The sequence below is a fragment of the Pseudomonas sp. HB05 genome (genome assembly GCF_016756915.1).
Classification (GTDB): Bacteria; Pseudomonadota; Gammaproteobacteria; order Pseudomonadales; family Pseudomonadaceae; genus Aquipseudomonas; species Aquipseudomonas alvandae.
In genome coordinates this window covers 1-56,068 of record NZ_JAESPG010000002.1, presented here as the reverse complement: position 1 = coordinate 56,068, position 56,068 = coordinate 1, and the positions used below count along the sequence as shown (strand labels likewise).

The following is a 56,068-nucleotide window of genomic DNA, read 5'->3' as shown; positions in this document are numbered from 1 at the left end:
GGAAAGGAGCCCGCTTATGGCGGGCTCCCGATTCCTCACCCATTTCGCAGAGATTAACGAAGCTCCGACTCCAGCCAGGTACAAAACGCCTGTGCAGCCCCTGACAGCGGCTTGTTATGCGGCTTCAGCAGGTAGAAACCGGCAAGGCATTCAATGCTCTGATCGAGCGGCGACACAAGCTGTCCACGCAGCCTGGATTTCTCCACAAGTTCCTCGTTAAGCAGACACACGCCTGCGTTTTCAATCGCCATGCTCGCCGCGATTGCGTAACTATCGACGTAAAACCGCTGATAGTTTTCCGCCTCGCCTTGCGGGTAAGTAGCCAGCCAGTCACTCCAGCCATTGGGTGTGCCCAACACATCGATCAAGGGCAGGCTGAGCAATCCCCCGGCGTTGCGAAGTTTGGCGGCAACGTCCAACGAGCAGTAAGGTTTCAGCTCAGTCGAGAGCAGCTGTTGGATATCGTACTGCTGCCAGTTACCGGCACCATAACGAATCTCCAGCTCTGCGCTGGAAGGTGGCGCATCCGCCTCCCAGTTAACGCCGTACATGCGAAGAGAAATTTGCGGATACAGCTCAGCAAACCGCTCCATGCGCGGGGCGAGCCACAACTGCGCAAAGGAGTTGTTTACGCTCAATTCAAGTACGCCTTGGGCGACCGAGCTGAAGATGTTGTTCATCCCTTGGTGCATATGCCAAAGGCCTTCCCGGACCACTGCCAAATACGCCCGCCCCGATACGGTCAGCTGGATCGAACGTGTTTGCCTCAAAAACAGCGCCTTGCCGAGTTTGTGCTCGAGCAATTTTATCTGCTGGCTGACCGCCGACTGGCTCATGTTCAATTCAACCGCCGCAGCAGAAAAGCTCAGATGCCGCCCGACTGATTCAAACGTCCGAAGCCAGTTGAGCTGAAGGTTGGTCAACGACATTGCGGCACCCCGGCATAAGCCCTACTTATAAATGAAACTGGTATACATCGTTTGTAGTGCCATCTCAAGCGCCTTAGCATCGAATCCAGACGCCCGGAGCCCCGGCGAATCACGTCTCCAATTGACCCGTCAAAGGATCCCCCCGAGATGAAATCGGAAGCCAAAGTTTTAGTGATTGGTGGTGGTATTACTGGTGTGAGCACGCTTTACCATCTGGCCAAATCCGGCTGGACGGATGTCATGCTGGTGGAGAAGCTTGAACTGACATCGGGATCGACCTGGCACGCCGCGGGCAACCTTCCTTCGTTCAGCACCAGCCTGAACATCATGAAACTGCAGAAACACAGCATCGAGCTGTATCGGCAACTCGCCGAGCAGACCGGCCAATCGGTCGGCCATCATCAGACCGGTTCAATTCGACTGGCACACACCCAGGAACGTCTGGACGAGTTCAAACGCGTGTCGGGTCTAGCCACGCTGGCCGGTTTGCATGGCGTCGAAGTGGTCGACAACAAGCGTTTGAAAGAGCTGCACCCGTTCCTCGACACCGCCGGCTTGCTCGGAGGGCTCTGGGATCCTTACGACGGCCATATCGATCCGACCAGTGTGACCAATGCCATGGCTCAATTGGCCCGTGGTTACGGTGCTACGATTGTTCGGCACAATCCGGTCACTGCAATTACCCAGCTCGCCGACAAGAAGTGGCAGGTGACCACCGAGCAAGGCGTCATTCACGCAGACATCATCGTCAACGCTGCCGGGTTCAGAGCCAATGAGGTGGCGGCGATGATCGGCCATCAGTTCCCGATCTGCTCGCTCGAACATCAGTATCTGGTTACCGACAATATTCCAGCTCTGCTGGACAGGCCCGACCACCTGCCTCTGCTACGCGATCCGGATATTTCCTACTACCTGCGCCAGGAAGGCAAAGGACTGATCCTCGGCCCCTACGAGCGAGAGCCGGTGGCATGGGCCGTCGATGGCGTGCCAGCGACGTTCGGCCAGGAACTGTTGCAACCCGAACTGGACCGTCTGGAAGAGATCATCGGCGCGGCGATGGAACAGGTGGGCATCATCGGTGACGGCGGGATCAAGACCGTGGTCAATGGCCCTATCGTGTACACCCCGGATGGGCTTCCCCTACTTGGCCCCGTGCATGGCTACGACAACTACTTCGCTTGCGCAGGTTTTAGTTTCGGGATCACTCAGGGCGGTGGCGCAGGCCGTTATCTTGCTCAGTGGATCATCGACGGGCACCCCGAGGTTGAACTGTGGGAACTGGATTCCCGTCGCTTTGGTAGCTACGCGAACCTTTCCTACACAGTCGCCAAATCGCTTGAGCTGTACGCCAACGAGTACCAGTTGAGTTGCCCGAACGAATACGCGATGCGCCCGGCGTGTCGCGAGGTCAAAACCACACCGACTTACGAAATACTCAAACACAAGAATGCCGTATTCGGTGCCTATTACGGCTGGGAGCGCGCCAGCTGGTTTGCACAATCTGACAATGCCCCAGTCGAGAACTTCAGCTACAGCCGGGGCAATTGGGATGCAGCAGTCCGGTCGGAATGTGAAGCGGTGCAAAATCGCGTGGGTATCCTCGATCTGAGCGCCTTCACAAAATTCGAGATATCTGGAAAGGATGCTCATTCATTTCTGGATCGGATCAGCCCCAACCAGGTTCCTGCCAAATGCGGGGATGTAGCGCTCGCCCATGTACTCACCCCATCAGGAAGCGTGGCGTGGGAGTTCTCCATGACGCTTCTGGAAAGCGGCGCGTTTTACCTGATGTGCCCGGCGGCCTGTGAGCTGCTGATTGAAGATTGGCTGCGGCAACGGGCAGCGAAATACACGGATATCTCCATCGCGAATATCACCCGGGACTGGGGCACGCTCATCCTGGCTGGCCCTAAATCAAGGGAGGTGCTGTCCAAGCTCACCGACACCGATCTGAGCAATGAAGCATTCCCCTGGTTTACCGGCCAGGAGATCCAAGTCGTTGGCGCTCCCGTACGCGCGTTGCGGATGAACTTTGTCGGCGAATTGGGATGGGAACTCCACCATCCGCTCCAACACCAGCAGGCACTTTACGAAGCACTCGTTTGGGCGGGAGAAGCGTATGGAATCGTCGACTTCGGGCTGCGGGCCATGGACTCGATGCGCATCGAAAAAGGCTATCAAATCTGGGGCCGCGAGCTGACAACCGAGTACTCGGCGCTGGCTGCCAACATGGGCTACTTCATCAAGACCGATAAAGGCGATTTTGAAGGGCGTGCGGCAGTGCTGGCAGAAAAAGAGAAGCCGAGTGCCCACCGGCTCGTGCTGATGGAAGTCCAAGCAGGGCCTGCTGATGCATTGGGTAGTGAGCCCATTTTCCACCAAGGGAAACTGGTTGGGCTTACTACATCAGGATCCTACGGTTATCGCGTCAACAGGAGTTTGGCGATGGGCTTTATCAAGCGCGAACTTGCGTCCCTGGATACTGAACTCACCATCAAAATTCTGGGTGAAGAATGCTCTGCGAAAGTTATTCGTGGGTGCCTTTACGATCCTAAAGGCGAACGCCTGAAATCTTAATCATGCAACTGCCTCCATGGAAGTGGGGGCAGCTTCTGAACGCTAATGGGTAGGATGAAATGACCACTACACAACCTTTGGAAAAAGCGCCCAGTGCAGAGGCTTCCATAATCGATGGGAAGGCGTTTGCCGAAACCTTGCGCAAGAATGTTGCCGTCGGTGCAAGGGCCTTCAGGGAGAAGCGCGGCAGAGCCCCTGGGCTGGCTGTCGTACTAGTCGGGAGCGATCCTGCCAGCCAAGTTTACGTGAAGACCAAAATGAAGAAGGCGCTTGAGTCCGGGATTGACTCTTTCCCTCATCTGCTCGAAAGCGATACGTCCGAAGCAGACCTGCTGAACCTGATCGATAAGCTGAACAATGACCGCTATGTGCATGGGATTTTGGTGCAGCTTCCGCTGCCCGCCCATATCGATGAGTCGAAGGTTATTGCGGCAATTAACCCGGCCAAAGATGTCGACGGTTTCCATCCGATCAACGTGGGCCTGCTGGGTCAGGGTAAAGCCAAACTGATTCCCTGCACGCCTCTAGGATGCCTGATGATGTTGAAGGATCAGATAGGTGACCTTAGTGGCAAAAAAGCGGTAATTGTCGGCAGGTCCAACATCGTCGGAAAGCCAATGGCGAATTTGCTCTTGCAGGAAAACTGCACGGTCACGATTGTGCATTCCCGAACGCGAGATCTCATCGCTGAATGCCGTCAGGCCGACATACTTGTGGTAGCGATTGGACGGGCGGAATTTATTGATGCAAGAGCCATCAAGCCAGGTGCAGTGGTCATTGACGTTGGCATCAACAGAGTCGATAAAAACGGAGTATCGATTCTAGTCGGTGATGTCGATTTCGACTCTGCCAAGGACATCGCAGCGGCCATGACTCCAGTTCCAGGAGGCGTTGGCCCTATGACCGTTGCTTGTTTGATGAAGAACACCCTGGCAGCTGCGGAGGCGATTGAGAGTAATACTGCTGCACGCTACTGACAGTATAAATAGCGGAGCGGTTTAACCGATAACCGATCAATCCTTATGGAGAGGCCCGCCTTACCGCCTTACGTGGGCTTTTGCCAGCGTTTTCGTATCCGCCCTGTCATGCCTTCGTCACACCCACCAAGCACAATGCGGTCAGCCAAAGGGATTTGGCCCCATCGACAGAAAGCCCGGCTAAGTGCCAGGTTTTTTTTTCGTTCCAGCAACATGCTTTTCACGAAATGCTCACAGAACGGGGCGCAGATTGAACGGACAAAAGGATTTGACCCCATACAGAGAGCCCGCCATGCGCGGGCTTTTTGTTGTCAGCCATTCCCGCAGCTAAGCTCCCCACTCTCTCGAATGGAGTCGCAGCTATGCCCTCCCCCAATACTCGCTACCGGATGTCCTTAAGCGCCGGTACCAAAACCAGCTCGCCTTCGCCTTAGAGGTGGCCTTGATGGAGTTGAGGTCCAAAGCCCACCAATCAGGCTGTCCCCCGACGCCCCCCCTGCAACTGGACCCTGTGCACATGCGGTCTGGAGCCAGCGCGCTGTTCGGCGCGAAGGATGCCCCCCGTACGACACAGCTCATCAGATACACATCCCAAACTATATGCTCGCGGGCAAAATGGCATAATATGCCAAGGATCGAAAGAACCTGTTTGCTCAGAGCTGGAGCTAACTATGGCGACGCGAAACGTTGTGCTCACCCCTCACCAGAAACAGGTTATCCAGGACCTGGTACAGTCCGGCCGTTATCAGAATGCCAGCGAAGTGATGCGGGAAGGTTTGCGTCTATTGGAACAGCGCATCGCCGAAGACGCCGCCAAAATCGAGGCCCTGCGTCAGGCGACCTCGATAGGCATCATGGACCTTGAGCACGGGCGCTTCACTCAGTTGAACGAAGGGGATCTGGAGCATTTCCTTGAGGGATTGAGCCAGGTGGCAACCATCCCGGCGAGGGAGACACACTGAGCATCCCGCAGTGTCGGATTCCAACGCTGCGCGCACCGACATTGTCGGCATCCTCAGGCTCTCCCAGACGCAGGCTGACGCCTCGGCACATAAATTTCAGACAAAAAAAAGCCACTCATCTGAGTGGCTTTTTTTAAATCTTGGAGCGGGAAACGAGACTCGAACTCGCGACCCCGACCTTGGCAAGGTCGTGCTCTACCAACTGAGCTATTCCCGCGTCTTGGTGTGGCGCATTCTATAGATTCCCAACACGCCGTCAACCCTTTGATTCAAAAAAGTTTTATTTCGGATCAACATCGGTCCGCAGGTGCGGCCAGGCGGCGCGCAGGTATTGGACCATCGACCACAGCGTCAGGCCGGCGGACACCAGCAGCAAGGCATAACCCAACAGGACCCAGAAACTGAAGTCCGAGGGATTCGCCAGCAGGATCACCAGCGCGAGCATTTGTGCGGCGGTTTTCCATTTGCCGAGGTTCGACACGGCGACCTGGGCGCGGGCGCCCAGCTCGGCCATCCATTCGCGCAGGGCCGAGACGACGATTTCGCGGCCGATGATCACCGCCGCCGGCAAGGTCAGCCAGAGGTTGCCATGTTCCTGTACCAGCAGCACCAGGGCCACCGCGACCATCAGTTTGTCGGCCACCGGATCGAGGAACGCGCCGAACGGCGTGCTCTGCTCCAAGCGTCGGGCCAGGTAACCATCCAGCCAGTCCGTCGCGGCGGCGAAGGCAAAGACCGAGGCGGAGGCCACGTAACTCCAGTGATACGGCAAATAGAACAACAAAATGAAGATCGGGATGAGCAGGACGCGTAGGACGGTAATCAGGTTTGGGATATTCATCGGCACAACTGGCTACGAGGTTGACGGGCATTCTACTCGCTATGCAGGTTTGCATAAATCGACTCTGCAAGCTTTTTACTGATACCGGGTGCTTTGGCTATCTCCTCGATGCTGGCACGAGACAGCTCCTGCAAGCCACCAAAATGTTTCAACAGATCACGCCGGCGCGTGGGCCCGACCCCTGCCACGCCTTCCAGCGTGGAAGTGCGGCGGGTCTTGCCGCGGCGGGCACGGTGGCCGGTGATAGCGAAACGGTGGGCTTCGTCGCGGATCTGCTGGATCAGGTGCAGGGCCGGCGAATCCCCTTTGAGGGTGAACTCATGGGCCGCGTCGTTCAGGTACAGGGTCTCGAAACCGGCCTTGCGCGTCGCTCCTTTGGCCACGCCGAGCAGGATCAGGTCCGGGACCGCCAATTCATTGAGCACGTCGCGGGCCATGGACAATTGGCCTTTGCCGCCGTCCACCAGCAGGATATCCGGCAGCTTGCCCTCCCCGTCCTTGATCTTGCCGAAGCGCCGCATCAGCGCCTGGTGCATCGCCGCATAGTCATCGCCGGGGGTAACGCCCTCGATGTTGTAGCGCCGGTAATCGGACTTGATCGGGCCTTCCGGGCCGAACACTACGCAGGAGGCAACGGTTGCCTCGCCGCTTGAGTGGCTGATGTCGTAGCACTCGAGCCGCTGCGGTGGCTCGTCCAGATTCAAGACGTCAGCCAGGGCATCGAAGCGTGCCGCAACGTGCTGGCGGTTGGCCAAACGTGCACCGAGGGCCTGTTCGGCGTTGGTCACGGCCAGTTGTTGCCAGCGCGCGCGGGTTCCGCGCACACGGTGGCTGATGGTCAATTCGCGACCGCGTAGCTTGTCGATGGCTTCGATCAGGGCTGGGAAATCTTCATGGACCACGTTGACGATCAATTCGCTGGGCAAGTCGCGTTCAGGGCTGCTGATGTAGTACTGCCCCAGGAAAGCGGCCATGACTTCCGCCACGTCTTCCTCGATACCAACCTGGGGGAAGAAGTTCTTGCTGCCCAAGACGCGGCCGCCCCGCACGTTGATCAAGTGCACACAGGCGCCGCCCGGGTTGATGAACGCCGCCACGATATCGACGTCGCCGCTGCCGCCTTCCATGCTTTGCTGATCCTGGACCCGGCGCAGCAGCCCGATCTGGTCGCGAAGCTCGGCGGCGCGTTCGAATTCGAGGTTGATCGAAGCCTCTTCCATGGCGGCGGACAGCTCATCGGTCAACGCATTGCTGCGCCCTTCCAGGAACATCACGGAGTGACGCACGTCCTCGGCATACACCTCGGGCTCGACCAGCCCCACGCATGGCGCCTTGCAGCGTTTGATCTGGTATTGCAGGCACGGCCGGGTGCGGTTCTTGTAGTAACTGTCTTCGCATTGGCGAACGAAGAAGGTTTTCTGCAGCAGGCTCAGGCTTTCACGAATCGCCCCGGCGCTGGGGTAAGGACCGAAGTACCGTCCCTTCGCCTTCTTGGCTCCGCGATGAATGCTCAGGCGCGGAAACGCCCCGTCGGACAAGAACACGTACGGGTAGGATTTGTCGTCGCGCAGCAGGATGTTGTACGGCGGGCGCCACTCCTTGATCAGCGTCTGCTCAAGCAGCAACGCCTCGGTTTCGTTGGCCGTGATCGTGGTTTCGATTTGCGCGATACGCCCCACCAGGGCGGCCGTCTTCGGTGCGAGGCCGGTCTTGCGGAAATAACTGGCCAGGCGCTTCTTGAGGTTCTTGGCCTTGCCTACGTAAAGCAGGCGCGCATCGCTGTCGAACATGCGGTACACGCCAGGGCGGCCGCTGCAGGTCGACAGGAAGGCACTTGGATCAAACTGTTCAGTCATTATCAGGCGCTGGCATCGACCATGCCATGACGCACCGCCAGCAGCGTCAACTCGACGTCACTGCTGATCGAAAGCTTTTCGAAGATACGGTAACGGTAGGTATTGACGGTCTTGGGCGACAGGCAGAGTTTGTCGGAGATGATCTGGACCTTCTGGCAGCCGACAATCATCAAGGCAATCTGGATTTCTCGCTCGGAAAGCGCATCGAAGGGCGAATCGTTGGTCGGCTGGAACGACTTGATCGCCAGCTGCTGGGCAATCTGCGGGCTGATGTAGCGTTGCCCGGCAAACACCAGGCGGATCGCCTGGACCATCTCGTTCAGGCCGGCGCCCTTGGTGAGGTAGCCCGCCGCGCCTGCCTGCAACAACCGGGTCGGGAATGGATCTTCCTCACACACCGTTACCGCGACGACCTTGATATCAGGATGGCTGCGCAACAGCTTACGCGTGGCTTCAAGGCCGCCGATGCCCGGCATCTTGACGTCCATCAGAACCACGTCGGGTTTCAATTCCCGCGCCTTGATCAGGGATTCCTCCCCGGACTCGGCCTGGCCAACTACCTGCAGGCCATCGATGTCAGCCAGCATCCGCGTAATGCCCGTACGGACGAGATCATGGTCATCGACCACTAACACCCTAATCAAGCAGACACCTCACGATTTTGGTCTTGTATGGGTTGCCCCACACCTTAGCAAAAAAGCACTCGGCAGACCTAGCGCAAACAGGCAGATAAAAGTTACAACACATCTTCTCGGCCCGACACTCGAAGCCTCAAGCACCTACGTCTCGCTGCATCCTCAGGAAACACTCGTCTTCGCCGACCACCTGCAGCCCCATGCGCTCATAAAGGGCCCTGGCCGGATTATCCTTGAAGACCGTCAGGCGCAATGCCGGTCGATGTTCAAGTGCCACCATCCGCCAGACCTGTCCGATCGCCCAGGTTCCGGCACCCTGCCGACGAAACGCCTGGTCTATCTGCAGCTCGCGGATATACAAGGCGCGAGCGTCACGGCTAAGGCTGACAAAACCCAGCGCCTGGTCATCACGGTGGATGATCCAGTTCAGGCGGATGACCCAGGCCAGGTCGAACGCTTCGTCCTGCCACAGCAAATCATGGCGCAGATAATAGGGAAGCATGTTGCGGCAAGTCAGTTGCCGGGCGAAATCGATGTCGCCGACCTCAGCCAGGCGCCATTGGAAACTCATGGAAACCTCGTCAAAGCGGCACGACCTGCCCGGCCCAGCCATCGCCACTGCGACGGGCGATAACCAACGACTCGCCAACGCCGGGTGCCGCTGCGATCAGCGAACCGCCGGGGCCCCAGATCGCGCTGCGACCCGCTGACTCCCAGCCCCCGGTGGCGCCACCATGATTGGCCATCAGGACCGTCATGGCGTGTTGCCGGGCATAACCTTGCAGCAACGTCGTGTCCGGCAGGTAGCCGCCTTCGGTGATCAACACACCCGCCGCATACACCGTGGCGCCCCGCTCCGCGGCTGCGGCGGCATGGCTGGCGTGGCAGAAATCGGCACACACCGCCCAGGCGACGCGATCCGTCCCCATCCGCAGCAACGAACCGCCATGACCAGGCGCAAAGGCGACCTCTTCGCCAGGGTGCAAGTGCTGTTTGCTGTAGACCCCAAGGGAGCCATCCGCCCCCAGGATCAATGCGCCGATCATCACGGGTGCGCCTGCCAACAGGCGGATCGGCATGCCGACCACAGTGGTCAAACGCAACTCGTGCGCCAGGTCGCGCAGCGGCTGCAAGATAGCGTCGTCAGGCAGTATCGCCAACTCCTCGGCCAGATCCCGCTCATAACCGGTGAGTGACAACTCGGGAAATACCAGCATTTGCACGTCCTGCTCGGCAGCGGCCTGCATGAAAGACTGGTGGCGCAGTCGATTGGCGCTGACGTCCCCGGCAATGGATATGGCCTGTGCGGCAGCAAAGACTGAAGCGTTCATGGTTCGTCCGAAAGAGTCAGAACAAGGCAGGAGTTTGTCATAAAGCCGGCCGGACTCAAGCGAGGCGAATGTTTTTAAACGCCTGATAGAATTTTCTTATTGAACGGCTGCGTCGCGCTCTAGTAAGCTCGGGACCATTCATCGGAGACAGACCATGTTCAACGCCCTCTCACCGCTTCAACCTGCCAGCGCCCTGCGCTCGCTTGCGGTTGCCTGGGCGAACAAGGTGCAGACTCCGGTCAGCTTTTATTTTGGGTATTGGTTTAGCCACTGGCGCGCCTGATACCCAACCGGCGCCCATGAAAAACGGGTCGCCTTCCAGAGTTTTCCAAACCCCCGGTCGGCCTCCCGACCGGGGGTTTTGTTTTTCAGGCCCCAGACATTCGCAGTACCAGACAACTTGAGGATTGAGCCATGAACTACGCCACTTATTACCGTTACGACAGTTTTTCCGCCTGGCGATTTACCAGCCACCGCTCGGGACAGCCTGCCGCCTCCGATCGGTCACCTACCGGTGGCATGCCTACGTTGCGGGCCATTACGGCCAATTGTCGAACACCCCAATAGGGCCGACGCGCGGGACTGAACCCGCTGCCCGTCCAGGAAGCCAGATCATGAATTCGTCCGTCTCCGCTTTGCCGCTGTCCACGCTCAATCCTGCCAATGAAGCCTTGACCCTGCGCTTGCCAAGCGCGTTGCAGCTCAAGCAACAATTGCCACTTGATGCGGCGTTGAGTCACCAAGTCGGCGTCCATCGCCAAGCGATCCGCGCAATCCTCAATGGCGAGGATTCCCGCCTGTTGGTCATCGTCGGCCCTTGCTCCATCCACGACCCGAAATCCGCTCTCGAATACGCCGCCAACCTGGCCCGTCTTGCCCGGGAGGTGAGCGACAGCATGCTGCTGGTGATGCGTGCCTACGTCGAGAAGCCGCGCACCACCATTGGCTGGAAAGGCCTGGCCTACGATCCTCACCTCGACGGCAGTGATGACATGGCCGCCGGTCTCGGCCTGTCTCGGGAATTGATGCGTGAAATGCTGCGACTCGGCCTGCCCGTCGCCACGGAGTTGTTGCAGCCCATGGCTGCCGGTTACTTCGACGACTTGCTAAGTTGGGTAGCGATCGGCGCCCGCACCACCGAATCGCAGATTCACCGGGAGATGGCCAGCGGCCTGGGCATGCCGGTAGGGTTCAAGAACGGCACGGACGGCGGCGTCGGCATCGCCTGTGACGCCATGCGCTCCGCGGCTCACCCTCATCGGCATTTCGGCGTCGACAGCCAGGGACATCCGGCGATCATCCAGACCCCGGGCAACCCCGACACGCATTTGGTGCTGCGCGGCGGCCATCGCGGTCCGAACTACGATCGCCAGAGCGTGGCCCAGATACACGACGACCTGGCTCGCCTCAAAATCCCGCCCCGCATCATGGTCGATTGCAGCCACGCCAACAGCGGCAAGGACCCACTGCGCCAACCCCAGGTGTTCAATGACGTTTTGGAACAACGGCTACTGGGCAATCACGCCCTCATCGGCATGATGCTTGAAAGCCATCTGTTCGAGGGCTGCCAGCCATTGGGCCCGGCGATGCGCTACGGGGTGTCAGTCACCGATGGGTGTCTCGGCTGGGAATCCACCGAGCAGCTATTACGTCAGGCTCACGGCAGGTTGCAATCGCTGGCGTGAACGCCTTGAACCATCGGCAAGCCCTCATTCGGTGCGGGGCTTGCCGCCGCCAGGCAGCCCGGAACGCACCTGAAGGGTCTCGGTGGCAGACCGCTGGCTGACATCATCCAGGCGCTCTACCTGATAAAAGAAATGGACCGGACGGTCGAGTTGATCCCGCCAATAAGCGGCGGGCACCTTGAAGACCACCGGCTGGCCTGCCGTCTCCTCGGTAATCAAACAGTCGCGGACGGTGAAATAAATGCCATCGCACTGAAACCAGACCAGTTCCCCCGCCTCCAGTCCAACCCCGTCGATGACCACTGTCGCCGCGTCATCAAGCGCGTCGACATCAAGCCAACCATCATGCGCCTCCAGGATGACCGGCGCCTTCAGCGCGGGGCGCACCAGCGGACCTATGTGGATCGACAACGATTCGGCCCGGCGCACCAGGTGCCCTCGCCTGACGACATAGGTCAAGCTCAGCGAATGCCCCAAATGGGGAGCGATATTGGCGTGTTCAATCCAGAACGAAACTTCACGGCCCACCGCATAGGCTTCGATATCGAGTTCGTCGCGCCATAACGGCTTCGAATCACGGCTGGCAATGAGGATGATTCGATCGCCTGCCGCCATTCTTGAATATGGCCGCACGGTGAGCAGCGTGCCCTCAGGTACTCGCTTTGGATCGAGACTCCCACCCACCGCATCGTTGGCGATGGGCGGCAACAAATGCGTCGGTACATCTCCGATCACCAACTGCAAGGGGTCCGAAACCAGCCCGTCGGTCAGTTGCTTGCCGGTTACCCGATACGAAAGTTCCAACGAGCCCCCCTCCAACTCGGCGAGGTGAGGTTCGCGCACGACAAACACGACGTCGCGCCCTACCTGCCGTCCCGTGACAAACCGGCGGACTTCATGACGGTATGGCTCGCCATCGTTATTGAGGCCATGCCAACGCAACAGCACTTCATCGCCACAGGCCATCATCGGGTATGGCACGACCGTGACGACAACCTTGCTCCAGGCGGGATTGATCACGCCTCCCTGGGCCCTTGCCAGCACAGGCGCCGGCAGTTTGTGCGGCGAACGCCTTGTTTTGGCAACAGATGATTCAACAGTCATTTCCTGGCTCCAATCCTTGGACAAAGGCACCGCCTGATGTGACGGTGCCGGATGAAGCCATTGAAATTGCTTGTGCCCAGACAGGCAATCAGACAACACGACGCGAAGAGTAGTCTCCAGCAACTGAGGTTGTAGCTTTGAAGTGCGCTCGCTATCAGACGCATCTCTTGGTCCTAGGCATCATCCCGCCTCGCAAGAAACTTCTCGCGTTCTTTATTCCGGTTTCCGCAGCTCGCAGCGGTCTTGTCCTACACCGCCCGCTCATCGCCTCGATTAGAGTGGCGCTGGCAACACAACATGAACCTCTTCGAAAAAGGTATGAACATGCAACGGAATGCAACTACGCGCTTTCCCATCTTATTGGTCCATGGTTTGTTCGGGTTCGAAAAGGTTGGGCAATCCGAACTTTTCCGTGACATCAAAGAAGCCCTACGTACGGCCGGTGCCCGAGTGTTCATCCCGTACGTATCAGTCACGCACTGCAATGAGGCCCGTGGCGAGCAGTTACTGGCGCAGATTGAGCGGGTCCTTGATGGGACCGGTGCCCCCAGGGTCAACCTGATCGGTCACGGCCAAGGCGCGCTGGCCGCCCGCTATGCTGCGGCGATGGCACCGGACCTTGTCGCCTCGGTCACTTCGGTCAACGGGCCCAATCAGGGTTCGGAACTGGCGGACTTCCTGCGCAAGGCGTTGACCCCAGGCCGTCTGCCGGAGCAAGTCGCGAGTCGGGTCGCGACGCTTTTTGCCGACTTCATTTCATCGCTCAGCGGCCAGGCAAAGCTCCCGCAACATGCCATCGCGGCACTGGCAGCGCTGACCACCGAAGGCGTGGGCGCGTTCAATGACAAATACCCCCAAGGCCTGCCCCGTAGCTGGGGAGGCAACGGCCCGCAAGAGGTCAACGGCGTGCGCTATTACTCGTGGAGCGGGACGGTGCGAGACACCGCGGATACCGCGCACGGTTTCTGCCAGGCCTTCTCCGAATATTTCATCACCGAGGCTGGGCAGAACGATGGCATCGTCGGGCGCTACAGCTCGCATCTAGGCAAGGTCATTCGCTCCGATTACCCCATGGACCACTTGGACGCGATCAACCAATCGGTCGGCGGCGAACGATGCAAGGGAACCGATCCGGTGGCGCTCTACCTGAGGCACGCCGAGCGCCTGCGAATCGTCGGGCTTTGACGCATTTTTGACAACAAACCCGTACCAATTCCGGTAGGCTGACCACTTTTAAAGACATTGAAAGGATTTTTCCCATGGCCAAAGCCACTGCCCGCCACATCCTGGTTTCCAGCGAAGAGAAGTGCAACGAACTCAAGGCTCAGATCGAAGGTGGCGCCGATTTCGCTGAAATCGCCAAGGCCAATTCCACTTGCCCGTCCAGCCGCCAGGGCGGCGACCTGGGTTCGTTCGGTCCAGGCCAGATGGTCAAGGAATTCGACACCGTGGTCTTCAGCGCCCCCATCAATGTGGTCCAGGGCCCGGTCAAGACCCAGTTCGGCTATCACCTGCTGGAAGTGACCAGCCGCCAGGACTGATCCCGGTCTATCGACATGACGGCCCGCCTTTTGGTGGGCCGTCATGTTTGGGTCATGCGAGGGACTGGCGATCGACACGTCGCTCGCGTACAAATCGTGGTCATCGATCACCCGGCGTTAAGGCTGACAATGCGACTGGCGTTTCCCTCCTGGCTGTTCACTGCCGTGCTCCTGCTGACAGGCGCCGCAACGGTGAATGCTACCCCCCAACATGCCCTGACCGTTTACGGCGAACCGGCCAAGTACGCCGAAGGTTTCGGTCATTTCGCCTATGCCAATCCCCAGGCCCCCAAGGGCGGCACGATGCGCCGCTCAGCCATGGAGATCGGCCATTTCGACCACGTACTGCCCTATATCGACAAAGGCATCGGCGTCAGCCAGGTCGATGGCATGCTCTATTCGCCACTGGCCCAGCGCTCGCTGGACGAGCCCTATACCGTCTACGGGCTGGTTGCCGAGAAAATGGAACGCGCCGAGGACGGCCTGTCGATACGTTTCTACCTCAATCCCAAGGCACGTTTTGCCGATGGCAAGCCCATCACCGCGCAAGATGTGCGCTACAGCTTCAATCTGCTGATGACCCAGGGCAGCCTGCGCTATCGCACCCAATTCGCCGCCGTCAAGGGTGTCGAGGTGGAGTCGGAACGCACCGTTCGCTTCGACTTCAAGAACAACGAAAGCCGCACCCTGCCCCTGGACATCGCCACCCTGCCGGTTTTCCCCGAGCACTGGTGGAAAACCCGCGACTTCGCCAACGGCGGCGGCTACGAGCCGCCCCTGGGCAGCGGTCCATACCGGGTGAGCAAGGTCGACTCGGGCCGCAGCATCACCTTCGAGCGCAACGCCGACTGGTGGGGCAAGGACCTGCCGGTCAGCCGCGGCCTCTATAATTTCGACCACTTCAGCATCGAGTACTTCGGGGACACCGACGTGGCCCGGCAAGTCCTGCGCGGCGGCGCGTACGACTACAACCGTGAGTTCTCCGCCACCGGCTATTCCATTGGCTACGACAGCCCCGCCCTGCGCGACGGTCGCCTGCAAAAGGCCCACCTCGCCACCGAGGCGCCCCAGCCGGCCCAGGGCTTCGTGTTCAATCTGCAACGACCACAATTCCAGGACCGCCGCGTACGCCAGGCGCTGGCCATGCTCTGGGATTTCGAGTGGAGCAATCGCCAGATGATGCGCAACCTCTACGTGCGTCAACAGAGCTATTTCTCCAACACCGACCTCGCCGCCCGGCAACTGCCCGATGCAGGCGAACTGGCAATTCTAGAACCGTTGCGCGGCATGGTACCCGAGGAGGTCTTCAACCAGGTCTTCGAGGCGCCGAAAACCGACGGCAGCGGCATCATCCGTGACAAGCAACTGCAAGCCCTGGCATTGCTGGAACAGGCCGGCTGGAAACCTGACGGCGATCGCCTGGTGAACGCCGAAGGCGAGGCCCTGAGCTTCACCTTCCTGGTGACCCAGAACGGTATCGATCGCCTCCTGCTCCCCTATAAGCGGACCCTGGCGCAGATCGGCATCGACATGAACATCCGGCGCATCGACTCGTCCCAGTATGTCAACCGCCTGATGAGCCGCGACTACGACATGATCATCACTGGCTATCCCGTCAGCACTTCGCCGGGCACGGAACTCTACAACTACTTTGGCTCGGCGGCGGCCACCGACCCCGGCGCGAACAACTACATGGTCTTGCAGAACCCCGCCGTGGACGCTCTCATCGACGGCCTGGTCAAAGCCACCACCCAGGGCGATATGCTCCGCCATGCCCATGCGCTGGACCGGGTGCTGCAATGGAATTACTACTGGATTCCCAACTATTACCCGCCCGGCAGCTCCACCGTGTGGTGGAATCGCTTCGGCATGCCGAAAGTCCAGGCGAGCAATGACGAAGCCATCGAGAGCTGGTGGGAAGTCAGCACCACGCCGCTGACCAACGAGCAGATGACCGCCGAACGCATCAAGCGCGGCTCGCCTGGAGGGCATCACTGATGTGGACTTACATTGCGCGGCGCCTGCTGCTGATCATTCCCACGCTGGTGATTATCCTGCTGGTGAACTTCGTCATCGTCCAGGCCGCGCCGGGCGGACCGGTGGAACAGGCGATCGCTCACCTGCAGGGCATCGGCGGGGCCGGCGTCGGCAGCTCGGGCAATGCCATGACCGGCAGCTCCCGCGCCAGCCGTGGGCTGGACCCGCAACTGATCAAGGACATCGAGAAACAGTACGGCTTCGACAAACCCGCCCACGAGCGCCTGTGGCTGATGCTCACCAGCTACGCCCGCCTGGACTTCGGCAAGAGCTTTTTCCGCGGCGCCACGGTCACCGACCTGATCCTGGAAAAAATGCCGGTGACGATTTCCCTCGGGCTCTGGGCGACATTGATCACCTACCTGGTGTCGATCCCACTGGGCATACGCAAAGCGGTGCATCACGGTTCGGCCTTCGATGTGTGGAGCAGCACTGCGATCATCATCGGCTACGCCATGCCGGCGTTCCTGTTCGCGATGTTCCTGATCGTGGTGTTCGCCGGCGGCACTTCGCTCAATTGGTTCCCGGTGCGCGGCCTGGTCTCGGACAATTTTGAATCCCTGTCGACCCTGGGCAAGATCGCCGATTACTTCTGGCACCTGGTGCTGCCGGTCACGTCGCTGGTGATCGGCGGCTTCGCCACCCTGACGATCCTGACCAAGAACTCGTTCCTCAACGAAATCACCCGGCAATACGTAGTGACCGCGCGGGCCAAGGGCATGAGCGAACGCCGGGTGCTGTACGGCCACGTGTTCCGCAACGCGATGCTGCTGGTGGTGTCGGGCATTCCCCAGGCATTCATCAGCGTGTTTTTCGCCGGCTCGTTGCTGATCGAGGTGATCTTCTCCCTCGACGGCCTGGGCCGCATGAGCTATGAAGCCGCCGTGTCCCGGGACTATCCGGTGGTGTTCGGCTCGCTGTTCATCTTTACGCTGTTCGGCCTGCTGATCAAACTCATCGGCGACCTCTGCTACACCCTGGTGGACCCGCGCATCGACTTCGCCGCGAGGAACGCCTGATGTTCAAGCTTTCCCCCTTGGGCCGCCGCCGGTTCGAGCGCTTCAAGAAGAACCGTCGCGGCTGGTGGTCGCTGTGGTTGTTCATCGGTCTGTTCATCCTGACGTTGGGCGGTGAACTGATCGCCAACGACAAACCCCTGGTGGTGAGCTACCAGGACTCGCTGTACTTCCCGGTGTTCAAGCGCCACACCGAACAGGAGTTTGGCGGCCAGTTGCCGTTCCAGGCCGACTATCGCAGCAGTTATGTCCAGGACCTGATTCACAAGGGCGGCGGCTGGCTGCTGTTTCCGCCCATCCCGTTCAGCGATGACACGCCCAACTACGACCTCAACCAACCGGCGCCAAGCCCTCCGTCGAGCGTCAACTGGCTGGGCACCGACGACCAGGCGCGGGACGTCCTGGCGCGGGTCATCTTCGGCGCGCGGGTGTCGATCCTGTTTGCCCTGGCCTTGACCGCCATCAGCGCGTTGATCGGCATCGCCGCCGGGGCCTTGCAAGGTTATTACGGCGGCTGGGTGGACCTGCTTGGGCAACGCCTGCTGGAAGTCTGGTCCGGGCTGCCGGTGCTCTACCTGCTGATCATCCTGTCCGGTTTCGTCGAGCCGAATTTCTGGTGGCTGCTGGGGATCATGGCGCTGTTTTCCTGGCTGGCCCTGGTGGACGTGGTACGTGCCGAGTTCCTGCGCGGGCGCAACCTCGAATACGTCAAGGCCGCCAGGGCTTTGGGCTTGTCAGACCGCAAAGTCATCGTTCGGCATATCCTGCCCAACGCGATGAACGCCACCCTGAGCTACCTGCCCTTTATTCTCACCGGGGCGATCTCCACCCTGACGGCCCTGGATTTCCTCGGATTCGGCATGCCGGCCGGCAGCGCATCCCTGGGTGAGCTGATCGCCCAGGGCAAGCAGAACCTGCAAGCACCGTGGCTGGGACTGACGGCGTTTTTCACGTTGGCGCTGATTCTTTCCCTGCTGGTGTTTATCGGTGAAGCGTTGCGAGACGCGTTTGACCCTCGGTCTTGACCCACGATCATGAAGCGGAACCTTGAGATGAGCGACAACCTGATCGAAATTCGCGACCTGAGCGTGGCCTTCAACGACCAGACGGTGGTGCGCAACCTGTGCCTGGACATTCGCCCCGGCGAGTGCCTGGCACTGGTGGGCGAGTCGGGTTCCGGCAAGTCGGTCACGGCGCATTCGATCCTGCAACTGCTGCCGGAAACCGGCACGCGCACCACCGGCAGCATTCGCTATCGCGGCGAGGAACTGGTGGGTGCCGAGGCCAAGACTTTGCGCGAACTGCGCGGCAACCGGATCGCCATGATCTTCCAGGAGCCGATGACCTCGCTGAACCCGCTGCACAGCGTCGAAAAGCAGATCGGCGAAACCCTGATGCTGCATCGAGGCCTGGGTGGCAAGGCCGCGCGCCAGCGCATCCTGGAACTGCTCGCCCTGGTCGGCATCCAGAAACGCGCCGAACGCCTCAAGGCCTATCCGCATCAGCTTTCCGGCGGCCAGCGCCAACGCGTGATGATCGCCATGGCCCTGGCTTGCGAGCCGGAACTGCTGATCGCCGACGAACCGACCACCGCCCTCGACGTGACCGTGCAGCGCAAGATCCTGCTGCTGCTCAAGTCGCTGCAGCAGCGCCTTGGCATGTCCCTGCTGCTGATCAGCCACGACCTCAACCTGGTACGCAGCATCGCCCAACGGGTGTGCGTGATGAAGGCCGGGGAAATCGTCGAGCAGGCGCCGTGCGAGACGCTGTTCAGCGCACCGAAACACCCCTATAGCTGCGAATTGCTGCATGCCGAACCGGAAGGCGAAGCCCTGCCCCGGGATGAACGCGAAGAAGTCCTGCAAGTCGAGGACCTGCGGGTCAGCTTCCCCCTCGGCGGTGGGTTGTTCCGGCGCAAGGAATATCTGCGCGCCGTGGACGGCATCAGCCTGAGCATCCAGCGCGGCAAGACCCTGGGCATCGTCGGCGAGTCCGGCTCCGGCAAATCCACGCTCGGCCAGGCGATCCTGCGGCTGATCGAATCCGAAGGCAGCATCCGTTTCCAGGGCAATGCGCTGGATCATCTGTCACACAAGGAACTGCGGCCCTGGCGCAAACAGATGCAAATCGTTTTCCAGGACCCGTTCGGCAGCCTCAGCCCGCGCATGTCGGTGCAACAGATCATCAGCGAAGGCCTGGAAGTCCATAGTCCCTCCAGCGCCGCGCAGTGCGAAGCGCGGGTGATCCAGGCGCTCAAGGAAGTCGGTCTCGATCCACAGAGCCGGCATCGCTATCCCCACGAGTTTTCCGGCGGCCAGCGCCAGCGCATCGCCATCGCCCGGGCGCTGGTGCTCAAGCCAGCGTTGATCCTGCTGGACGAACCCACCTCAGCCCTCGACCGCACCGTGCAGAAACAAGTGGTCGCCCTGCTCCGCGACCTTCAGCAAAAGCACGGCCTGACTTACCTGTTCATCAGCCACGACCTGGCGGTGGTGCGCGCCCTGGCCCACGACATGCTCGTGATCAAGGACGGCAAGGTGGTCGAACAAGGCGCCAGCCATGACGTGTTCGACTCACCCCAGCATCCGTATACCAAGGAGTTGTTGGCGGCGGCGCATCCGGGGTCAGCCTGACGCGATCAGGCGTCGCCTCGCTGATCCATGGCGTGGGCAAACTCGCCAATCACCTCGACCACCTGCTGCGCGCCGCGATGGATGTCCAGGATCACCGTGCCTGCCTGGTTCGCCAGCTTCACGCCTTGCTCTGCCTTGAGCGTACTGGATTGCATGCTGGTCACCGCCTGCCTGGCCAGCTCGCGGTTCTTGCCGACCACGTCGGAGATGGCCACGGTGGCCTGGCTGGTGCGGCGCGCAAGGTTGCGCACCTCATCGGCGACCACCGCGAAACCACGCCCCTGCTCCCCGGCCCGGGCTGCTTCGATAGCGGCATTGAGCGCCAGCAGGTTGGTCTGCTCCGCGATCCCGCGGATGGCGTCGACGATGCTGCCGATTTCTTCGGACTGGGCACTCAAGGCACCAATGCCCAGGGCGACCTGCTGCAGTTCATCGGCAATGCTCTGCACCACCGTCACGGTTTGCTGGACAACCGAGGTGCCCATTTGCGTGTGCTCATCGGTTTTTCGCGATGTTTCGAAGGCCAGTCGCGCCGCTTTTGATTCAGTCTGGCGCTGCTCGACCTCGCGAGTGCTGTCGGTGGCGAACTTGACCACGCCATACAAGCGGCCATTGGCGTCGTAGAGCGGGTTGTACGTTGCTTGCAGCCAGACCGTCGCGCCTCGTTTATCGACGCGCTGGAACAGCCCGCTCATGTATTGGCCACGGTTCAGCGCGGCCCAAAAGCCGCGATAGGCTTCGTCCTGCACTTCGTTGGGCTTGCAGAACAGGCGGTGGTGCTGGCCGAGCACGTCTTCGCGTCGATACCCCATGACCTTGAGGAAATTGTCGTTGGCCCGCAGCACGGTACCGCTCAGGTCGAACTCGATGACCGCCATGGAACGGTCGATCGCCTGCATGACACTGGACTCGGCCTGGGCGCGCAGCACGCGCTCGTGGCGGTCGCGCACTATCTGGATAACGCTTTGAATGCCTGAGCCCTGACCGCGCACCGCTACATAGCTGGCCTCCACCCAGATCCCATCGCCCTCGCGCCGCCGGTGCAGAAACTGCGCCTCGGCGCTTTCGCCACGCCCCAACTGCTGCCACAACGCTGCGTTTTCCTGGCTGCGGGCGTAGGCAGGTTCGTAGAACATGGAATGATGCTGGCCCACGATCTCGTCGAGAGAATAACCGGTCATTTTCAGAAAAAGCGCACTGGCGCCAAGCACCTCGCCCGTTGCGCTGAACTCGACCATCGCCATGGCGTCATGGAGCGCCACCCGCTCCGCTTCAAGAATCGCCTGCCTGGCCTGGATGTGTTGCAAAGCGTCCTGATGCTTGCGAGTGCGAATGAACATGGGTACCGCTCCCCGAGACGTTGACTGGACAGCATTAAGCCATCACCCAACAAAACTTGTACAGTTTTATATTTCTGTACAATTCAAAGAGCTTTTCTCTTTACGCAGCTTGGTCATCAGCTCCAGCCCATCTTCCAACGCCTGCTGTCCCGTAGCGCCTGCCAGTCCATAAGCTCGCTGCGGGCGCTGTGAACAGCCTGCAACTCGACCTGGGTCGGTGCTCCCTGATCGTCGCAAAGCAACTGGATGACGAGAAAATGCTTCTCCCGATTGACCGGCTCGCAGGCCGTCCACTTGGAAAGCTTGAGCTTCCGAGGATTGAATTTGTTCATGGTTCGTTCGCAATTTTTATGTACAGAGTCGCTCAACTGTACAAGTTTATAGATCACCTCACCACGACGATTCAGAAGGGAGTGTTGAACAGCCTTCGTGCCTCGGCATAATGCCGCCAAACGACCGGCTTCCTACCGCAAGCCTGCCCTTCCCGGAAATGGACGATGAACCCCACCGAAAGCCTCAAGGATTACAAGCGCGTGCGCACGCTGGCGATCCGCTCGTTGTTCGAGATCATCGAGCAGTCCAGTGAAGGCACGGTGATCGTCGACCGTGACGCCAATATCGTCTGGATGAACGAACGCTATGCCCGTCGCTTCGGCCTGAATTCGGCGCAGGAGGCCATTGGGCGGGCGTGCGAAAGCGTCATCCCGGGCAGCCTGCTGCGCGAGGTGGTGCGCACCGGGCGGCCGATCCTGCTGGACATGCAGGACACCCCCAAGGAACCGCTGGTGGTGATGCGCCTGCCGATCCATGACAATGCCGGCGCGGTGATCGGCGCCATCGGCTTTGCCTTGTTCGACGAATTGCGCAGCCTGTCGCCGATGCTCAAGCGCTACTTGAGCATGCAGGAGGAGCTGGCCTCCACCCGCTCGCTGCTGCGGGCGCGGCAGACCAAGTACAACTTTGCTCATTTCATTGGCACCAGCAGCGCCGGCCTTGAAGTCAAGCGCCGCGCCCGACGCAGCGCCAGCACCGATTCGCCGGTGCTGCTGCTCGGTGAAACCGGCACCGGCAAGGAGTTGCTGGCCCAGGCAATCCACAGTGCCTCGCCGCGGGCCCACAAGGCCTTCGTCAGCATCAACAGCGCCGCGATACCGGAATCTTTGCTGGAAGCCGAGTTCTTCGGCACCGCGCCCGGCGCTTTCACCGGCGCCGACCGCAAGGGCCGCGCTGGCAAACTGCAAATCGCCCAGGGTGGGACGCTGTTCCTCGACGAAATCGGCGATATGCCGCTGCCCTTGCAAAGCAAACTGCTGCGCGTGTTGCAGGAAAAAGAATACGAACCGGTCGGCTCCAACGAGGTGCTGCAAAGCGACGTCCGGGTGATCGCCGCGACATCCACCGACCTGGAAGCCGCGATCAAGCGCGGCGAATTCCGTGCGGATCTGTATTACCGCCTCAATGTATTGCCGATCCAGGTCCCGCCGCTGCGCGAACGCCTGGATGACCTGCCCGCCCTGAGCGAGGCGATCCTCGAAGAACTGCGCAGCCAACACGAACTGCACCGCGACGCCCTCGACCTGCTGGGCCAGCATGCGTGGCCGGGCAACATCCGGGAGTTGCGCAACGTGCTGGAACGCGCGGCGCTGCTCAGTGACGACCTGGTGCTCACCGCCACCGACATTCGCGCGGCCATTGGGACTTTCACTCCGGTCGTGCGGGCGACGATCCCCAGCCTGGAGCCGTTGCCCCAGGAAACCTTCAGCCAGGCCCGGGCCCGATTCGATCGACATCTGATCGAAACCACCCTCGCGCAATGCGATGGGCGGGTAATCGAGGCTGCCGAGCGGTTGGGGCTGGGCAGGTCGACGCTGTACAAGAAGATGGTGGCGTTGGGGATTGCGGAGTCTCAACAAAGAGACTCAATTCTCTATAAATAGACTTCTAATTTGGAGCGCTTTGCGCTCATCGCGAGCAAGCTCGCTCCACAGGAATTGGCGTTCTTCCTGATACCGAGATCACCTGTGGGAGCGAGCTTGCCCGCGATGAGATCAGCAATCCCAATAAAAATCTCAAAACAGAGACAAAGTTCTCAAGCTCTCCTCACAATTCTCAATAAATCCCTTATATTTCAGCCACTTAATCATCTGGCACAAAACTCGCTATAGCCCTCCCCACGCATCACCCCACAAAAATAACAATCCAGGAGACACACCATGAGTGTGATCATTGCCTTGGCAGCCCTCACGCTGCTGATGGTTGCCGCCTACCGTGGCTACAGCGTTATCCTCTTCGCCCCCATCGCCGCCCTCGGCGCGGTCCTGCTCACCGATCCGTCCGCCGTCGCCCCCGCGTTCACCGGGGTGTTCATGGACAAGATGGTCGGCTTCATCAAACTCTATTTCCCGGTGTTCCTGCTCGGCGCGGTGTTCGGCAAGCTGATCGAGCTGTCGGGTTTCTCCCGCTCCATCGTCGCGGCGGCGATTCGCCTCTTGGGCACACGCCAGGCCATGTTGGTGATCGTGCTGGTCTGCGCGCTGCTCACTTATGGCGGCGTGTCGCTGTTCGTCGTGGTCTTCGCGGTGTACCCGTTCGCAGCCGAGATGTTCCGCCAGAGCAATATCCCCAAGCGACTGATCCCGGCCACCATCGCCCTCGGCGCCTTCTCGTTCACCATGGACGCTTTGCCCGGCACGCCGCAGATCCAGAACATCATCCCGAGTACCTTCTTCAACACCACCGCCTGGGCGGCACCGTGGCTGGGGGTGATCGGTACGCTGTTCGTGTTCAGCATCGGCATGCTGTTCTTGCAGCGCCAACGCAACAAGGCCCTGCGCCTGGGCGAAGGCTACGGCACCGAGCTGCGCAACGAGCCGGAGACCGCCGAAGACATCAAGCTGCCCAATCCCTGGATCGCCGTCTCGCCGCTGCTGGCGGTGGGGATCATGAACCTGCTGTTCACCCAGTGGATTCCCCAGTGGTACGGCAAGACCCATAGCCTGGCGTTGCCGGGCATGGCGGCACCGGTGACCAGCGACGTCGCCAAGCTCACCGCGATCTGGGCCGTGCAAGCGGCCTTGCTGGTGGGCATCGTCATGGTGCTGCTGTTCGGTTTCCGGGCCATTCGCAGCAAACTCGCCGAAGGCAGCAAGAGCGCGGTGGGCGGTGCGTTGCTCGCGGCGATGAACACCGCCTCGGAATACGGTTTCGGTGCGGTGATCGCCTCCTTGCCGGGCTTCTTGGTACTGGCCGACTGGCTCAAGAGCATCCCTAATCCGCTGGTCAACGAAGCCGTGACCGTGACGCTGCTGGCGGGCATTACCGGCTCCGCGTCGGGTGGCATGAGCATCGCCCTGGCGGCGATGTCGCAAACCTTCATCAACGCTGCCAATGCCGCCAACATCCCGCTGGAAGTGCTGCACCGGGTGGCCGCCATGGCCAGCGGCGGCATGGACACCCTGCCCCACAACGGCGCGGTGATCACCTTGCTGGCGGTGACCGGGCTGACCCACCGCGAAGCCTACAAAGACATTTTCTGCATTACGCTGATCAAGACCCTCGCGGTGTTCTTCGTGATCGGTGTGTTCTACGCCACTGGCATTGTGTGAGGTTCCCTATGACAACCACTCTTGCGGGCAAGACCGCCCTGGTCACCGGCTCCACCAGCGGCATCGGCCTGGGCATCGCCCTGAGCCTGGCCAAGGCCGGCGCCAACCTGATCCTCAACGGCTTTGGCGATGCGTCGGCGGTAGTCGCCGAAGTCGCGCAACACGGTGTAAAAGTTGGCCATCATCCGGCCGACGTCAGCGACCCGGCACAGATCGCCGACATGTTCGCCTACGCCGAGCGCGAATTTGGCGGCGTCGACATTTTGGTGAACAACGCCGGCATCCAGCATGTGGCCGCCGTGGAGGATTTTCCGGTGGAGCGCTGGGATTCGATCATCGCCATCAACCTGTCCTCGGTGTTCCACGCCACCCGCCTGAGCCTGCCGGGCATGCGCGCCAAGGGCTGGGGACGGATCGTCAACATCGCCTCGGTGCACGGCCAGGTCGGTTCCGTGGGCAAGGCGGCGTACGTCGCGGCCAAGCATGGGGTGATCGGCCTGACCAAAGTGGTCGGCCTGGAAACCGCCACCAGCAACGTCACCTGCAACGCGATCTGCCCGGGCTGGGTGCTGACGCCGCTGGTGCAGAAGCAGATCGACGACCGCATCGCCACGGGTGTGGACCCGCAACAGGCCCAGCATGATTTGCTGGCCGAGAAGCAGCCGTCCCTGGAGTTCGTCACCCCGCCGCAACTGGGTGAACTGGTGCTGTTCCTCTGCAGCGAAGCCGGGAGCCAGGTGCGCGGCGCGGCGTGGAATATTGATGGCGGGTGGTTGGCCCAATAACGCCGCGACCCCGAGCTTCTGTGGCGAGGGAGCTTGCTCCCGCTCGGCTGCGCAGCAGGCGCCTCTTGGGCCCGCTTCGCAGGCCAACGGGAGCAAGCTCCCTCGCCACATCCAGCGCCTTGTGCTGAACTATTTGTAAGCCCCAAAACAAGAGGCAAACCATGTCCGACATCCTCTGGCAACCCAGCCCCGAACGCATCGCCCAGTCGCGAATGGACGCCTTTCGCCGGTTCGTCAACGAACGGTACTTGCTGCAACTCAACGACTACCCAACCCTGCACGCCTGGAGCATCGAGCAGCGCGAAGCCTTCTGGCTGGCCATCGTCGACTTCTTCGAGATTCGCTTCCAGCAAGCGCCTAGTGCGGTGCTCGAAGAAGGTCCGCAAATGCCCAGCGCCCGCTGGTTTCCTGGGGCGACGCTGAATTTTGCCGAACACCTGCTGCGCCGCCGCGACAGTGCCGTGGCGGTGGTAGCCGTCAGTGAAAACGGCGACAAAGAGCAGCTGACCTGGGCCGATCTCGCCGCCCATGTCGCCGGCCTGCAACAGAGCCTGAAAGCCGCCGGCGTGACCCAGGGCGATCGGGTCGCCGCCTGCATGCCCAACACCTGGCAAACGTTGGTGGGCATGCTCGCCACCACCAGCCTGGGCGCCATCTGGTCGTGCTCGTCGCCGGACTTCGGCACCCAGGGCGTAATCGACCGGTTCGGCCAGATCGAACCCAAGGTGCTGATCACCTGCGCCGGTTATCGCTACGCCGGCAAAACCATCGACCAGCGGCCCAAGGTCAACGAAATCCTCGAACGACTACCGTCGCTGCGACAATTGATCGTGCTGCCCTACGCCCAGCCCGATGCCCGCGTCGAAGACTTCAAGACCCCGGCCCGCGTGGCGCTGTGGGACGGTTTCTACCAACGGGGCGGCGAGCCGGTGTTCACACCCGTGCCGTTCGATCACCCGCTGTACATCCTGTATTCCAGTGGCACCACCGGCGTGCCGAAGTGCATCGTCCACGGCACCGGCGGCGTGCTGCTGCAACATGCCAAGGAACACGGTTTGCACGTGGACCTGGGCCCCGAAGACCGGCTGTTTTACTACACCACTTGCGGCTGGATGATGTGGAACTGGCTGGTGTCGGCGCTGGCCATGGGCAGCGCGGTGGTGCTGTATGACGGCTCGCCGTTCCACCCCGGCCCCGAACGCCTGCTCGACCTGATCGACCGGCAACACGTCAGCGTGTTCGGCACCAGCCCCAAATACCTGGCCGCCCTGGAAAGCCAGGGCATCAAGCCACGCCAGACCCACGACCTGGGCAGCCTCAGGACCATCCTGTCCACCGGCTCGGCCTTGGCGCCCCACAGTTACGATTATGTCTACCGCGACTTCAAGGCCGACGTGTGCCTGGCCTCGATGTCCGGCGGCACCGACATCGTGTCGTGCTTCGTCAACGGCAACCCGCTGGCCCCCGTGCGCCGGGGCGAAATGCAGGGGAAGAGCCTGGGTATGGCGGTGCAGGTCTGGAACGAGGCCGGCGAAGCGGTGGTGGGCGAAAAAGGCGAACTGGTCTGCACCCGGCATTTCCCGGCGATGCCCATCGGGCTGTGGAACGATCCCCACCAGGAAAAGCTTCACGCCTCCTACTTCAGCCAGTTCCCCGGCGTCTGGGCCCAAGGGGACTACGCCGAAGAACTGCCCCACGGCGGCCTGCTGATCCACGGACGCTCCGACGCGGTGCTCAACCCTGGTGGCGTGCGCATCGGTACGGCGGAAATCTATCGGCAGGTGGAAAAAGTCGCAGAGGTCCTCGACAGCGTCGCCATCGGCCAGCAATGGCAAGGGGATGTGCGGGTGGTGCTGTTCGTGCGCCTGCGCGAAGGCGTGGCGCTGGATGACGAACTGGAGCAGAAGATTCGCCAGGTCATCCGCGCCAACACCACACCGCGTCATGTGCCAGCGAAGATCCTCGCGGTCAGCGATATTCCGCGGACCATCAGCGGCAAGGTGGTGGAGCTGGCAGTGCGCAACGTGGTGCATGGCGAGGCGGTAAAAAACACCGATGCACTGGCTAACCCCGAGGCGTTGGAGCAGTTTCGTGGGCGGGTGGAGCTTGCGAGCTGATCTGAATGTTTTGCTGGGCTTGAGGGCCTCATCGCGAGCAAGCTCGCTCCCACAGCGGATTGTTTGCACCCAAATCCCCTGTGGGAGCGAGCTTGCTCGCGATGAACGATAACGCGGTTGCACTACGAACCGATCAATCCATCAGCCCCCATTCCCCGCCCGCCGACGGATCAGCCGGTGGCGCCGCCCCCGACTCCGCATGGAGCTTGAGCCGCAAGCGCAGATTGTTCGCCGAATCGGCATTTTTCAACGCCTCTTCTTCATCGATCGCCCCTTCCACCACCAGGTTGAACAACGCTTGGTCGAACGTCTGCATGCCCAGTTCTTCGGATTTTTCCATGATGCCCTTGAGCTCACCCAGCTCGTTGCGCCGGATCAGGTCGGCCACCGTGGGCGAACCGAGCATGACTTCCACCGCCGCCCGCCGCTGGCCGGTGCGGGTGCGTACCAGGCGCTGGGAGACAAAGGCCTTGAGGTTGTTGCCCAGGTCGTGAAGCAGTTGCGCCCGGCGTTCCTCCGGAAAAAAATTGATCACCCGGTCCAGGGCCTGGTTGGCATTGTGGGCATGCAAGGTGGAGATCACCAGATGGCCGGTGTCGGCGAAGGCCAAGGCATGTTCCATGGTTTCACGGTCGCGAATTTCGCCGATCAGCACCACATCCGGCGCCTGGCGCAAGGTGTTCTTGAGGGCGGCGTGGAAGCTGCGGGTATCCACGCCCACTTCCCGCTGGTTGACGATGGATTTCTTGTGCCGGTGAATATATTCCACCGGATCCTCGATGGTGATGATGTGGCCGCTGCTGTTGCGGTTGCGGTAATCGATCAGCGCCGCCAGTGACGTCGATTTGCCCGAACCCGTGGCGCCGACGAACAGCATCAACCCTTGCTTGTGCATGATGGTCTCAAGCAGCACCTTGGGCAGTTTCAGGTCTTCGAAGCGCGGAATGTCCAGCTTGACGTTACGTATGACCATGGACACGTCATTGCGCTGCTTGAAGATGTTGACGCGGAACCGTCCGACGCCGGCCAGGGAAATCGCCAGGTTCATTTCCAGTTCCCGATCGAACTCAAGGCGCTGTTCGGCGTCCATCAATGACTCGGCAAGCCCGGCGATGTCGCCGACCTTGAACGCCTGGTTGCTCAGCGGCTTGAGCACACCTTCGAAACGCGCGCAGGGCGGCGCGCCGGTGGACATATAGAGGTCGGAGCCGTCCTGGCTTGCCAGGATTCGTAACAAAGGATCAATTTCCATGGCCATAAAAACATCCGCGAACTTCAATGGACACGCTGACCCGAGCCAGAAAAACTTCAGATCAACCCGCGCTTAACTTCTTCAGAGGATAGTAGAAGCCGCAGCATCGACATGACATCCAGGGACTCCCGTGATGAACGCAATACCCGCCAGCAGCGACACACAGCAGTTGATCGCCCGCCTGGACTGGACCACCAGCCCGCTGGGCGCCAGCGAAACCTGGCCCCAGAGCCTGCGCACCGCCGTGGACATCGTGCTCCATTCGCCCATGCCGATGGCGGTGCTGTGGGGGCCGCAGCTGATCCATCTGTACAACGACGCCTACGCCCGCCTGGTCGGCGACAAGCACCCCAGGGCGTTCGGCCTGCCCACCCACACGGCCTGGCCGGAGCTACGGGGCGAAACCGAAAGGATTTATCACGGCGTGTTGCAAGGCCGCATGCGCACCTGCCGCGACCAGCGCTGGCGCATGCCGTTTGGCGGCCGCCTCTGTGATGTCTGGCTGGACCTGACCTACAGCCCCGTGCACGACGAACGTGGCAGCGTGGCCGGCATCCTGGTCACTGCCATCGAGACCAGCGAACGGCGACGCCTGGCCCAGGAATTCGAACGGCGCTCCGAAGCCAGCCTCAAGGCCCAGCAGGAAAGCGAAGAACGCCTGCAACTGGCCCTGGCGGCCACCGATGCGCTGGGCACCTGGGATTGGGACATCAGCGAGGATCGCTTCATTGCCGACGCGCATTTCGCCCTGCTCCATGGCGTCGACCCGAACCTGTCGCGCCAGTTGCCCATCAGCGCCTATCTCGAAGGCGTCCACCCCGAAGACCGGGCGATGGTCGCACGCAGCATCAAGCATTGCATCACCCATGGCACCGAATACGCCGAGGAGTATCGCCTGCTGCAGCCCAACGGCGAGTTGCGCTGGGTATTCGTGCGCGGGCGCTGCTACAAGGACCGCCATGGCCGGCCCAAGCGCTTTCTCGGCGCGGCCCTGGACCTGACCGAGCGCAAACGCACCGAACACGCCCTGCGCCAGAGCCAGACCGAGCTGCAACTGATCATCAACGCGATGCCGATACTCATCAGTTATGTCGACCGCGAAGAACGTTTCCGGCTGAACAATAGTGCCTACCTGAACTGGTATGGCCTGACCCCGCAGGAGCTTTACGGCAAGACCGTTCGCGAAGTCATCGGCGAGGAAGCCTACGCCGCCCGCGCCGTACAGATCGCCGACGCCCTGGCAGGCAAGCCGTGCAGCTTCACCGCTGAGTCGGCCCACCGCGACGGGCGGCCGCGTCATGCGCTGATCAATTACCTGCCGCGCCGGGGCGGTGACGGGTCGGTGAATGGCTTCTACATCTTTGTAATCGACGAGACCGAGCGCAAGAAAACCGAGGAAGCCCTGCGCAACCTCAACGAAACGCTGGAGGAGCGGGTAATCGCCCGCACCCAGCAACTCGCCGAGGCCAACCACCGCTTGCAAAGCGAGATGTTCGAGCGCGAGCGGGCCGAGGAAGCGCTGCGCCATGCGCAGAAAATGGAAGCGGTGGGCCAGCTCACCGGCGGCATCGCCCATGACTTCAACAACATGCTCACCGGCATCCTCGGCAGCCTCGACCTGATGCAACGCTACATCGCCGCCGGTCGTGCCGCCGAGATCGGTCGTTTTACCGAAGCGGCGATTTCCTCGGCCAACCGCGCCGCCGCCCTCACCCATCGCTTGCTGGCCTTCTCCCGACGCCAGTCGCTGGATCGCAAGCCACTGGATGCCAACACGCTGGTGCGCTCGCTCGAAGACCTGCTGAGCCGCACCACCGGCGACCACATCGTGCTACGGCTGCAATTGGCCGGCGAGCTATGGCCCGTGAGCACCGACGCCAGCCAGTTGGAAAACGCCCTGCTCAACCTGGTGATCAATGCCCGGGACGCGATGCCCGACGGTGGCGAGTTGACCATCGAAACCGCCAACGTCTACCTCGACGGCAGCGACATCAGCACGCTGGAACCGGTGAAGGCTGGCGACTACGTGATGATCGCGGTGCGCGACAACGGCAGCGGCATGACCCCCGCCGTGCTGGCAAAAGCCTTCGATCCATTCTTCACCACCAAGCCCATCGGCCAGGGCACCGGTCTCGGATTGTCGATGATTTATGGCTTTGCCCAGCAGTCCGGCGGACACCTGAGCCTGGACAGCGTGCCGGGCCAAGGCACCCGGGTGCAGTTGTACCTGCCACGCCTGCGCGTCGCACCGACTGAGCAAGCCACGGAACCCTCAGTCACCGACGCACCCGCGGCCATCGCCGGAGAAACCGTGTTGCTGGTGGAAGACGAACCGGCGGTGCGCATGCTGGTGCTCGACCTGCTCGCCACCCTGGGCTATACCGCTCTCGAAGCCGAGGACGCCAAGCGGGCCCTGGTGTTGCTGGAATCCGGACAACGCATCGATTTGCTGGTGACCGACGTCGGCCTGCCGGGCATGAACGGCCGGCAACTGGCGGAGATTGCCCGTCAGCACCGACCCGATCTGAAAGTGCTGTTCATGACCGGTTACGCGCAGAAGGCCACCGAGCGCCAAGGGTTCCTGGACCAGGGCATGGACATGGTCGCCAAGCCTTTTACCCTGGATTTGCTGGCGAACAAGATTCGAACGATGATCAACCATGACCACTGACTTGAGGCATAATCGCCGCCCTTTTGCCCCGTTCAGGTCTGTGCCGCAATGAAAGCCCAAGCCCGCCATATCCTGGTGAAAACCGCCGAAGAAGCCGAACAGCTCAAGCAACGCATCGCCAAGGGCGAAGCCTTCGACGTGTTGGCGAAGAAATACTCCACGTGCCCCTCCGGCAAGCGCGGCGGGGACCTGGGTGAAGTGCGCCCCGGGCAAATGGTCGGCGCCATCGATGCGGTGATCTTCAAGAAACCGCTGCGGGTGGTGCATGGGCCGATCAAGAGCAAGTTCGGGTATCACCTGGTGCAGGTGTTTTATCGGGATTGAGGGATGCCGGCCCCGAAGCGGCTCCTGTGGCGAGGGGATTTATCCCCGCTGGGCTGCGCAGCAGCCCCAAGTTCGGCAGCTCGGTGTGCCAGGAAGATTGCGTCCACTGTTTTAGGGCTGCTTCGCAGCCCAGCGGGGATAAATCCCCTCGCCACAAAGACAGCACTTCCAAAAATGTCGCTACTTGGGTATCAACGCCCCCGGCACCTGAATCACCCGACTCGCCAGCCAATGCCCGGCCTCGGCCGCCTCCGCCGGGCTACCGCCCAGTAAACGACTCGCCAGGTAGGCGGCGCTGAACGAGTCTCCCGCCGCTGTCGTATCCACCACGCGCTCAACCCGTTGGGCTGGCACCTCATAGAACTGTCCATCACAACGGATCAGGCAGGCCTCGGCGCCACGCTTGAGCACCACCTCCGGCGTACCGAGTTGCCCATAGGCCGCGAACACCGCCTCGCTGTCGGCATGACCGAACAGCGCCTGTTCGTCCTCCACGGTCAGCAACGCCAGCTCGACGTGGGGCAACACGCTGCGGTAAGCCGCCCGGGCGGTCTCGACCGAAGCCCAGAGCCGTGGCCGGTAGTTGTTGTCGAACACCACCTGGGCACCGCGTCGCCGCGCCTCGATCAAGGTTTCGATGAGTTTGCGCCGGCCCTGCTCGCCAATCACCGCCAGGGTGATACCGCTGAAATACAGCACGTCATAGTCCGGCAAGGCTTCCAGGATCGGCGCGGCGGCCGGCGTGGTGAAGCACTCGCGCACCGCGGCCTCGTTGCGCCAGTACAGAAAACGCCGCTCGCCGGCCGCGTCGGTCTGGATGCAGTACAGGCCCGGCAGGCGTCCGGGCAAACGCTGGACCCTGTCCAGGCCGATGTTTTCTTCGGCCCAGCTGCGGCACATGGCGTCGCTGAAAGAGTCGTCGCCCAGGGCGGTGACGTAATCCACCACGCCCTTCTCGCCCAACGCGCGGGACAGATACACCGCTGTGTTCAGGGTGTCGCCACCGAAGCTCTGCACCAGACTGCCGTCGGCGCGGTGTTGCAGTTCGATCATGCATTCGCCGATCAGGGCGATGCGGGGTCTGGAATTGCTCATGGATGATCCTGATGGTTCGCCGGTGTATTGCAGGCCGCTATCGCGAGCAAGCTCGCTCCCACAGGGATCGTGGTGAACACAGGTTTTGTATTCACAACAAATCCAATGTGGGAACGAGCTTGCTCGCGATAGCCGCGACTCGGTCTCAAGACCTAAAAGCAGGTCTCCATAAGCTCAACCACCCGCAACCCCTCATCCACCAGGCACCCCACCCGCCACTTGTCGAACGTCAGGCACGGGTGGGAAGTCCCAAACGCAATGATGTCGCCCACCCGCAACTCAACCCCCGGCGCCACCGTCATGAACGCATGCTGGTCCATCACCGCCGTCACCTTGCAAGCGCTGACACCGTCGCCCGTCACCGAATCAGCCTCTGCTTTGTAGCGTTTGAGCGGCACCGGCAGCCCGGCGTCATAGGCGACATCGCGCTTGCCCAGGGCGATCACCGCGAAGCCCGGCTCCGGCATCGACTGCACGTGGGCCCAGACTTCCAGGGCCGGGCGCAAGCCTTCGTGCAAATCACTGCGCCGCTCCAGTACGCAGCACTGGGCTTCCTTGTAGATGCCATGGTCGTGGGCCACATAACTGCCGGGACGCAGCACGCTGAGGAAACGCCCTTGGGCATTCCGGGCTTCGAAGGATTCGGCAATCAGGTCGTACCAGGCCGAACCCGAGGCGGTAATGATCGGCTTGGCGATGGCGAATGCGCCGCTGTCCTGCAACTGCATGGCCAGGCCCACCAGCGACGCGGCGAATTGGCGAATGCCGCTGATGGCGTGATCGCCGTGAATCACCCCTTCGTAGCCTTCGATGCCGGTCAAGGCCAGCGCCGGTTGCGCGCCGATGGCCTCGGCCAACGCCAGTACTTCGGCTTCGGTCCGACAACCGCAACGACCGCCGACGACGCCGTACTCGATCATCACATTGAGCCGCACGCCGCGAGAGGCGAAATAAGCGCCCAGGTCAGCGACATTGTCCGGATGATCGACCATGCAATGGAATTCGAACGCCGGGTCGGCCAGCAGATCGGCAATCAATGCCATGTTGGGTTTGCCGACCAGTTGATTGGCCATCAGCACCCGCCGCACGCCATGGGCGTAAGCAGCACGGGCCTGCACCGCCGTGGCCAGGGTCAGGCCCCAGGCGCCGGCTTCGAGCTGGCGACGAAACAGCGCCGGGGTCATGCTGGTCTTGCCGTGGGGCGCCAGCTCGGCGCCGCTGTCACTGACAAATGCCTGCATCCAGCGAATGTTGTGCTCCAGCGCCTCGCGGTGCAGCACCAGTGCCGGCAGGCTGACGTCCCGCAACAGATGAGCGCCCACGGCAGCGGCGCCCTTCTCGACGCACGCGTTATCGATGGCAGAAGACATGTTCGAACTCCTCACACAGCCATGGGCTGGCTATTCGTTGATGCGACGGGCCAGGTTGTTGGCGCTTTCGATCAGCACCCGGCGGTAGTCGGCGTAATTGTTCTTGGCGTCAGCCCTCGGGGCGACGATGCACAGGGTCGCGATGGCAACGCCGCTGGGGTCTTTGACCGGTGCGGCGAAGCAGTGGGTGAAGGTGTCGGCGACGCTGTCGAAGGAGAAGAATCCATCGACGCCAGCCTGGCGGATTTCCTTGAGAAATTGCTCCAGGGGCAAGCGCTCGCCGTCCGGCAGGATGAAATCGTCAGGGTCGATCAGATCGATGATCTGCTGGTCGCTCAAATGCGCCAGCAACAGGCGCCCGGAGGCTGTCCAGGGGATGGGCGCGTTCTCACCGATGTCCGAGGAAATGCGGAAATGCCGCTCGCCTTCCTTCATCAGCGCGACCGTGTATTTGCGCCCGTTGAGCAGGCACATCTGCGCCGTTTCCCGGGTCTGCCGGACGATGTCCTGCAAGGCCTGGTCAGCCTCGCGACTCAGGTCGAAATGCCGCAGGTGGGCCTGGCCGAGAAAATACAACTGGCGCCCCAGGTAGACATGGCCGTCCTTGCCCACCGGCTCGAGGATGCGCCGTTCCAGCAGCGACGCCACCAGTTCATAGACCGTGGACTTGGGGCTGCCAATGCCGCTGGCGATGTCGTTCGGGCGCAGCGGCTGGCCGATTTCCTTGAGGAAATCGAGGATATCGAACGCCCGATCCAATCCCCGGGCCCGGCGTTTGATGGTGTCTTCGGTCATGTCTTTGGTTCCTGAAATTTCACCCATAATCGCATGTATCTTTATTGTGGCGAGGGAGCTTGCTCCCGCTGGCCTGCGCAGCAGGCCCAATTTCTTGCGACTGCTGCGCAGCCGAGCGGGAGCCAGCTCCCTCGCCACAGAAGCGAATTCGCCAGAAGATCGGGGTCAGGCCTTTTTCTTGTAGGCGACGCAGTCGATCTCGACCTTGCAATCGACCATCATGCTCGCCTGCACACACGCCCTGGCCGGGGCGTGTTCCGGGCTGAAATATTCGCCGAAGACTTTGTTGAAACTCCAGAAGTCCCGTGGGTCCTCCAGCCAGACACCGCAGCGCACGACGTCTTCCAGGCCATAGCCAGCCTCTTTCAGAATGGCGATCAGGTTCTTCATGGTCTGGTGGGTCTGTTCGACGATGCCGCCAACAATGATCTCGCCGTTCACCGCCGGTACCTGGCCGGACACGTGCAGCCAACCATCGGCCTCCACGGCGCGGGCGAAGGGCCGTGGCTGGCCGCCACCTGCGGTACTGCCGGTGCCGTAGCGCGTAATGCTCATGGGTTATCTCCTTGTTGAAATGAATTAAAAACGCGTGTTCTTGAGGAATTCCGCCAGGCGCGGCGACTGCGGTCGCTCGAACAACTCCTTCGGCGGCCCCTGCTCTTCGATGCGGCCCTGGTTCATAAAGACGATCTTGTCGGAGACCTCGAAGGCGAAACGCATTTCGTGGGTGACCAGCAGCATGGTCATGCCGTCTTCGGCCAGGCCCTTGATCACGTTCAGCACTTCGCCGACCAGCTCCGGATCGAGCGCAGACGTCACTTCGTCAAACAGCATCAGGCTCGGGTTCATCGCAATCGCCCGGGCGATCGCCACGCGCTGTTGCTGGCCGCCGGACAACTGACCGGGAAAGTGATCGCGCCGTTCCAGCAGGCCGACCCGCTCCAGCCATTTTTCGGCCAGGGCCACGGCCTCGTCCTTGGGCAGCTTTTTCACCTTGAGCAAGCCCAGGGTGACGTTCTGCAGCGCAGTCAAATGCGGAAACAGGTTGAATTGCTGGAAGGCCATGCCGGTCATGGCGCGATGCCGGGCAATGACTTTCTCGGCGTGACGCACGCGCTTGCCACCCACCTCGTCATAGCCGATGGACTCGCCGTCGAGCATGATCTGGCCGCCCTGGAATTCTTCCAGCATGTTCACGCAACGCAACAGCGTGGTCTTGCCCGAGCCACTGGAACCGATCAGCGTGACCACGTTGCCGCGCTGCATGCTCAGGTCCACGCCCTTGAGCACTTCCAGCGGACCGTATTGTTTGCGCAGGCCACGAATGTCCAGCAGCGGCTGGGTGTTGGAGAGGGAAATGTCAGTCATGGCAAGGCCACCCGCTTTTCAATGTGCCGCCCGAGCAATTCGATGGCGTAGTTGATGATGAAGAAGAGAAAACCGGCGAACAGATAGAACTCCAAGGTCATGAAAGTCCGGGCGATGATCTGCTGGGTGCTGAGCAGCAATTCAGCCACACCGATCACCGACAGCAAGGTCGAGGCCTTGACGATTTCGGTGGAGGAATTGACCCAGGTGGGCAAAATCTGCCGCAACGCCTGGGGCAACAGCACGTAGCCCAGCGCCTGGTAGAACGTCAGGCCGATGGCTTGGCTCGCTTCCATCTGCCCACGGGGCAACGCCTGCAAGGCACCGCGCACGATCTCGGCCACGTGAGAGCCGCAGAATAGCGTCAGGCCCAGCACGCCGGCCTGGAACGCGCCGATCTGCCAGCCCAGGGCCGGGGCCATGTAGAAGCAGGCCAGCACCAGCACGAACACCGGTGTGCCGCGAATCAGGTCGACGTAAAAACGAAACGGCGCGCGCATCCAGACCCGCCCATACGTCAGGGCCAATCCGGCGACGACACCGATCAACGTGCCCAATACAATCGCCAGCACCGAACATTGCACGCTGGTCAGGAAGCCGTTCCACAAGGTGTCCCGGGCGACCCACAACTCATGTGGCCAACTGGGGGATTCGTACATGGGAAACTCCTAACGGCGGATCGCCAGGCGCTGCTCGAAATACCGCAGCAGCATGGCAATGAGGTAACAGGCCGCGACATACAAGGCCGTGGTCACCAGCCAAGTTTCGATCACGCGGTAGCTCTCCACGTTGATCTTGCGGGCGTAATAGGTCAGCTCCGGCACGGCAATCGCCGCGGCCAGGGAGGTGTCCTTGAACAGCGAGATGAAGTTGTTCGACAAGGCCGGCAGCACGTTGCGCAGCATCACCGGCACGGTGACGTAGGCCTTGACCTGCCATTCGCCCAGGCCGATGGCCAGCCCCGCTTCACGCTGCCCCTTGTGGATGCTCAACAACCCGCCGCGAAACACTTCGGTCAGGTAGGCCCCGGCGTACAGCGACAGCGTGATGACGAACGACGGCAGTTTGTCGAGGCGAATGCCCAGGCTTGGCAAGGCGAAGTAGATCAGCAGGATCAGCACCAGGATCGGCGTATTGCGGATCACCGTGACATACACCGACGCCAGCACCCGCAGGAGCCGATGTTTGCTGAGCAGCGCGAATGCCATCGCCAGGCCGATCACGCAACCAATGGCGATCGACACCAGCGCCAGGGAAAGCCCCAGGCCCAGCCCCGCGAGCAGGGTGTCGAAATCGCGCCAGACGGCGGCAAAGTTCAACTGATAATTCATGGTCGGCAGCACCTTCGACGGAGCGCCCGCAAGGGGCGCCCCGGGCTCACAGGGTCATTTGAATTCAACAGGGAAACCGATCGCCGGCGACGGCAGGTCAACGCCGAACCACTGCTTGAACGACGCCGCGTAGGTAGGGAATTCCACGCCGGTCATGGCCTCGTGCAGGGTGGTGTTGACGAAGTTCAGCCAGTCCTGGTCGCCGCGCTTGACCGCACAGGCGTAGGTCTGCGGGCTCCAGGCGTAGGCCGGGCTGCGGTAGCGACCTGGGTTCTGCACCATCAGGTATTTGACCGAGGACTGGTCGGTGGCGGCGGCATCGGCGCGGCCGGAGTTCACCGCCTGGTACATCAGGTCGACGCTGTCGTACTGGTCGACCTTGGCCTTGGGCAGCGCCTGGTGTACCAGTTCTTCGGCGTAGACGTTCTGCAACACTGCCACGGTGACGCCATCGCCAGCAGCCTTGAGGTCTTCGATTTCCTTGTACTTGCTGTTGGCCGGCAACAGCAGGCCCACCCCTTCGCGGTAGTACGGCAAGGTGAACGCCACTTGCTGGGCGCGACTGGCGGTGACGGTGATGAACTGGCAGCTCATGTCGACCTTGTCGGTCAGCAGGTTGGGAATCCGCGCATCGGAAGACTGCACCACGAATTCGACTTTCTCGGGATCGTTGAACAAGCCCTTGGCGACCATCCGTGCGATGTCGATATCAAAGCCCTGCAACTTGCCATCCGCTCCCTGGAAGTGCCACGGCGCATTGGTGCTGCCCGTGCCCACGATCAATTTCCCGCGTTGCAGCACGCTGTCCAGCTTGCTGTCGGCCGCCTGGGCGACACCCATGGCAGCCGTCGTGGCCGCGAAGAGAAAAACACACGCTTTGAACAAGGAAGGTCGGCGTTGCATGGCAAGCACTCCAGGGTGAGTTTATTCCGCTATACCGGAATGTTGTATGTAACAACGGAATAGACAGCAGAAAGTGTGCCACAGCCTTTCGACGCGGTGGAGCGGAAAATGGAATTTCAACGAAATCAGGCAGATAGAAAAACAGCGGGTGCAGGACGAAATCATCGCGCGTTTGCGGTTGCTACCGTTGGCTACGGCTGTCGGGTAGCAAGGCCCCAGCGCGAAGCACATCGAGTGCGCGATACACCCCAGCGCACCAAAATGGTCATCCCTACGTTTTTGCAAAGTTAGCCCGGCAGATACAGCAGATTCTTCTTTGCCAAGCCCAACAACGGCACAACCCGCCAGGGCCGCTTTGTTAGCTTATGGGCATGCAATCACGACCTGCTGCCGGCAGTGTCATCAACGCTCTACGGGAGCCCGAAGGATGACCAAACCCTCTTATATTCCGCACAACACCGGACAGTTCTACATCAATGGTCGTTGGCAGTCGCCGGCCCAAGCGACGATGCTGGCCGTGATCAATCCGGCTACCGAGGAGGTAATCGCCGAGGTCGCCCAGGGATCGTCCCCGGACGTTGACCGCGCCGTCGCGGCAGCTCGGGCGGCGATGCCCGGCTGGGCCGCGACGCCAGTGACGGATCGCGCGCGCATCCTCGGCAAGCTCCACGAGCTGATCCTCGAACACCAGGAAGCCCTGGCCCAGGTACTGTCCCTGGAAATGGGCGCGGCGATCGGTTTTGCCCGATCCATGCAAGTGCCGTTGGCGGCCGAACACGTCCGGGTGGCGCGCGATGTGCTGTCCACTTATGCATTCCAAAAGATCGAGAACGGCACCGCCATCGTGCGTGAACCCATCGGGGTCTGCGGCCTGATCACGCCGTGGAACTGGCCGCTCTACCAGATCACCGCCAAGGTCGCCCCGGCGATTGCCGCCGGCTGCACCGTGGTGCTCAAGCCCAGCGAACTGTCGCCCTTGAGCGCCCTGTTGTTCGCCCAACTGGTGCACGACGCCGGTCTGCCGGCGGGCGTGTTCAACCTGGTCAACGGCGGCGGTGCCGAGGTCGGCGCGGCCATGGCGGCGCACCCCGACATCGACATGATCTCCATCACCGGCTCCAACCGCGCGGGCGCCCTGGTCGCCCAAGCCGCGGCACCGACGGTAAAACGCGTCACCCAGGAGCTGGGCGGCAAGTCGCCGAACGTATTCTTGCCCGACGCCGACTTCGCCAAGGCCGTGCCGCCAGGCGTGATGTCGGCGTTGCGCAATGTCGGCCAGTCTTGCAGCGCCCCCACGCGAATGATCGTACCGAGGAATCGCCTGGCGGAAGTCGAGGCACTGGCGGCGACCACGGCCAATGCGATCGTCGTCGGCGCCCCAGGGTCGGAAGACACCGTGCTGGGCCCGATCGCCAACGAGGCCCAGTTCAAGCGCGTGCAAGCGATGATCGAAGCGGGCCTCGCGGAAGGTGCCAAGTTGATTTGCGGTGGGCCAGGTCGCGTGGACGGCTTCGCCAAAGGCTTCTACACCCGGCCAACGGTGTTCTCGCAAGTCGATAACGGCATGCGCATCGCCCAGGAAGAAATTTTCGGCCCGGTGCTGTGCATCATTCCGTACGACACCCTGGACGAAGCCGTCGCCATCGCCAACGACACCGTCTACGGACTGGGCGCACACGTCCAGGGCCAGGACCTCGACCAGGCACGCGCCGTGGCCGCGCGCATCCGTGCCGGGCAAGTCCTGCTCAATTACCCGGCCTGGAACCCGATGGCCCCGTTCGGCGGATACAAGCGCTCGGGCAACGGGCGTGAATATGGGGTCCATGGGTTCGAGGAATATCTGGAGATCAAGGCGATTGTCGGGTTCGAGTAAGCGCCCTACCCCTCTGCCCGCCCCCCGCCCTCGCGATCCCCCTCATACCGCCGCGCCAGCGCAAACGCCGGCAACCAGGACTCACGGCGCACGGTCCAGCATTCGTAGGTGGGCTTGAGTTGATCGGGGGAATCGAGCGCGCCGAGGTGCACTTCGATCTCGTCGCCGCTACAGGCGAACAGTGACGAGCCGCAGTGGGGACAGAAAAAGCGTCCGGCGTAGTCCCGGGTTTCACCCGTGACGGTCACCGCATCCCGGGGGAACACGGCCGCCGCGAAAAACACTGCGCCATGGTGCTTGCGGCAATCCAGGCAGTGGCAAAGGCCGACCCGGTAAGGGCGGCCGGAGGCTTCAAGGCGGACGTTGCCGCATAGGCAGCCACCGGTGAATCGTTCCATGAGGGTTTCCTCGTACCGTTGATAGGCGGCCGGCGTCTCGGTCGGGTCTCAGACATTCATGACGAATCGTCCAATATCAAAACAAGGAAGAACAGGCCATGACCGGTGACCGAGACAACGGAAGTCCACAACGCCATTTTCTTCAAGATAGCCGCTCTGGTTTTGATGAGCCGACTCGCAACGGCCAGCGCACCTCCCAACCAACCCAACTGAGCGAGCAAAAGAATCTCGATAAGAAGCATCCCCAGGGTCCACCTGTTGCCCCCTATGCCATAGATCCAACAGGCAAAGCAAACAATGGTAAGCGGAACGCTACAACCCCATATGAAAAGCGAGACAGCGTTTGCAGGCCTTAGCCTTGTAGCCGCTAAAAGCATCAGCAACAGCCCCAGACAAACGAAGCCCATGTCCAACCACAATAAAAATTCGCTTAGTTTACTCATCGCTCTCCATACGGTCGCAATAACCAGCTTCGCCAGAAAAAAGCTATCTCGCTGGCTCATTCTTCAGCGCGGGTTGACTTTCCATGGTTTCAACAGGCGCATGCTGCGCCATCAGCTCCACCACCCAATCAATGAACACCCGCAGCTTGGCACTGATATGCCGGTTCGGTGGGTAAGCCACATACATCGGCATCGACTCCAGTCGCCAGTCTTCGAATAGCGGGACCAACGTTCCCTGCGCCTGGTGGACCCGCGACATGTAGGTGGGCAACCAGAGCACCCCGAGCCCCGCCAGGCCGGCGGCCAAATAGGCATTGCCATCGTCGATCGCCAGGGCGTAGCGCCCCTTGATATGCAGGTGCTCGTCCTGCCGGTACATGGCATAGGGTAAGGCTTTGCCGGTGCGTGCCCAGAGGAAACCGACGACGCGGTGCTGGGAATCCTCCAACTCGCGGGGATGAGCCGGAGTGCCCAGACGCGCCAAGTAGCTCGGCGCGGCGAAGACGCCCAGGGCCAGGTCGCCGACGCGCCGGGCAATCAGCGATTGGTCCGTCAGCTCGCCGCCGCGAACCACGCAATCGACGTTCTCATCGATCATGTCGACGATGCGGTCGCTCACGCCCATGTCGATCTGGATATCCGGGTAACGCTCATAGAACGCTGGCAACGCCGGGATCAGGATCAGCGCCGCAAGTGGGCTCGGCACATCGACCCGCAGTCGGCCGCGCGGCAACGCCTGGGCGCCGGACAGGCTGGTCTCGGCGTCGTCCAGGTCAGCCAGCAGGCGAATCGCCCGCTCGTAGAACACCGCGCCGTCCGCCGTGACGTTGACCTTGCGCGTGGTGCGGTTGAGCAATTTGACCCGCAGCCGCGCTTCGAGCTGTTGCACCAGTTGCGTGACGGTGGTCTTGCTCATGTGCAGCGTCTCGGCGGCCTTGGTGAAACTGCCGGCCTCGACGACACGCACGAACGCTTGCATCGCGTCGAAACGATCCATTCTTTGCCTCGGATTGTTTGGTTTCTACAAACAGTGATCGCCAAGGTTGCTCGTTTATCGCCAGGGCACAAGCCCCTAGAGTGACTTCATCGTTGAGTTCCGGCCGCTATCGGCCATTGATGGAGAGATTCCCATGACCACCCGAGACGTTGTTTTCCCACCCGGCCGCCAAGCGCTTTACGAGCGCAACCGTTATTCACCGGCTGTTCGCTCCAACGGTTTGCTGTTCGTCTCCGGGCAGGTCGGCAGCCGCGAGGACGGCTCGCCGGAGCCGGTGCTGGAAGATCAGGTGCGCCGCGCCTTCACCAACCTGAATGCGATCCTCGCAGCCGCCGATTGCAGCTTTGACGACGTGATTGACGTTACCGTCTTCATGGTCGATCCGGAGTCGATCTTCGAACGGGTCTGGAGCGTCGTGGCCGAATTCTGGGGCAACGCGCCGCACCCGACGGTGACGGCGGTGGGCGTGACGTGGCTGTATGGCTTCCAGTTCGAGATCAAGGTGGTTGCCAGGTTGCCAGGGTCCTCCTTGTAGCATCGGGCGTGTGGAGGGTCTGCGGTGAGTGTGTTGGCTGTGCGTGCGCCATCGCGAGCAAGCTCGCTCCCACAGGGTTCCGTGCTGGCAGGAGAATCGAAGTCACCCTAATAAATGTGGGAGCGAGCTTGCTCGCGATCGCGTAGGGTCAGCTTGCATGGTCTTTTCTTCCGACCGCAAGCTACCCTTTCACCGCCGCCTCGATCGCCGCGATGTCGATCTTGGTCATCGTCATCATGGCCTCGAAGGCGCGCTTGGCGGCGGCTTTGTCGGCACTGGTGACCGCATCCACCAGCACCCGCGGGCTGATCTGCCACGACACGCCCCACTTGTCCTTGCACCAGCCACAGGCGCTTGCCTGGCCGCCGTTGTCGATGATCGCGTTCCACAAGCGGTCGGTCTCGGCCTGGTCGTCGGTTGCGATCTGGAACGAAAACGCCTCGCTGTGCTTGAACATCGCCCCGCCGTTCAAGCCGATGCAAGGAATGCCGATCACCGTGAAATCCACCGTGATCACATCGCCCTGGCTGCCCGACGGGTAATCGCCCGGCGCGTGGTGGATGGCGTTCACCGCGCTGTCGGGAAAGGTTCTTGCGTAAAATTCCGCCGCCTCTTGCGCAGTGCCGTCGTACCAGAGGCAGATCCTGTTCTTGTTGTTCATTCGGATTCTCCGAAAGGGACTGGACCGTGAAGTCTAGCAGTCCCTCCGGAGGTGAATGGACTCAGGTGAACAGATCGACGCCCAACTGGAATGCCACCCACAACGCCAGGCCGGTCGCAAACATCAGCGCAATGTTCTCGAACAGATTGTTGCGGTATTCCTTGCCCAGCAGTGATTTCTGGTTGGACATGATCAGCAGGCCCAGGGAGATCACCGGCAGGCCGACGATGTTCAGCGCATTGACACCGATGGTCAGGGTCACGAAGTCCGGCATGCCCGGCAACGACCAGATCAACGGCGTGACGAGGATGAACAGCATGAACCACTTGTGCATCGGGTCGCGGTGGAATTCCTTGCCATAACGCTCGCGACGCTCGGGTCGCACGTGCTGGAAAGCATCGGTGATCAACATCGGGAACGCCGTGGTCTTGCCGGAAATGCTGGCGAACAGCGTAGCGAAGACGCCGATGAAGAACACGTACCAACCGATCGAGCCAAAGAACATTTCCAGGGCCTTGCCCAGGTCGCCGAGGGTTTTCACCTCGATACCGTTTGGCCGAAGAATCTCCGCGCCAACGATCCAGATCGCCAGGTTGATGACGATCCCGACGAACACCGCAAACAGCAGGTCGTTGCGCTGGATACGCTTGTGCTCCGGCCCGACCCAGCCTTTCTGGCGCATGACATAAGGGTGGACGAAGTTGGCGATGGAGCCCGCCACCGCACCGATCACCGAGACCGCCACCAGCAGCGCACCGTGCACGCCTTCATCGGGCGGAATGCTGAAGCCGATGGTGCCTTTGACGATCCCGGCGACATCCGGACCGGACATGACCGCCAGGGCCAGGAATGCCAGCGTCATGATCGCCAGCAAGGCCTTCATCACGCCTTCGATCATCGAATAGATATTGCGCCCGACGAGCATCCACACCGCCAGCACCACCGCCACCGAGCACAGCAGCGGGTAGTCGACCTTGAGCAGCATCGCCAGGGCCTCGCCGGCGCCCTTGATCATGTAGGCGTTCATCAAATGGCCCATGAGCAGCGCGTACACCAGCAGGAACCAGGCGAAGAACGGATTGAGCTGGGCGTAGCCCTGGAGGATGGTCATGCCCTGGTTATTGCAGAGCTGGAAGCGCGCGATGATGTTGACGATCAGGTATCGCAGCAGCAGGGACACCGCCAGCACCCACATCATGGCGTAGCCATAGTTCGCACCGGCCACGGAAGACGTGATGAGGTCGCCGGCGCCCAGCCAGGACAGCACGGCAATGATGCCGGGGCCAAGAAGCTTCAAGAGGCGTACGAAGCGGCTCTGCGCGGGAGCCACGGCCTGGCCTTCGGCGGAAGGAATGCTCGACATGGATGAGTCTCCGTTGTTTTTTTTGTGAGAAACGGAAACAGTCGACCACATTACGTACGACATCGTACAACTAAAATCAGGCTGGAATTATGTAGAAATGTTTCATGGGCCCCGGGGCTCAAAGACACCGGGGCCGTCGACTTTCGTCACGGCGCCTCCCTCCGCTCACCGTTATTGATCATCCAGCGAATCATGCTCGCCAACGGCACCCGATAGTGCTGGGTTGCGCATTGGCCGGCCTGCTGCGGGTCGTACCATTCGACGTAGCGGCTGAACAGCACATGGCGGCCGTCCTCGGCCACCCGCAGCTCCATTTCGCGGCAATGCAACATTCCCTGATCGAGGGTTTTTACCCGTCGATGCAGGACCAGCGCCTGGCTATTCATTCGCGGCACCCTCTTCCCCACATTGCGGCGCGTCCTGGACGGAACCCAACTTTCCTTGCGCGACAAAATCGGCACGGCGCTGGGCGATGGCGTCGCGAAGCGCCACGTAGTAATCAGGCTGGGTCTGCAGCTTGTCGGTGAGCGGCAACGCCTCCGCGCGGCCATCGACGACGCCACCCACGGTCTTGATCGTGCCCAGGGTTTCAACGGTATCGCTGTTGTCGCCGAACGGATCGACCGCAAAGCTCACCACCTTGCCGGTCGCGTCCCTCAGGTTGGCGGTGCCCAGCAGCGGCAGCTCGACGATCGGTCCGGGAGCGATGTTCCAGACGCCAAACGTCTGGCCGAAATCGGACTCGTGGCGTTCGATGCCCAGCTTGCCCGACACATCGATCAAGCCAACGATACCCACCGTGGTGTTAATGGCAAAACGGCCCAGTGTGTTGACCGAACGCTGCCCGTTGCCTTGCAGCAAATCGTTGATGAACACCTTGGGCTCGCCGAAGTTGGCGACGAAGTTGTGCACGCCGGCCTGGAGCATGTCCGGCAATTTTCGATACCCACGGGCGATCGGGGCCAGGGCGTAATCGTCGACGGTGCGGTTGAAGGCGAAAATGCCACGGTTCACCGGTTCGGCTGGATCATGGACGGCGAAGGGCACGCTCTCGCAACTGCCTGGCGTGGCAGTGGGCGTACTGCTGCAACCGCTGGCGAGTGCCGCCAGCGCGACGATGACGGTGGATCGGACAAGCAACGGCGCGGGTTTGGTGATCGGCATGCGGGGCTATCTCGGGGAGGAATGGGGACGATACCAATCAGCCAATGACGCGGTTCCTGTGGCGAGGGGATTTATCCCCGCTGGGTTGCGAAGCGACCCCAAAACCAGGCACCACGGTACGTCTGGTTCATTGAGTCAACAGCTTTGGGGCTGCTTCGCAACCCAGCGGGGCGGTGCGACGTTTCGCTAAATCCCCTCGCCACGGGTTCCGTTTGCCATCGTCTAACCAACTGGAATCGACCCCATCCTGCCGCCGTTTTCTTGCCCACAGATTTCCGGAATATTGCTCGCCGGCAGCTTTGTTTCCGGATTGAAATATATGACGCAAGCCCCGGATTGCCCCTAGTATTCCACCCGTATTCATTGCCCGACGTGACCCCCGTGAGCCATTTACTCCTGGTGGACGACGACCTCGAAGTCCTCGCCCTCCTGCGCAAATTCCTCGAACAACATGGCTATAGCGTCGAAGTCGCCGCCGACGGCAAAGCGCTGTGGCAAGCGGTGGAACGCCGACAGCCGGACCTGATCATCCTCGACGTGATGCTGCCGGGCGACAACGGACTGGTGCTCTGCCAGCGCCTGCGCACCGAGCACCGGGTCGGGATCATCATGCTCACCGCCATGGGCGAGTTGAGCGACCGCGTCGTCGGCCTGGAAATGGGCGCCGATGACTACCTGACCAAACCCTTCGACGCCCGCGAACTGCTGGCCCGGGTACGCGCCGTCCTCCGGCGCACCGGTGAAGCCAGGGGCGCCTTGGGCGACTTGACCCGCCCGGTCCTGGAATTCGACGGCTGGCAACTGGACGTCACCCGCCGCGAGCTGCGCTCCCCCGACAAGGTCATGATTCCCCTGTCCAGCGGCGAGTTCGAACTGCTGCTGGTCTTCGTCGAACATCCACGTCGGGTGCTCAGCCGCCAGCAACTGCTGGACCTGGCCCGTGGCGAAACCTTCGATGCGTTCGACCGCAGCATCGACGTGCAGGTCAGCCGACTGCGTCGCAAGCTGGAGACCGACGTCACGGGCCCGTCGATGATCCGCACCGTCCGCAACAGCGGCTACTTGTTCAGCCCCCACGTGGTGAAGCGATGACACCGGGCGGCACGAAGGTGTCTCGACCACGGGACACCGTGGCGCGGTGGATCGCCTTGACCACGATGGTGGCGATGCTGACGTTGCTGGCCCTCAACGAATTGTTCGGGGTATTGGCCGGTGCCTGGGCACGCCCTCCCCTGATGGAAACCGGCCTGATGGACAAGGCCGCGGCAATCACGCGCATCATCGATTCCGCCGCTCCCGGGCAACGCCACGACATCGCCAAGACCGCCAGCGACCCGGGGCTCAGCGTGCAATGGTTGCAGCGCTATGAGGACGCGCGGTTGCCAGTCATCGGAGACCCGGAGTTCAGTGAAGGTTCGGTTTTCCTGCGCCGGCAATTGAACAGGCCCGACGCCCGAATCGAGGCCTATGAGCCGGACGATTGGCCAACCAAGGATAATCCTGACAGGCGCTACGCGGTGATCATCGAGCTGACCGACCACACCTGGGTCATATTCTCGGTGTCATCCCGCAGTTGGGGCCTGGGGGAATGGCAACGCAACCTGATCATCATCGCGCTGATCCTGCTCTCAACCTTGATCGTCGCCCTGATCGCCACACGACACCTGGCGACACCCCTGGAGCACTTTGCGGACGGCGCCCGGCGCTTCGGCGTGGACTTCCGGGCGCCGCCGATCCCAGTCGTGGGCCCCTATGAAATCCGCCAGGCGATCCTCGCGTTCAACGCCATGCAGGCCCAGCTCAAGCACTTCGTCCAGGACCGCACGCAGATGCTCGCGGCCATCTCCCACGACCTGCGCGCACCGTTGACCCGCATGCGCCTGCGCGGGGAATTCATCGAGGACGCCGACCAGCAATCGAAGCTGTTCAGGGATGTCGACGAGATGCAGGCAATGGTCAACGCCGCACTGGAATTCTTCCGCGACGAAGCACGCCTTGAACACGCCACGGCATTCGATCTGGCTGAGCTATTGCACACCGTCGTCGATGACTTCAGGGACGCCGGCACCGAAGTGTCGTTCGAAGGCGCGCAGCGTTTTGTCTATGTCGGCCGGCCCATCGGGATCAAGCGTGCGCTGACCAACCTGATCGACAACGCGGTCAAATATGGCAGCGAGCCCGGCGTTCGTTTGAAAGCCTTCGCCGATTGCGTCGAGATCCGCGTCGTCGACCGCGGGCCGGGCATCGCGCCTCACTATCAAGAGCAGGTGTTCGCGCCGTTCTTTCGCGTCGAGGGCTCGCGCAACAAGCATACCGGCGGCGTCGGCCTGGGCCTGTCGGCGGCACGGGCGACGGTGCTGGAGCATGGCGGGACACTGGTGCTCAGGAATCGACGCGAGGGTGGCCTGGAAGCCAGGGTCTCGCTGCCCCTCAATTGACCCCGGCGAGGCGCGCTGAACAACGATGCCCTAAAACCCACGCGATTTCGGTAGGATGTCCGGCCTTTTGACCCGGCCCCCTGTCTCGTGGAATTGCCCCGATGATCCTGATCGTTTACGCCCATCCCTACCCCGACCAGTCGCGGGTCAACCAGCAGATGCTCAAGCGCGCGTCCGCCAATCCGGACGTGGTCATACGGTCGCTCTACGATCTCTACCCAGACTTCGCCATCGACGTCGAGGCGGAACAGCGCGCCGTCGAACAGGCGGATCTGATCGTCCTCCAGCATCCAATGTACTGGTACAGCATGCCGCCCCTCTTGAAATTGTGGATCGACAAAGTCTTCACCCATGGCTGGGCCTACGGCAAAGGCGCCACGGCCCTCAATGGCAAGGGCCTGCTGTGGGCCGTCACCACGGGTGGCGAGCGGGAACATTTCCAGATCGGCGCGTACCCGGACTTCTCAGCGCTGGCCCAGCCACTCCACGCCACGGCGCTTTACTGCCACATGCGCTGGCTGGAGCCGGTCGTCGTGCACGGCGCGTATGCCGCCGAGTCCGAAGCCCAACGCGCACAAATCGAACACTACGGCGCACGCCTGGCCTCTTGGAAGGAAGATTGAGATGGAGACGCACAGCCTGATCGAAATGCTCATCTACCTGGCCTCGGCGACGCTGATCGTGCCGATTGCCGTGCGCTTCGGCCTGGGCCCGGTGTTGGGTTACCTGCTGGCCGGCTGCGTGATCGGCCCGTGGGGGCTCAAGCTCATCACCGATGTGAAGGCGATCCTGGAATTCGCTGAAATCGGCGTCGTGTTGATGCTGTTCATCATCGGCCTTGAGCTCGATCCCAAGCGCCTGTGGGCACTGCGCCGGATGGTGTTCGGCGGCGGCGCCTTGCAGATGCTGGCCTGCGGCGGCGCAATCGCGGCGTTCTGCGCGGCCTTGGGTTTGAACTGGACGGCAGCGCTGCTGGTCGGCCTGACCTTGAGCCTGTCCTCCACGGCCATCGCCATGCAAGCGATGAGCGAACGCAACCTGACCGCCACCGCAGTCGGGCGCAGCAGTTTTGCCGTGCTGCTGTTCCAGGACATCGCGGCCATTCCCCTGGTCGCCATGATCCCGTTGTTGTCGGCCCACGGCGAAACCCCATCCGGCATGGCCCTGGCGCTGTCGATCGTGAAGATCGTCGCCGCCATCAGCGTCGTCGTGCTGCTCGGGCGCTACGTGACGCGACCGCTGCTGCGTTTCGCCGCGCGCTCGGGCCTGCGGGAGATCTTCAGTGCCGTGGCGCTGTTCCTGGTGTTCGGTTTCGGTTTTCTGCTCGAAGAAGCCGGCCTGTCGATGGCCATGGGCGCGTTTCTCGCCGGAGTCTTGTTGGCGAGTTCCGAATACCGCCATGCCCTGGAGAGCGACATCGAGCCGTTCAAAGGCCTGCTGCTGGGTCTGTTCTTCATTGGCGTCGGCATGTCGATCGATTTCGGCACGCTGATCAACGCACCGCTGAAAGTCATCACCCTGACCCTGGGCTTCATCCTGATCAAACTGCTGGTGATCAAGACCGTCAGCCGCTTCCTCAACGTCCCCGCCGGCCAGCGCTCCTGGCAAGCGGTGCTGCTCGGCCAGGGCAGCGAATTCGCTTTCGTGGTGTTCGGCGCCGCGACCTTGGCCGGCATTCTCACCGACCAATGGGGCAAGAGCCTGACGCTGGCGGTGGCCCTGTCCATGTGCCTGACGCCCTTGCTGATCCTGCTGCTGGACCGAATAGAGTCGGCCAGCAAGAAGGACAGTCAGGAATCCGACCTCGTCGATCAGCAGAACCCTCGGGTGATCATCGCCGGCTTCGGTCGTTTCGGGCAGATCGCCGGACGTTTGCTGATGTCCTGCGGCGTCGAAGTGGTCGTCCTGGATCATGACCCTGACAATATCGAGACGCTGCGCAAATTCGGCGTGAAAGTGTTCTACGGCGACGCCACGCGCCTCGATCTGCTCCACGCGGCCGGCGCGGCCCAGGCGGTGGTGCTGATCAATGCGATAGATGACCAGCAGGACAACCTGACGCTGACCCGCATGGCCCAGGAGCATTTCCCCGGGTTGAAACTGATCGTGCGGGCGCGGGACATGGCGCACCTGATCACCCTGCGGCAACTGGGCGTGGAAAGCGCCGAGCGGGAAACCTTCGAAAGCGCGCTGGCATTGGGTCGCAGCGCGTTGGTGCAGATGGGCGTCGGTGCGTACGAGGCGCGTGAACGCGCCGATCAGTTCCGTCGCCTGAACCTACGCATGCTCGAGGAAATCGTCGCCCAGCCGGAAGACGACCTCAAGTTCCGGCACGACGCCTACCGTCGCGCCAATGCGCTGCTCACCGAGATGTTCAACGAGGACCGCCAGCGACCGATTGACAGCTGGCCTGAACATCACCGAAACGAGACGGAAAAAAGCGACGGCTAGATCTTGATACAGCCCGTCTGAAGCATCCGTGGCGAGGGAGCTTGCTCCCGCTCGATTGCGCAGCAATCGCACGATCTTGGGTCTGCTGCGCAGCCCAGCGGGAGCAAGCTCCCTCGCCACGGGTGTCAGCCATTTACCCGCGCGCAATGATTGCCGGCGCGCGTCTTCAGTGAACCAACCCGTCCAACTCGGCCAGCATCTGCGCCGGGATCTTCAGTTCGCTCGCCGAGAGGTTTTCCCGCAGATGCGCCACGGATGACGTACCGGGAATCAGCAGGATGTTCGGCGCACGTTGCAGCAACCACGCCAGCGCGACGCACAACGGTGACGCCTCCAGGCGCGCCGCTACGCTCGACAGGGTTTGCGACTGCAGCGGCGTAAACCCACCCAATGGGAAAAACGGCACGTAGGCGATGCCTTGCTTGCCCAACTCGGCGATCAGTTGTTCGTCGTCACGATGGGTCAGGTTGTAGTGGTTCTGCACACAGGCCACCTTCGCGATGCCCTGGGCCTGCCTGACCTGGGACGCCGTGACGTTGCTCAGGCCCAAATGCCGGATCAAGCCCTGGCGCTGCAATTCGGCCAGTGCCGAGAATTGTTCCTCGATGTCGTCATCGGCGGGTGCATGCAGATTGCCCCAGGCGCGCAGGTTGACCACTTCCAACACATCCACGCCGAGGTTGCGCAAGTTGTCATGGACGGCGCGGGTCAACTCGGCCGGGCTGTGGGCCGGGTTCCACGACGCATCGGCACCGCGCACGGCGCCAACCTTGGTCACGATGACCAGATCCTCGGCGTAAGGGTGCAACGCTTCACGAATCAACCGGTTAGTGACATGGGGCCCGTAGAAGTCGGCGGTGTCGATATGGTTGACGCCCGCCGCCACCGCTTCGCGCAGCACGGCGATGGCCGCTGCCGGATCCTTGGGCGGCCCGAAGACCTGGGGCCCCGCCAGTTGCATCGCGCCATAGCCCATGCGCTTGACCGCACGATCGCCCAGTTGAAAAGTCCCTGCGGTGTCTGCCCTGCTCATCTCGTACCCCTTGGATTAAATGTGCCTGGGCCGACTATAGGCGTTGACCACTCCACTGATAATCGGGTGCAATCCGAACGGGTTGTACGGCGGAGAGAACAATGGCGACGGATATCCAGGACTTGCTGTCCTTTGTGGCGGTGGTAAATGCGGGTGGGTTTCGTGAAGGCGCGCGGCTCAGCGGCAAATCCGCGTCCAGCCTCAGCGATGCTGTACGCCGCATCGAAAGCCGCCTTGGCGTGCGCCTGCTCAACCGCACCACCCGCAGCGTGGTGCCGACCGAGGCCGGCGCGCGGTTGATGGAACGCATCGTGCCGGCCCTGGGCGAAGTCGAATCGGCGCTGGACGTGGTCAACGATTTTCGCGACCGCCCCTCAGGCACCCTCAGGCTGAACGTGCCGGTCAGCGCCGCCCGGCTGGTGCTGCCCGCGATCATCGCGCCGTTCTTGAAAAGCTACCCCGACATCAGACTGGAAGTGGTCACCGAGGAGAGTTTCGTCGACATGCTCGCGGCCGGGTGTGACGCCGGCATTCGCTACGACGAACGCCTTGAGCAGGACATGATCGCCATCCCCATCGGCCCGCGCTTGCAGCGCTTCGCCACCGCCGCCTCGCCGGCATACCTCGACGCCCGGGGCCGGCCCGAGCACCCGCGGGATCTGCTTCGGCACGCGTGCCTGGCCGGCAAGTTTCCCAGCGGGGCCATGCCGCTCTGGGAGTATGAACGTGACGGGGAAACCATCAGCGTCGAGCCGAACGGCCCGTTGATCGTGCGCATCGGCGGCGCCATGGACCTGGCGGTACAAGCGGCCATCGACGGCCTGGGTGTTGTCCATTTGTTCGAGGATTGGCTGCGGCCGTACCTCGACAGCGGCGAACTCGAGCCGGTACTTGAACCATGGTGGCAGCGCTTTACCGGACCGTTCCTCTACTATCCCGGCCGCCGCTACCTGCCCTCGCCGCTACGGGCATTCGTGGACTTTATCAATCAGAACCGGGGCGAAACGAACAACACCGTCCACTGTGGGAGCGAGCCTGCTCGCGAAGGCGCCGGCACATCCAACATCTCCACACACTGAACCACCGCTTTCGCGAGCAGGCTCCCTCCCACAAAGGTTCTGCGCCGTGCCCGCGTCCAACAAACAACACTGCTCACTGTGGGAGCGAGCCTGCTCGCGAAGACGGTGGTTGATTCCCCCCACTGCCCGCTCGTCTCCCCGTCGCAAGGATTTTCGAACCAAGCATATCGCCACGGCTCGGACCTACATAACACCGCCGCAAGCCACCGTGATGCGCTTCGACAAGCACGGTTTCGACGGCGGGATCATCAAGGTTCCTTTGCGCTTCGCTGCCGGGAGTTTTCGCTATGTGTGACGGTCTTGTTCAACACGTTTCTTCCAAGGACTCCCTGGCATATTTCGACCAGCGAGACACCTCCGGCGGTCATTTCGGGACAAGCCTGACGCCCGTGGAATTGTGCGTGGCCACGCCGCCGAAGACGCAGCCGCGACACGGCATGATCGAGCCAAACATGCAGGTCAGCGCCATCCGCCGTCGTGGTGGGCGCCTGGAGTGCATCAAGGTTCGCTGGGGCTGGTCGCCCATCTGGTCGGTGGGAACAATGCCTCCGCTGACGCACCTGCCGTTGCACCTGGTGATGCGCTCCAAGGTGTTCGACCAGATCAAGCGCGAGGGCCGCGTGCTGGTGGCGGTGGACGGCTGGTATGAATCGCCGGAACCGACCACGCCTCACCAGGCACAGCGTCCTGCCTACGTGACCTCCCGGCAATCGACTCCGATCTTCATTGCCGCCCTGGCCCAGGCCTGCGAAAACCCCCTTGGCTGCGACGGCCTGGCCCTGGTGACCTATGGCGACATCGCCAGCCAGCAGCAGCGCCTGTTGGCGTTCAACGCAGAAGACGCACTCGAATGGCTGGTGCCTGATCTGGGTTGGGAGCAGGCGCAGCAACTGATCGAGCGCATGAATGCCACGCCGCCGCACCTTGAATCGGGGGTGACCGTTCAACGCCCGGCCCAGGGCGGCCTTTGATCTGGAAGATGAAGCCATGTACGTAATCATGGGTGCCACGGGGCACGTTGGATCGGCCACGGCCCGAGCCTTACTGGCGCCAGGGCATGCGGTGATTGTCATGACCCGCAACGCCAGCCACGCCACGGAATGGCACGCCAGGGGCGCTCAGATCGTCGAAGCGCATGCTGAAAACGTCGAGTCACTGCGCGCCGCCTTTCAACTTGGGCGCAGGGCGTTCATTCTCAACCCGTCGGCGGCCCCCAGTACCGATACCGATGTGGTGGAACGAGGCACCGTCGCCAATATCCTGTCCGCCCTTGATGGCTCGGGGCTTGAGAAAATCGTGGTGCAATCCACCGCTGGCGCCCAGCCCGGCGAACGTATCGGCGATCTCAGCGTCTTGTGGGAACTGGAAGAAGGCTTGCGCAACCAGCCTATCCCGGCGGCGATCAATCGCGGCGCCTATTACATGAGCAACTGGGACGGCCTGCTCGACACCGTCCGAGATACCGGCAAGCTCCCCACGCTATTTCCCGCCGACCTGGCCTTTCCCATGGTGGCGCCTCGGGACCTGGGCGAAGTGGCGGCCGCACGGATGCTATCGTCGATTGACGACGTTGGCGTGCGTCACGTGCAAGGACCTCGCCTGTATTCACCCAACGACGTGGCGCAGGCTTTTTCCGAGGCCCTCGGCCGGCCGGTCGAGGTCCAGGTGATACCCAGGGACCAATGGGAAAGCGCCTTCCAGCGCCTCGGTTTCAGTCTCGCCGCGGCGCAATCCTATGCGCGCATGAGCGCCGTCAGCCTCGACAGCGGCTTCGATGTGGGCGATGACGCGGCCCTGCACGGCATCACGACGCTGGAGGTCTACATTGAGGCGCTGGTGCAGCGCAGCGGCCTGGGAGCACTGGGATAACGGAATGCAGGAACGTTGCAGCAATGGGCGCTAAACTGCCGCGGTCCTTTTTTCCAGCATGAGGTTTTGCATGAGCAACCCAGACATCACCTTCACCCCCGACCCGGATACAGACTCCATCTCCTCCGACGTCGCCGGCTTCGGCGGCCTGCTGGTTTCCACGCAAATCCCGACCCGCGCCGACGGCAGCCTGGAACTGGGCGACATCACGGCGCAAAGCGAGTGCACGTTGCAGGCGCTCAAGATTGCACTGGAACGTGCTGGCAGTTCCATGGACCGCGTGCTGCACCTGACCATCTACCTCACCGACATGGCTGACCGCGCAGCCTTCAACGAAGTCTACAAACGCTTCTTCGCGAAGCCGTGGCCAGTGCGCGCGGCTGTCGGCGTGGCGGCGCTGGCGGTCGAGGGGATGCGGGTGGAAGTGACGGCGATGGCGGCGAAGGGCTGAACCGCACACCTCAGACAAGCGAGGTGCTCCCTCGCCACGGGTTTTGGGTTAACCCTGATTCCCGGTCCAGCAGCGGGCTGTGTTTATTCGGTTGTAGGATCCTTCGCGTTCGGGCTACGTCGTCTTGCGCCGTTACCTACAACTACGCCAGAATCCGCCGGCTTGTGCGCCTTGGGGCCGGGCTTTACTGTTGCTCGGTCGCTGAAAATCAGCGATCGGGTTTGGTAGCCCGG

53 protein-coding genes, 1 tRNA gene and 2 pseudogenes are annotated in these 56,068 nt (G+C 61.7%); 28 read left to right on the top strand and 28 right to left on the bottom strand.

What is annotated here, in order from left to right:
* Positions 1-53: 53 nt before the first annotated feature.
* Entirely contained in the window at positions 54-929 is an 876-nt protein-coding gene (locus JMN22_RS02795; protein ID WP_060614021.1) for a LysR family transcriptional regulator, read from the bottom strand.
* Positions 930-1,076: 147 nt separating this feature from the next.
* On the opposite strand from JMN22_RS02795, the gene JMN22_RS02790 reads away from it, so the two are divergent.
* The 3 genes from JMN22_RS02790 to JMN22_RS02780 all read left to right on the top strand — a co-directional run bounded on the left by JMN22_RS02790 (position 1,077) and on the right by JMN22_RS02780 (position 5,445).
* Entirely contained in the window at positions 1,077-3,506 is a 2,430-nt protein-coding gene (locus JMN22_RS02790; protein WP_198795727.1) for an FAD-dependent oxidoreductase, read from the top strand.
* Between the two features lie 59 nt (positions 3,507-3,565).
* A complete protein-coding gene (gene folD, locus JMN22_RS02785; protein WP_236010236.1) occupies positions 3,566-4,483 on the top strand; it encodes a bifunctional methylenetetrahydrofolate dehydrogenase/methenyltetrahydrofolate cyclohydrolase FolD in 918 nt (305 codons plus the stop codon).
* 671 nt (positions 4,484-5,154) lie between these two features.
* Positions 5,155-5,445, top strand: coding sequence for a type II toxin-antitoxin system ParD family antitoxin (locus tag JMN22_RS02780; RefSeq protein ID WP_198795726.1), 291 nt, complete (start codon positions 5,155-5,157; stop codon positions 5,443-5,445).
* A 141-nt stretch (positions 5,446-5,586) separates the two neighbouring features.
* Here the strand turns inward: JMN22_RS02780 and JMN22_RS02775 are convergent.
* From JMN22_RS02775 to JMN22_RS02750, 6 genes are all read right to left on the bottom strand, one after another.
* Positions 5,587-5,662: transfer RNA gene (locus JMN22_RS02775), tRNA-Gly, on the bottom strand.
* Between the two features lie 63 nt (positions 5,663-5,725).
* Entirely contained in the window at positions 5,726-6,286 is a 561-nt protein-coding gene (pgsA, locus tag JMN22_RS02770) for a CDP-diacylglycerol--glycerol-3-phosphate 3-phosphatidyltransferase (RefSeq protein ID WP_030141409.1), read from the bottom strand.
* 32 nt (positions 6,287-6,318) lie between these two features.
* The gene (gene uvrC, locus JMN22_RS02765; RefSeq protein WP_030141408.1) at positions 6,319-8,142 is read right to left on the bottom strand and encodes an excinuclease ABC subunit UvrC; all 1,824 of its coding nucleotides are present in this window, start codon (positions 8,140-8,142) and stop codon (positions 6,319-6,321) included.
* A 2-nt stretch (positions 8,143-8,144) separates the two neighbouring features.
* The gene (gacA, locus tag JMN22_RS02760; RefSeq protein WP_003200277.1) at positions 8,145-8,786 is read right to left on the bottom strand and encodes a response regulator transcription factor GacA; all 642 of its coding nucleotides are present in this window, start codon (positions 8,784-8,786) and stop codon (positions 8,145-8,147) included.
* Between the two features lie 127 nt (positions 8,787-8,913).
* The gene (locus tag JMN22_RS02755; protein ID WP_198795725.1) at positions 8,914-9,348 is read right to left on the bottom strand and encodes a GNAT family N-acetyltransferase; all 435 of its coding nucleotides are present in this window, start codon (positions 9,346-9,348) and stop codon (positions 8,914-8,916) included.
* 10 nt (positions 9,349-9,358) lie between these two features.
* Positions 9,359-10,108, bottom strand: a complete 750-nt coding sequence (locus JMN22_RS02750) for a carbon-nitrogen hydrolase family protein (protein ID WP_030141406.1) — start codon at positions 10,106-10,108, stop codon at positions 9,359-9,361.
* 154 nt (positions 10,109-10,262) lie between these two features.
* Here JMN22_RS02750 and JMN22_RS26640 point away from each other — a divergent pair, with 154 nt between their 5' ends.
* Both JMN22_RS26640 and JMN22_RS02745 read left to right on the top strand, forming a co-directional pair.
* On the top strand, positions 10,263-10,391 hold the full coding sequence (locus JMN22_RS26640; protein WP_258647863.1) for a hypothetical protein: 129 nt from the start codon (positions 10,263-10,265) through the stop codon (positions 10,389-10,391).
* A 331-nt stretch (positions 10,392-10,722) separates the two neighbouring features.
* Entirely contained in the window at positions 10,723-11,793 is a 1,071-nt protein-coding gene (locus JMN22_RS02745) for a 3-deoxy-7-phosphoheptulonate synthase (protein WP_030140555.1), read from the top strand.
* A gap of 24 nt (positions 11,794-11,817) precedes the next feature.
* Here JMN22_RS02745 and JMN22_RS02740 read toward each other — a convergent pair whose 3' ends face one another.
* A complete protein-coding gene (locus JMN22_RS02740) occupies positions 11,818-12,897 on the bottom strand; it encodes a hypothetical protein (protein WP_236010235.1) in 1,080 nt (359 codons plus the stop codon).
* A gap of 324 nt (positions 12,898-13,221) precedes the next feature.
* On the opposite strand from JMN22_RS02740, the gene JMN22_RS02735 reads away from it, so the two are divergent.
* The 6 genes from JMN22_RS02735 (at position 13,222) to JMN22_RS02710 (ending at position 20,124) form a co-directional block, all read left to right on the top strand.
* The gene (locus tag JMN22_RS02735) at positions 13,222-14,082 is read left to right on the top strand and encodes a lipase family alpha/beta hydrolase (RefSeq protein ID WP_030140553.1); all 861 of its coding nucleotides are present in this window, start codon (positions 13,222-13,224) and stop codon (positions 14,080-14,082) included.
* A 74-nt stretch (positions 14,083-14,156) separates the two neighbouring features.
* Positions 14,157-14,438: a peptidylprolyl isomerase gene (locus JMN22_RS02730; RefSeq protein ID WP_030140552.1), complete on the top strand. Its 282-nt coding sequence runs from the start codon at positions 14,157-14,159 to the stop codon at positions 14,436-14,438.
* A gap of 129 nt (positions 14,439-14,567) precedes the next feature.
* The gene (locus tag JMN22_RS02725) at positions 14,568-16,436 is read left to right on the top strand and encodes an extracellular solute-binding protein (protein ID WP_198795906.1); all 1,869 of its coding nucleotides are present in this window, start codon (positions 14,568-14,570) and stop codon (positions 16,434-16,436) included.
* On the top strand, positions 16,436-17,494 hold the full coding sequence (locus tag JMN22_RS02720; protein ID WP_198795724.1) for a microcin C ABC transporter permease YejB: 1,059 nt from the start codon (positions 16,436-16,438) through the stop codon (positions 17,492-17,494). Before JMN22_RS02725 ends, JMN22_RS02720 begins: the two co-directional genes overlap by 1 nt.
* Positions 17,494-18,516: an ABC transporter permease gene (locus tag JMN22_RS02715; protein WP_198795723.1), complete on the top strand. Its 1,023-nt coding sequence runs from the start codon at positions 17,494-17,496 to the stop codon at positions 18,514-18,516. The genes JMN22_RS02720 and JMN22_RS02715 overlap by 1 nt, the downstream gene beginning before the upstream one ends.
* 27 nt (positions 18,517-18,543) lie before the next feature.
* Positions 18,544-20,124, top strand: a complete 1,581-nt coding sequence (locus tag JMN22_RS02710; protein ID WP_198795722.1) for an ABC transporter ATP-binding protein — start codon at positions 18,544-18,546, stop codon at positions 20,122-20,124.
* A gap of 5 nt (positions 20,125-20,129) precedes the next feature.
* On the opposite strand, the pseudogene JMN22_RS26755 reads toward JMN22_RS02710, so the two are convergent.
* The 3 genes and pseudogenes from JMN22_RS26755 to JMN22_RS02700 all read right to left on the bottom strand — a co-directional run.
* Positions 20,130-20,579: pseudogene (locus JMN22_RS26755) on the bottom strand (methyl-accepting chemotaxis protein); the annotation flags it as partial.
* A gap of 105 nt (positions 20,580-20,684) precedes the next feature.
* Positions 20,685-21,464: pseudogene (locus JMN22_RS26750) on the bottom strand (PAS domain-containing protein); the annotation flags it as partial.
* A gap of 116 nt (positions 21,465-21,580) precedes the next feature.
* Entirely contained in the window at positions 21,581-21,796 is a 216-nt protein-coding gene (locus tag JMN22_RS02700) for a TIGR02450 family Trp-rich protein (RefSeq protein ID WP_198795720.1), read from the bottom strand.
* Between the two features lie 165 nt (positions 21,797-21,961).
* Between JMN22_RS02700 and JMN22_RS02695 the strand changes: the two genes are divergently transcribed.
* The 4 genes from JMN22_RS02695 to JMN22_RS02680 all read left to right on the top strand — a co-directional run bounded on the left by JMN22_RS02695 (position 21,962) and on the right by JMN22_RS02680 (position 27,971).
* Complete coding sequence (locus JMN22_RS02695; RefSeq protein ID WP_198795719.1) at positions 21,962-23,401, top strand: sigma-54 interaction domain-containing protein; 1,440 nt, start codon at positions 21,962-21,964, stop codon at positions 23,399-23,401.
* A 276-nt stretch (positions 23,402-23,677) separates the two neighbouring features.
* Positions 23,678-25,069 (top strand): GntP family permease, encoded by a 1,392-nt coding sequence (locus JMN22_RS02690; protein ID WP_030141405.1) that lies wholly within the window; start codon positions 23,678-23,680, stop codon positions 25,067-25,069.
* An 8-nt stretch (positions 25,070-25,077) separates the two neighbouring features.
* Positions 25,078-25,854 (top strand): 3-hydroxybutyrate dehydrogenase, encoded by a 777-nt coding sequence (gene hbdH, locus JMN22_RS02685; RefSeq protein WP_198795718.1) that lies wholly within the window; start codon positions 25,078-25,080, stop codon positions 25,852-25,854.
* Positions 25,855-26,015: 161 nt separating this feature from the next.
* Complete coding sequence (locus JMN22_RS02680; protein ID WP_198795717.1) at positions 26,016-27,971, top strand: acetoacetate--CoA ligase; 1,956 nt, start codon at positions 26,016-26,018, stop codon at positions 27,969-27,971.
* A 133-nt stretch (positions 27,972-28,104) separates the two neighbouring features.
* Here JMN22_RS02680 and JMN22_RS02675 read toward each other — a convergent pair whose 3' ends face one another.
* Positions 28,105-29,223, bottom strand: coding sequence for a PilT/PilU family type 4a pilus ATPase (locus JMN22_RS02675; protein WP_198795716.1), 1,119 nt, complete (start codon positions 29,221-29,223; stop codon positions 28,105-28,107).
* A gap of 133 nt (positions 29,224-29,356) precedes the next feature.
* Between JMN22_RS02675 and JMN22_RS02670 the strand changes: the two genes are divergently transcribed.
* A complete protein-coding gene (locus tag JMN22_RS02670; RefSeq protein WP_030141401.1) occupies positions 29,357-31,894 on the top strand; it encodes a PAS domain-containing protein in 2,538 nt (845 codons plus the stop codon).
* Between the two features lie 48 nt (positions 31,895-31,942).
* Positions 31,943-32,218, top strand: a complete 276-nt coding sequence (locus JMN22_RS02665; RefSeq protein ID WP_019690952.1) for a peptidylprolyl isomerase — start codon at positions 31,943-31,945, stop codon at positions 32,216-32,218.
* Positions 32,219-32,398: 180 nt separating this feature from the next.
* Here JMN22_RS02665 and JMN22_RS02660 read toward each other — a convergent pair whose 3' ends face one another.
* From JMN22_RS02660 to JMN22_RS02625, 8 genes are all read right to left on the bottom strand, one after another.
* The gene (locus JMN22_RS02660) at positions 32,399-33,313 is read right to left on the bottom strand and encodes a sugar kinase (RefSeq protein WP_030141400.1); all 915 of its coding nucleotides are present in this window, start codon (positions 33,311-33,313) and stop codon (positions 32,399-32,401) included.
* A 152-nt stretch (positions 33,314-33,465) separates the two neighbouring features.
* Complete coding sequence (locus JMN22_RS02655) at positions 33,466-34,683, bottom strand: amino acid deaminase (RefSeq protein ID WP_198795715.1); 1,218 nt, start codon at positions 34,681-34,683, stop codon at positions 33,466-33,468.
* A 30-nt stretch (positions 34,684-34,713) separates the two neighbouring features.
* A complete protein-coding gene (locus tag JMN22_RS02650; RefSeq protein ID WP_030141398.1) occupies positions 34,714-35,478 on the bottom strand; it encodes an IclR family transcriptional regulator in 765 nt (254 codons plus the stop codon).
* A gap of 165 nt (positions 35,479-35,643) precedes the next feature.
* The gene (locus JMN22_RS02645; RefSeq protein ID WP_198798197.1) at positions 35,644-36,033 is read right to left on the bottom strand and encodes a RidA family protein; all 390 of its coding nucleotides are present in this window, start codon (positions 36,031-36,033) and stop codon (positions 35,644-35,646) included.
* A gap of 24 nt (positions 36,034-36,057) precedes the next feature.
* Positions 36,058-36,846: an amino acid ABC transporter ATP-binding protein gene (locus tag JMN22_RS02640; protein WP_181291059.1), complete on the bottom strand. Its 789-nt coding sequence runs from the start codon at positions 36,844-36,846 to the stop codon at positions 36,058-36,060.
* Positions 36,843-37,505, bottom strand: coding sequence for an amino acid ABC transporter permease (locus tag JMN22_RS02635; protein WP_030141395.1), 663 nt, complete (start codon positions 37,503-37,505; stop codon positions 36,843-36,845). The genes JMN22_RS02640 and JMN22_RS02635 overlap by 4 nt, the downstream gene beginning before the upstream one ends.
* Before the next feature lie 9 nt (positions 37,506-37,514).
* Positions 37,515-38,177, bottom strand: coding sequence for an amino acid ABC transporter permease (locus JMN22_RS02630; RefSeq protein ID WP_030141394.1), 663 nt, complete (start codon positions 38,175-38,177; stop codon positions 37,515-37,517).
* A 54-nt stretch (positions 38,178-38,231) separates the two neighbouring features.
* Positions 38,232-39,080 (bottom strand): transporter substrate-binding domain-containing protein, encoded by an 849-nt coding sequence (locus tag JMN22_RS02625; protein ID WP_030141393.1) that lies wholly within the window; start codon positions 39,078-39,080, stop codon positions 38,232-38,234.
* A 427-nt stretch (positions 39,081-39,507) separates the two neighbouring features.
* Here JMN22_RS02625 and JMN22_RS02620 point away from each other — a divergent pair, with 427 nt between their 5' ends.
* The gene (locus JMN22_RS02620) at positions 39,508-40,953 is read left to right on the top strand and encodes an aldehyde dehydrogenase family protein (protein ID WP_198798196.1); all 1,446 of its coding nucleotides are present in this window, start codon (positions 39,508-39,510) and stop codon (positions 40,951-40,953) included.
* A 5-nt stretch (positions 40,954-40,958) separates the two neighbouring features.
* Here JMN22_RS02620 and JMN22_RS02615 read toward each other — a convergent pair whose 3' ends face one another.
* Genes JMN22_RS02615 through JMN22_RS02605 form a run of 3 tightly spaced genes read right to left on the bottom strand, consistent with a single transcriptional unit; the run spans position 40,959 to position 42,791 of the window.
* Positions 40,959-41,351, bottom strand: coding sequence for a GFA family protein (locus JMN22_RS02615; protein ID WP_030141391.1), 393 nt, complete (start codon positions 41,349-41,351; stop codon positions 40,959-40,961).
* A 56-nt stretch (positions 41,352-41,407) separates the two neighbouring features.
* A complete protein-coding gene (locus JMN22_RS02610; RefSeq protein WP_030141390.1) occupies positions 41,408-41,794 on the bottom strand; it encodes a hypothetical protein in 387 nt (128 codons plus the stop codon).
* Positions 41,795-41,837: 43 nt separating this feature from the next.
* Positions 41,838-42,791, bottom strand: a complete 954-nt coding sequence (locus tag JMN22_RS02605) for a LysR family transcriptional regulator (protein WP_198798195.1) — start codon at positions 42,789-42,791, stop codon at positions 41,838-41,840.
* Between the two features lie 133 nt (positions 42,792-42,924).
* Here JMN22_RS02605 and JMN22_RS02600 point away from each other — a divergent pair, with 133 nt between their 5' ends.
* Positions 42,925-43,326 (top strand): RidA family protein, encoded by a 402-nt coding sequence (locus JMN22_RS02600; RefSeq protein WP_198798194.1) that lies wholly within the window; start codon positions 42,925-42,927, stop codon positions 43,324-43,326.
* A 181-nt stretch (positions 43,327-43,507) separates the two neighbouring features.
* Here the strand turns inward: JMN22_RS02600 and JMN22_RS02595 are convergent, their stop codons facing one another.
* The 4 genes from JMN22_RS02595 to JMN22_RS02580 form a co-directional block, all read right to left on the bottom strand.
* Positions 43,508-43,987: a VOC family protein gene (locus JMN22_RS02595; RefSeq protein ID WP_030141387.1), complete on the bottom strand. Its 480-nt coding sequence runs from the start codon at positions 43,985-43,987 to the stop codon at positions 43,508-43,510.
* A 61-nt stretch (positions 43,988-44,048) separates the two neighbouring features.
* Positions 44,049-45,350, bottom strand: a complete 1,302-nt coding sequence (locus tag JMN22_RS02590) for an Nramp family divalent metal transporter (protein WP_198798193.1) — start codon at positions 45,348-45,350, stop codon at positions 44,049-44,051.
* Positions 45,351-45,496: 146 nt separating this feature from the next.
* A complete protein-coding gene (locus tag JMN22_RS02585) occupies positions 45,497-45,736 on the bottom strand; it encodes a hypothetical protein (RefSeq protein ID WP_030141385.1) in 240 nt (79 codons plus the stop codon).
* Positions 45,729-46,514 carry an MlaA family lipoprotein gene (locus JMN22_RS02580; protein ID WP_198798192.1) on the bottom strand — a complete coding sequence of 262 codons (786 nt, stop codon included), beginning with the start codon at positions 46,512-46,514 and terminating at the stop codon, positions 45,729-45,731. Before JMN22_RS02580 ends, JMN22_RS02585 begins: the two co-directional genes overlap by 8 nt.
* Before the next feature lie 381 nt (positions 46,515-46,895).
* On the opposite strand from JMN22_RS02580, the gene JMN22_RS02575 reads away from it, so the two are divergent.
* The 4 genes from JMN22_RS02575 to kefC all read left to right on the top strand — a co-directional run bounded on the left by JMN22_RS02575 (position 46,896) and on the right by kefC (position 51,403).
* On the top strand, positions 46,896-47,606 hold the full coding sequence (locus JMN22_RS02575) for a response regulator (RefSeq protein WP_030141383.1): 711 nt from the start codon (positions 46,896-46,898) through the stop codon (positions 47,604-47,606).
* A complete protein-coding gene (locus JMN22_RS02570; protein ID WP_030141382.1) occupies positions 47,603-48,952 on the top strand; it encodes a sensor histidine kinase in 1,350 nt (449 codons plus the stop codon). The genes JMN22_RS02575 and JMN22_RS02570 overlap by 4 nt, the downstream gene beginning before the upstream one ends.
* A 101-nt stretch (positions 48,953-49,053) precedes the next feature.
* Entirely contained in the window at positions 49,054-49,575 is a 522-nt protein-coding gene (kefF, locus tag JMN22_RS02565) for a glutathione-regulated potassium-efflux system oxidoreductase KefF (RefSeq protein ID WP_030141381.1), read from the top strand.
* A gap of 1 nt (position 49,576) precedes the next feature.
* Positions 49,577-51,403 (top strand): glutathione-regulated potassium-efflux system protein KefC, encoded by a 1,827-nt coding sequence (gene kefC / locus JMN22_RS02560; RefSeq protein ID WP_198798191.1) that lies wholly within the window; start codon positions 49,577-49,579, stop codon positions 51,401-51,403.
* A gap of 166 nt (positions 51,404-51,569) precedes the next feature.
* Here the strand turns inward: kefC and JMN22_RS02555 are convergent, their stop codons facing one another.
* The gene (locus tag JMN22_RS02555) at positions 51,570-52,436 is read right to left on the bottom strand and encodes an aldo/keto reductase family oxidoreductase (protein ID WP_030141379.1); all 867 of its coding nucleotides are present in this window, start codon (positions 52,434-52,436) and stop codon (positions 51,570-51,572) included.
* 101 nt (positions 52,437-52,537) lie between these two features.
* Here JMN22_RS02555 and JMN22_RS02550 point away from each other — a divergent pair, with 101 nt between their 5' ends.
* From JMN22_RS02550 to JMN22_RS02530, 5 genes are all read left to right on the top strand, one after another.
* On the top strand, positions 52,538-53,515 hold the full coding sequence (locus JMN22_RS02550; protein WP_030141378.1) for a LysR family transcriptional regulator: 978 nt from the start codon (positions 52,538-52,540) through the stop codon (positions 53,513-53,515).
* Positions 53,516-53,624: 109 nt separating this feature from the next.
* Positions 53,625-53,810 (top strand): hypothetical protein, encoded by a 186-nt coding sequence (locus tag JMN22_RS02545; RefSeq protein WP_198798190.1) that lies wholly within the window; start codon positions 53,625-53,627, stop codon positions 53,808-53,810.
* Complete coding sequence (locus JMN22_RS02540; RefSeq protein ID WP_198798189.1) at positions 53,803-54,486, top strand: SOS response-associated peptidase family protein; 684 nt, start codon at positions 53,803-53,805, stop codon at positions 54,484-54,486. The genes JMN22_RS02545 and JMN22_RS02540 overlap by 8 nt, the downstream gene beginning before the upstream one ends.
* Before the next feature lie 16 nt (positions 54,487-54,502).
* Positions 54,503-55,384, top strand: a complete 882-nt coding sequence (locus JMN22_RS02535) for an NmrA family NAD(P)-binding protein (protein WP_198798188.1) — start codon at positions 54,503-54,505, stop codon at positions 55,382-55,384.
* 70 nt (positions 55,385-55,454) lie between these two features.
* A complete protein-coding gene (locus JMN22_RS02530) occupies positions 55,455-55,835 on the top strand; it encodes a RidA family protein (RefSeq protein ID WP_198798187.1) in 381 nt (126 codons plus the stop codon).
* The last annotated feature ends 233 nt before the right edge of the window (positions 55,836-56,068 follow it).

What these genes read in the sequence shown, in the direction of transcription:
- JMN22_RS02610 (WP_030141390.1), bottom strand. Translation starts at nt 41,794, where the DNA reads ATGAGTAAACTAAGCGAATTTTTATTGTGGTTGGACATGGGCTTCGTT.
- JMN22_RS02710 (WP_198795722.1), top strand. Translation starts at nt 18,544, where the DNA reads ATGAGCGACAACCTGATCGAAATTCGCGACCTGAGCGTGGCCTTCAAC.
- JMN22_RS02750 (WP_030141406.1), bottom strand. Translation starts at nt 10,108, where the DNA reads ATGAACGCTTCAGTCTTTGCTGCCGCACAGGCCATATCCATTGCCGGG.
- JMN22_RS02540 (WP_198798189.1), top strand. Translation starts at nt 53,803, where the DNA reads ATGTGTGACGGTCTTGTTCAACACGTTTCTTCCAAGGACTCCCTGGCA.
- JMN22_RS26640 (WP_258647863.1), top strand. Translation starts at nt 10,263, where the DNA reads ATGTTCAACGCCCTCTCACCGCTTCAACCTGCCAGCGCCCTGCGCTCG.
- JMN22_RS02725 (WP_198795906.1), top strand. Translation starts at nt 14,568, where the DNA reads ATGCGACTGGCGTTTCCCTCCTGGCTGTTCACTGCCGTGCTCCTGCTG.
- JMN22_RS02640 (WP_181291059.1), bottom strand. Translation starts at nt 36,846, where the DNA reads ATGACTGACATTTCCCTCTCCAACACCCAGCCGCTGCTGGACATTCGT.
- JMN22_RS02790 (WP_198795727.1), top strand. Translation starts at nt 1,077, where the DNA reads ATGAAATCGGAAGCCAAAGTTTTAGTGATTGGTGGTGGTATTACTGGT.
- JMN22_RS02650 (WP_030141398.1), bottom strand. Translation starts at nt 35,478, where the DNA reads ATGACCGAAGACACCATCAAACGCCGGGCCCGGGGATTGGATCGGGCG.
- JMN22_RS02605 (WP_198798195.1), bottom strand. Translation starts at nt 42,791, where the DNA reads ATGGATCGTTTCGACGCGATGCAAGCGTTCGTGCGTGTCGTCGAGGCC.
- JMN22_RS02535 (WP_198798188.1), top strand. Translation starts at nt 54,503, where the DNA reads ATGTACGTAATCATGGGTGCCACGGGGCACGTTGGATCGGCCACGGCC.
- JMN22_RS02570 (WP_030141382.1), top strand. Translation starts at nt 47,603, where the DNA reads ATGACACCGGGCGGCACGAAGGTGTCTCGACCACGGGACACCGTGGCG.
- JMN22_RS02555 (WP_030141379.1), bottom strand. Translation starts at nt 52,436, where the DNA reads ATGAGCAGGGCAGACACCGCAGGGACTTTTCAACTGGGCGATCGTGCG.
- JMN22_RS02595 (WP_030141387.1), bottom strand. Translation starts at nt 43,987, where the DNA reads ATGAACAACAAGAACAGGATCTGCCTCTGGTACGACGGCACTGCGCAA.
- JMN22_RS02780 (WP_198795726.1), top strand. Translation starts at nt 5,155, where the DNA reads ATGGCGACGCGAAACGTTGTGCTCACCCCTCACCAGAAACAGGTTATC.
- JMN22_RS02735 (WP_030140553.1), top strand. Translation starts at nt 13,222, where the DNA reads ATGCAACGGAATGCAACTACGCGCTTTCCCATCTTATTGGTCCATGGT.
- JMN22_RS02615 (WP_030141391.1), bottom strand. Translation starts at nt 41,351, where the DNA reads ATGGAACGATTCACCGGTGGCTGCCTATGCGGCAACGTCCGCCTTGAA.
- JMN22_RS02550 (WP_030141378.1), top strand. Translation starts at nt 52,538, where the DNA reads ATGGCGACGGATATCCAGGACTTGCTGTCCTTTGTGGCGGTGGTAAAT.
- JMN22_RS02620 (WP_198798196.1), top strand. Translation starts at nt 39,508, where the DNA reads ATGACCAAACCCTCTTATATTCCGCACAACACCGGACAGTTCTACATC.
- JMN22_RS02655 (WP_198795715.1), bottom strand. Translation starts at nt 34,683, where the DNA reads ATGTCTTCTGCCATCGATAACGCGTGCGTCGAGAAGGGCGCCGCTGCC.
- JMN22_RS02740 (WP_236010235.1), bottom strand. Translation starts at nt 12,897, where the DNA reads ATGACTGTTGAATCATCTGTTGCCAAAACAAGGCGTTCGCCGCACAAA.
- JMN22_RS02695 (WP_198795719.1), top strand. Translation starts at nt 21,962, where the DNA reads ATGAACCCCACCGAAAGCCTCAAGGATTACAAGCGCGTGCGCACGCTG.
- JMN22_RS02745 (WP_030140555.1), top strand. Translation starts at nt 10,723, where the DNA reads ATGAATTCGTCCGTCTCCGCTTTGCCGCTGTCCACGCTCAATCCTGCC.
- JMN22_RS02530 (WP_198798187.1), top strand. Translation starts at nt 55,455, where the DNA reads ATGAGCAACCCAGACATCACCTTCACCCCCGACCCGGATACAGACTCC.
- JMN22_RS02635 (WP_030141395.1), bottom strand. Translation starts at nt 37,505, where the DNA reads ATGTACGAATCCCCCAGTTGGCCACATGAGTTGTGGGTCGCCCGGGAC.
- JMN22_RS02720 (WP_198795724.1), top strand. Translation starts at nt 16,436, where the DNA reads ATGTGGACTTACATTGCGCGGCGCCTGCTGCTGATCATTCCCACGCTG.
- JMN22_RS02675 (WP_198795716.1), bottom strand. Translation starts at nt 29,223, where the DNA reads ATGGAAATTGATCCTTTGTTACGAATCCTGGCAAGCCAGGACGGCTCC.
- JMN22_RS02680 (WP_198795717.1), top strand. Translation starts at nt 26,016, where the DNA reads ATGTCCGACATCCTCTGGCAACCCAGCCCCGAACGCATCGCCCAGTCG.
- JMN22_RS02730 (WP_030140552.1), top strand. Translation starts at nt 14,157, where the DNA reads ATGGCCAAAGCCACTGCCCGCCACATCCTGGTTTCCAGCGAAGAGAAG.
- JMN22_RS02600 (WP_198798194.1), top strand. Translation starts at nt 42,925, where the DNA reads ATGACCACCCGAGACGTTGTTTTCCCACCCGGCCGCCAAGCGCTTTAC.
- JMN22_RS02625 (WP_030141393.1), bottom strand. Translation starts at nt 39,080, where the DNA reads ATGCAACGCCGACCTTCCTTGTTCAAAGCGTGTGTTTTTCTCTTCGCG.
- hbdH (WP_198795718.1), top strand. Translation starts at nt 25,078, where the DNA reads ATGACAACCACTCTTGCGGGCAAGACCGCCCTGGTCACCGGCTCCACC.
- JMN22_RS02670 (WP_030141401.1), top strand. Translation starts at nt 29,357, where the DNA reads ATGAACGCAATACCCGCCAGCAGCGACACACAGCAGTTGATCGCCCGC.
- JMN22_RS02715 (WP_198795723.1), top strand. Translation starts at nt 17,494, where the DNA reads ATGTTCAAGCTTTCCCCCTTGGGCCGCCGCCGGTTCGAGCGCTTCAAG.
- JMN22_RS02645 (WP_198798197.1), bottom strand. Translation starts at nt 36,033, where the DNA reads ATGAGCATTACGCGCTACGGCACCGGCAGTACCGCAGGTGGCGGCCAG.
- kefC (WP_198798191.1), top strand. Translation starts at nt 49,577, where the DNA reads ATGGAGACGCACAGCCTGATCGAAATGCTCATCTACCTGGCCTCGGCG.
- JMN22_RS02795 (WP_060614021.1), bottom strand. Translation starts at nt 929, where the DNA reads ATGTCGTTGACCAACCTTCAGCTCAACTGGCTTCGGACGTTTGAATCA.
- pgsA (WP_030141409.1), bottom strand. Translation starts at nt 6,286, where the DNA reads ATGAATATCCCAAACCTGATTACCGTCCTACGCGTCCTGCTCATCCCG.
- JMN22_RS02580 (WP_198798192.1), bottom strand. Translation starts at nt 46,514, where the DNA reads ATGCCGATCACCAAACCCGCGCCGTTGCTTGTCCGATCCACCGTCATC.
- JMN22_RS02590 (WP_198798193.1), bottom strand. Translation starts at nt 45,350, where the DNA reads ATGTCGAGCATTCCTTCCGCCGAAGGCCAGGCCGTGGCTCCCGCGCAG.
- JMN22_RS02630 (WP_030141394.1), bottom strand. Translation starts at nt 38,177, where the DNA reads ATGAATTATCAGTTGAACTTTGCCGCCGTCTGGCGCGATTTCGACACC.
- JMN22_RS02690 (WP_030141405.1), top strand. Translation starts at nt 23,678, where the DNA reads ATGAGTGTGATCATTGCCTTGGCAGCCCTCACGCTGCTGATGGTTGCC.
- JMN22_RS02700 (WP_198795720.1), bottom strand. Translation starts at nt 21,796, where the DNA reads ATGAACAAATTCAATCCTCGGAAGCTCAAGCTTTCCAAGTGGACGGCC.
- JMN22_RS02665 (WP_019690952.1), top strand. Translation starts at nt 31,943, where the DNA reads ATGAAAGCCCAAGCCCGCCATATCCTGGTGAAAACCGCCGAAGAAGCC.
- uvrC (WP_030141408.1), bottom strand. Translation starts at nt 8,142, where the DNA reads ATGACTGAACAGTTTGATCCAAGTGCCTTCCTGTCGACCTGCAGCGGC.
- kefF (WP_030141381.1), top strand. Translation starts at nt 49,054, where the DNA reads ATGATCCTGATCGTTTACGCCCATCCCTACCCCGACCAGTCGCGGGTC.
- JMN22_RS02660 (WP_030141400.1), bottom strand. Translation starts at nt 33,313, where the DNA reads ATGAGCAATTCCAGACCCCGCATCGCCCTGATCGGCGAATGCATGATC.
- JMN22_RS02755 (WP_198795725.1), bottom strand. Translation starts at nt 9,348, where the DNA reads ATGAGTTTCCAATGGCGCCTGGCTGAGGTCGGCGACATCGATTTCGCC.
- JMN22_RS02585 (WP_030141385.1), bottom strand. Translation starts at nt 45,736, where the DNA reads ATGAATAGCCAGGCGCTGGTCCTGCATCGACGGGTAAAAACCCTCGAT.
- folD (WP_236010236.1), top strand. Translation starts at nt 3,566, where the DNA reads ATGACCACTACACAACCTTTGGAAAAAGCGCCCAGTGCAGAGGCTTCC.